General features: G+C 32.8%; 50 protein-coding genes (1 of these 50 running past the window's edge). 28 read left to right on the forward strand and 22 right to left on the reverse strand.

Translation table 11 applies throughout. The features are described 5' to 3' along the window. Positions 1–503 precede the first annotated feature (503 nt). Entirely contained in the window at positions 504–644 is a 141-nt protein-coding gene (locus H0V01_11200) for a hypothetical protein (GenBank protein MBA2583936.1), read from the forward strand. Between the two features lie 64 nt (positions 645–708). On the opposite strand, the gene H0V01_11205 is transcribed toward H0V01_11200, so the two are convergent. Both H0V01_11205 and H0V01_11210 read right to left on the reverse strand, forming a co-directional pair. Further along, positions 709–963 carry a DUF493 family protein gene (locus H0V01_11205; GenBank protein MBA2583937.1) on the reverse strand — a complete coding sequence of 85 codons (255 nt, stop codon included), beginning with the start codon at positions 961–963 and terminating at the stop codon, positions 709–711. 101 nt (positions 964–1,064) lie between these two features. After that, on the reverse strand, positions 1,065–3,842 hold the full coding sequence (locus tag H0V01_11210; protein ID MBA2583938.1) for a TonB-dependent receptor: 2,778 nt from the start codon (positions 3,840–3,842) through the stop codon (positions 1,065–1,067). A 473-nt stretch (positions 3,843–4,315) separates the two neighbouring features. Between H0V01_11210 and H0V01_11215 the strand changes: the two genes are divergently transcribed. Both H0V01_11215 and H0V01_11220 read left to right on the forward strand, forming a co-directional pair. After that, positions 4,316–4,501, forward strand: a complete 186-nt coding sequence (locus H0V01_11215; protein MBA2583939.1) for a hypothetical protein — start codon at positions 4,316–4,318, stop codon at positions 4,499–4,501. 136 nt (positions 4,502–4,637) lie between these two features. Beyond that, on the forward strand, positions 4,638–6,284 hold the full coding sequence (locus tag H0V01_11220; GenBank protein ID MBA2583940.1) for a glycerol-3-phosphate dehydrogenase/oxidase: 1,647 nt from the start codon (positions 4,638–4,640) through the stop codon (positions 6,282–6,284). 320 nt (positions 6,285–6,604) lie between these two features. Here H0V01_11220 and H0V01_11225 read toward each other — a convergent pair whose 3' ends face one another. After that, a complete protein-coding gene (locus H0V01_11225) occupies positions 6,605–7,504 on the reverse strand; it encodes a hypothetical protein (GenBank protein MBA2583941.1) in 900 nt (299 codons plus the stop codon). 821 nt (positions 7,505–8,325) lie between these two features. Between H0V01_11225 and H0V01_11230 the strand changes: the two genes are divergently transcribed. From H0V01_11230 to H0V01_11245, 4 genes are all read left to right on the forward strand, one after another. After that, positions 8,326–8,766, forward strand: coding sequence for a hypothetical protein (locus H0V01_11230; GenBank protein MBA2583942.1), 441 nt, complete (start codon positions 8,326–8,328; stop codon positions 8,764–8,766). 114 nt (positions 8,767–8,880) lie between these two features. Beyond that, positions 8,881–9,930, forward strand: a complete 1,050-nt coding sequence (locus H0V01_11235; protein MBA2583943.1) for a histidine kinase — start codon at positions 8,881–8,883, stop codon at positions 9,928–9,930. Beyond that, entirely contained in the window at positions 9,911–10,645 is a 735-nt protein-coding gene (locus H0V01_11240; GenBank protein MBA2583944.1) for a response regulator transcription factor, read from the forward strand. The genes H0V01_11235 and H0V01_11240 overlap by 20 nt, the downstream gene beginning before the upstream one ends. Further along, a complete protein-coding gene (locus H0V01_11245; protein ID MBA2583945.1) occupies positions 10,645–11,085 on the forward strand; it encodes a DedA family protein in 441 nt (146 codons plus the stop codon). The genes H0V01_11240 and H0V01_11245 overlap by 1 nt, the downstream gene beginning before the upstream one ends. Here H0V01_11245 and H0V01_11250 read toward each other — a convergent pair. Next, positions 11,082–12,044 (reverse strand): c-type cytochrome, encoded by a 963-nt coding sequence (locus H0V01_11250; GenBank protein MBA2583946.1) that lies wholly within the window; start codon positions 12,042–12,044, stop codon positions 11,082–11,084. The two genes, H0V01_11245 and H0V01_11250, sit on opposite strands and share 4 nt — an antisense overlap. Before the next feature lie 295 nt (positions 12,045–12,339). Between H0V01_11250 and H0V01_11255 the strand changes: the two genes are divergently transcribed. The 5 genes from H0V01_11255 to H0V01_11275 all read left to right on the forward strand — a co-directional run bounded on the left by H0V01_11255 (position 12,340) and on the right by H0V01_11275 (position 15,268). Then, a complete protein-coding gene (locus tag H0V01_11255) occupies positions 12,340–12,732 on the forward strand; it encodes a DUF1987 domain-containing protein (protein MBA2583947.1) in 393 nt (130 codons plus the stop codon). Positions 12,733–12,821: 89 nt separating this feature from the next. Continuing rightward, on the forward strand, positions 12,822–13,577 hold the full coding sequence (locus H0V01_11260; protein MBA2583948.1) for a glycerophosphodiester phosphodiesterase: 756 nt from the start codon (positions 12,822–12,824) through the stop codon (positions 13,575–13,577). 133 nt (positions 13,578–13,710) lie between these two features. Continuing rightward, complete coding sequence (locus H0V01_11265) at positions 13,711–14,298, forward strand: hypothetical protein (protein ID MBA2583949.1); 588 nt, start codon at positions 13,711–13,713, stop codon at positions 14,296–14,298. 32 nt (positions 14,299–14,330) lie between these two features. Continuing rightward, positions 14,331–14,570 (forward strand): hypothetical protein, encoded by a 240-nt coding sequence (locus H0V01_11270; GenBank protein MBA2583950.1) that lies wholly within the window; start codon positions 14,331–14,333, stop codon positions 14,568–14,570. 59 nt (positions 14,571–14,629) lie between these two features. Then, positions 14,630–15,268, forward strand: coding sequence for an OmpH family outer membrane protein (locus tag H0V01_11275; GenBank protein MBA2583951.1), 639 nt, complete (start codon positions 14,630–14,632; stop codon positions 15,266–15,268). Between the two features lie 23 nt (positions 15,269–15,291). On the opposite strand, the gene H0V01_11280 is transcribed toward H0V01_11275, so the two are convergent. From H0V01_11280 to H0V01_11295, 4 genes are all read right to left on the reverse strand, one after another. Continuing rightward, positions 15,292–15,879 (reverse strand): hypothetical protein, encoded by a 588-nt coding sequence (locus H0V01_11280; GenBank protein MBA2583952.1) that lies wholly within the window; start codon positions 15,877–15,879, stop codon positions 15,292–15,294. 5 nt (positions 15,880–15,884) lie between these two features. Next, positions 15,885–16,625, reverse strand: a complete 741-nt coding sequence (locus H0V01_11285; protein ID MBA2583953.1) for a hypothetical protein — start codon at positions 16,623–16,625, stop codon at positions 15,885–15,887. 197 nt (positions 16,626–16,822) lie between these two features. After that, positions 16,823–18,277, reverse strand: a complete 1,455-nt coding sequence (locus H0V01_11290; protein ID MBA2583954.1) for an SLC13/DASS family transporter — start codon at positions 18,275–18,277, stop codon at positions 16,823–16,825. 92 nt (positions 18,278–18,369) lie between these two features. After that, a complete protein-coding gene (locus H0V01_11295) occupies positions 18,370–18,861 on the reverse strand; it encodes a YajQ family cyclic di-GMP-binding protein (GenBank protein MBA2583955.1) in 492 nt (163 codons plus the stop codon). Between the two features lie 158 nt (positions 18,862–19,019). Here H0V01_11295 and H0V01_11300 point away from each other — a divergent pair, with 158 nt between their 5' ends. From H0V01_11300 to hflC, 3 genes are all read left to right on the forward strand, one after another. After that, positions 19,020–19,829: a M15 family metallopeptidase gene (locus H0V01_11300; protein ID MBA2583956.1), complete on the forward strand. Its 810-nt coding sequence runs from the start codon at positions 19,020–19,022 to the stop codon at positions 19,827–19,829. Between the two features lie 183 nt (positions 19,830–20,012). Then, positions 20,013–20,999 carry an FtsH protease activity modulator HflK gene (gene hflK / locus H0V01_11305; protein MBA2583957.1) on the forward strand — a complete coding sequence of 329 codons (987 nt, stop codon included), beginning with the start codon at positions 20,013–20,015 and terminating at the stop codon, positions 20,997–20,999. A 2-nt stretch (positions 21,000–21,001) separates the two neighbouring features. Continuing rightward, positions 21,002–21,946 carry a protease modulator HflC gene (gene hflC, locus H0V01_11310; GenBank protein MBA2583958.1) on the forward strand — a complete coding sequence of 315 codons (945 nt, stop codon included), beginning with the start codon at positions 21,002–21,004 and terminating at the stop codon, positions 21,944–21,946. Between the two features lie 36 nt (positions 21,947–21,982). On the opposite strand, the gene H0V01_11315 is transcribed toward hflC, so the two are convergent. From H0V01_11315 to H0V01_11335, 5 genes are all read right to left on the reverse strand, one after another. Then, a complete protein-coding gene (locus H0V01_11315) occupies positions 21,983–23,923 on the reverse strand; it encodes a SpoIIE family protein phosphatase (GenBank protein ID MBA2583959.1) in 1,941 nt (646 codons plus the stop codon). A gap of 63 nt (positions 23,924–23,986) precedes the next feature. Beyond that, entirely contained in the window at positions 23,987–25,126 is a 1,140-nt protein-coding gene (locus tag H0V01_11320; protein ID MBA2583960.1) for an acyl-CoA desaturase, read from the reverse strand. 132 nt (positions 25,127–25,258) lie between these two features. Then, positions 25,259–26,161, reverse strand: a complete 903-nt coding sequence (locus H0V01_11325) for a histone deacetylase (GenBank protein MBA2583961.1) — start codon at positions 26,159–26,161, stop codon at positions 25,259–25,261. Between the two features lie 83 nt (positions 26,162–26,244). Next, positions 26,245–27,624, reverse strand: coding sequence for a chromate efflux transporter (gene chrA, locus H0V01_11330; GenBank protein ID MBA2583962.1), 1,380 nt, complete (start codon positions 27,622–27,624; stop codon positions 26,245–26,247). A 261-nt stretch (positions 27,625–27,885) separates the two neighbouring features. Next, positions 27,886–28,758, reverse strand: a complete 873-nt coding sequence (locus H0V01_11335; protein MBA2583963.1) for an SDR family oxidoreductase — start codon at positions 28,756–28,758, stop codon at positions 27,886–27,888. 170 nt (positions 28,759–28,928) lie between these two features. Between H0V01_11335 and H0V01_11340 the strand changes: the two genes are divergently transcribed. Next, on the forward strand, positions 28,929–30,419 hold the full coding sequence (locus tag H0V01_11340) for a DUF2779 domain-containing protein (GenBank protein MBA2583964.1): 1,491 nt from the start codon (positions 28,929–28,931) through the stop codon (positions 30,417–30,419). A gap of 62 nt (positions 30,420–30,481) precedes the next feature. Here the strand turns inward: H0V01_11340 and H0V01_11345 are convergent, their stop codons facing one another. Together H0V01_11345 and H0V01_11350 are read right to left on the reverse strand one after the other, a co-directional pair. Continuing rightward, positions 30,482–30,829, reverse strand: a complete 348-nt coding sequence (locus H0V01_11345) for a phage holin family protein (GenBank protein MBA2583965.1) — start codon at positions 30,827–30,829, stop codon at positions 30,482–30,484. A 64-nt stretch (positions 30,830–30,893) separates the two neighbouring features. Beyond that, positions 30,894–32,141 carry a DUF819 family protein gene (locus H0V01_11350; GenBank protein MBA2583966.1) on the reverse strand — a complete coding sequence of 416 codons (1,248 nt, stop codon included), beginning with the start codon at positions 32,139–32,141 and terminating at the stop codon, positions 30,894–30,896. A 248-nt stretch (positions 32,142–32,389) separates the two neighbouring features. Here H0V01_11350 and H0V01_11355 point away from each other — a divergent pair, with 248 nt between their 5' ends. From H0V01_11355 to H0V01_11375, 5 genes are all read left to right on the forward strand, one after another. Next, entirely contained in the window at positions 32,390–34,588 is a 2,199-nt protein-coding gene (locus tag H0V01_11355) for a S46 family peptidase (protein ID MBA2583967.1), read from the forward strand. A 78-nt stretch (positions 34,589–34,666) separates the two neighbouring features. Beyond that, positions 34,667–35,992, forward strand: coding sequence for a glycosyltransferase family 39 protein (locus H0V01_11360; GenBank protein MBA2583968.1), 1,326 nt, complete (start codon positions 34,667–34,669; stop codon positions 35,990–35,992). 286 nt (positions 35,993–36,278) lie between these two features. Further along, positions 36,279–37,919 carry a bacillithiol biosynthesis cysteine-adding enzyme BshC gene (bshC, locus tag H0V01_11365; GenBank protein ID MBA2583969.1) on the forward strand — a complete coding sequence of 547 codons (1,641 nt, stop codon included), beginning with the start codon at positions 36,279–36,281 and terminating at the stop codon, positions 37,917–37,919. 3 nt (positions 37,920–37,922) lie between these two features. Then, entirely contained in the window at positions 37,923–39,821 is a 1,899-nt protein-coding gene (gene asnB / locus H0V01_11370) for an asparagine synthase (glutamine-hydrolyzing) (protein ID MBA2583970.1), read from the forward strand. After that, positions 39,822–40,997, forward strand: coding sequence for a glycosyltransferase family 4 protein (locus H0V01_11375; protein MBA2583971.1), 1,176 nt, complete (start codon positions 39,822–39,824; stop codon positions 40,995–40,997). Between the two features lie 129 nt (positions 40,998–41,126). Here the strand turns inward: H0V01_11375 and H0V01_11380 are convergent, their stop codons facing one another. Then, entirely contained in the window at positions 41,127–41,957 is an 831-nt protein-coding gene (locus H0V01_11380; protein ID MBA2583972.1) for an NYN domain-containing protein, read from the reverse strand. Between the two features lie 155 nt (positions 41,958–42,112). Between H0V01_11380 and wcaF the strand changes: the two genes are divergently transcribed. Both wcaF and H0V01_11390 read left to right on the forward strand, forming a co-directional pair. Further along, the gene (gene wcaF, locus H0V01_11385) at positions 42,113–42,670 is read left to right on the forward strand and encodes a colanic acid biosynthesis acetyltransferase WcaF (GenBank protein MBA2583973.1); all 558 of its coding nucleotides are present in this window, start codon (positions 42,113–42,115) and stop codon (positions 42,668–42,670) included. 6 nt (positions 42,671–42,676) lie between these two features. Continuing rightward, complete coding sequence (locus tag H0V01_11390) at positions 42,677–43,426, forward strand: glycosyltransferase (GenBank protein MBA2583974.1); 750 nt, start codon at positions 42,677–42,679, stop codon at positions 43,424–43,426. Positions 43,427–43,496: 70 nt separating this feature from the next. Here the strand turns inward: H0V01_11390 and H0V01_11395 are convergent, their stop codons facing one another. Next, positions 43,497–44,417, reverse strand: a complete 921-nt coding sequence (locus H0V01_11395) for a hypothetical protein (protein MBA2583975.1) — start codon at positions 44,415–44,417, stop codon at positions 43,497–43,499. Between the two features lie 156 nt (positions 44,418–44,573). Here H0V01_11395 and H0V01_11400 point away from each other — a divergent pair, with 156 nt between their 5' ends. The 4 genes from H0V01_11400 to H0V01_11415 are packed head-to-tail and all read left to right on the forward strand — an operon-like array spanning position 44,574 to position 49,699. Then, positions 44,574–45,527 carry a DUF561 domain-containing protein gene (locus H0V01_11400; protein ID MBA2583976.1) on the forward strand — a complete coding sequence of 318 codons (954 nt, stop codon included), beginning with the start codon at positions 44,574–44,576 and terminating at the stop codon, positions 45,525–45,527. Between the two features lie 24 nt (positions 45,528–45,551). Then, positions 45,552–46,790, forward strand: a complete 1,239-nt coding sequence (locus H0V01_11405) for an insulinase family protein (protein ID MBA2583977.1) — start codon at positions 45,552–45,554, stop codon at positions 46,788–46,790. Positions 46,791–46,808: 18 nt separating this feature from the next. Then, on the forward strand, positions 46,809–48,089 hold the full coding sequence (locus tag H0V01_11410; GenBank protein ID MBA2583978.1) for an insulinase family protein: 1,281 nt from the start codon (positions 46,809–46,811) through the stop codon (positions 48,087–48,089). Between the two features lie 11 nt (positions 48,090–48,100). Further along, positions 48,101–49,699 (forward strand): gliding motility-associated C-terminal domain-containing protein, encoded by a 1,599-nt coding sequence (locus H0V01_11415; protein ID MBA2583979.1) that lies wholly within the window; start codon positions 48,101–48,103, stop codon positions 49,697–49,699. A 160-nt stretch (positions 49,700–49,859) separates the two neighbouring features. On the opposite strand, the gene H0V01_11420 is transcribed toward H0V01_11415, so the two are convergent. The 5 genes from H0V01_11420 to H0V01_11440 form a co-directional block, all read right to left on the reverse strand. Further along, on the reverse strand, positions 49,860–50,825 hold the full coding sequence (locus H0V01_11420; protein MBA2583980.1) for a threonylcarbamoyl-AMP synthase: 966 nt from the start codon (positions 50,823–50,825) through the stop codon (positions 49,860–49,862). 32 nt (positions 50,826–50,857) lie between these two features. Beyond that, entirely contained in the window at positions 50,858–51,751 is an 894-nt protein-coding gene (locus H0V01_11425) for a rhomboid family intramembrane serine protease (GenBank protein MBA2583981.1), read from the reverse strand. A gap of 30 nt (positions 51,752–51,781) precedes the next feature. After that, complete coding sequence (locus H0V01_11430) at positions 51,782–52,591, reverse strand: rhomboid family intramembrane serine protease (GenBank protein MBA2583982.1); 810 nt, start codon at positions 52,589–52,591, stop codon at positions 51,782–51,784. A gap of 57 nt (positions 52,592–52,648) precedes the next feature. After that, a complete protein-coding gene (gene mutL, locus H0V01_11435) occupies positions 52,649–54,487 on the reverse strand; it encodes a DNA mismatch repair endonuclease MutL (protein MBA2583983.1) in 1,839 nt (612 codons plus the stop codon). Between the two features lie 114 nt (positions 54,488–54,601). After that, a complete protein-coding gene (locus tag H0V01_11440; GenBank protein MBA2583984.1) occupies positions 54,602–54,898 on the reverse strand; it encodes a hypothetical protein in 297 nt (98 codons plus the stop codon). Positions 54,899–55,141: 243 nt separating this feature from the next. Here H0V01_11440 and H0V01_11445 point away from each other — a divergent pair, with 243 nt between their 5' ends. After that, a protein-coding gene (locus H0V01_11445) for a serine hydrolase (GenBank protein MBA2583985.1) crosses the window boundary here: on the forward strand, positions 55,142–57,671 show its 5' portion. It continues 431 nt past the right edge of the window; only the first 2,530 of its 2,961 coding nucleotides appear in the window; its start codon is at positions 55,142–55,144; the stop codon falls past the right edge of the window.

The following is a 57,671-nucleotide window of genomic DNA, read 5'->3' on the forward strand; positions in this document are numbered from 1 at the left end:
AAAACTATGGAAGAATTATTATGAAAAAAACTGTAACATTGTAAACCAATATCAGGACTAAAATCAAACTGTAAACTTATTGCAGGATTAACTAACAAAACTGTAAACTTTTTTCAGGACGAGACACACACAGCCATAAGCACATTTACAATTCCCACCAACCATCTCACAATCCAAAAATTGTAAATAAGCTTCTGTCTTTACCGCCCAGGTAAAAGAAGAATTTTAAATTTTTCTCCCCCCACTTAAAAAGGATAAAACACCCTACCCGCAGAGCCAAAAAATGTTCTAATAATTATATGCAAAACGCAACAACAGTAAGATTGTGAAAGACAGGAAACGCCATCATATAACACTGCATACCCTCAAGTGGGGTGCTTGGTGCATTTTGAAAAGTCATTGCTTTCTATTACCTTTCGTGCCGGTGGACAGAAACGCTGCAAACCAGCCCCACCTGAGGGTATGCAGGAAACGTTGATTCTTATTTTTTTATTCATGATGAATTGACCAAACTTGTGGAGCAAGGAAAAGTAAAACTGAATGATATAATTACCCATGAACTATCGCTTTCAGATGCCTCAAGGGCCTATGAAATTTTCAACGGAAAGAAAGACAGTTGCGTGAAAGTAGTTTTGAAACCTTAACCGATTAAGCTTAGATTGCAATTCGATTCAATAATTATTAGTATGCAATATTTTTTATACGCAATTACAACGAAATCAGTCCTTTAATTTGGCTTACCTGATTGTATACTTCAAAAACTTTTTCGGGATTTAACAAAAAAGGAGTTGCGCTAACACTTGCATAATTTCCGTTTTTAGATAAACGAATTGTGGTTTCCTGCAGTTGAAAATGGATCAAAACCTCATCCAACTGGGCAATAGGAACTATAAATTTGAATGGATATATAGACGGCCATTCTAATTTGTTTAAACTATCACTGAAATTTTGATTTGTATTCATAGAATAAATAACGCTAAAGTGTTATAGTTTATTTGAAAAAAGGCCAGGTTAACCATTTAATGCTGTTAAAAATAAATCCTATTCTAAATTAACCATTACCCTCATTTAACCCTTTCCGGACTAGTTTTAAATCTCTTTAAATTATATGTTGCAGTTAACATCAAATATCTTCTTAAAACGTTTGTTCTTGAATCCTCAACATAGGTTTCTGTTATGCTTCTGCTAATACTTGTATTTTGCCCCAGAATATCAAATACGCTTAATTTTATCTCAACTGATTTGTCTTTTAGCATTTTATATCCAATTGAAGCATTCCAAAGCAAAAATTCCTGGTTAAAGCTTTCTGTTAGGCCAGTGTATTTTAGATAGGTGAAATTTGTGTTCAAAACAAGGCCTTTGCCAATAATCCAATTAATTTTTGCGGATGGATTTTGAATTAAGTAATTGTTGTCACTCTGTTTTTGCAATGTGTTATTAACAATGCTATAGCTTGCATTATAGGAAATGTTAAAGTCTATTTTTTCACTTATGTTGCTTCCCAGAGTAAATCCACCATTTATACCCGAGTTGTTTGCATAGTTTACATCATCGTTTATCATTGCGGGTACTCTATTGAAAGTAGCCCCAGCTGATAAATTAAGGTTTGATTTAAGTTTTGTTATTGGTAATCCATAGGAAACGTGAGTTCTTGTATTCCAATTTCCATCCATATTAACAGGTTGTGTAAATTGCATTCCGCGGTTAAGAATTGTTCCATCAGCAAGTATTGTTTCCTCTGAGGGGATAAGCGTTTGATTTGTTATAAAATCCTGAGTATAACTAGCAAAAGCGAAAATAAACAAGCTTTTGCCTTTTTTTACATCTCCGGTACCATAGCGGGTAAAAAGAGTATGGCTGTAGCTTTGGTCCAAATCAGGGTTTCCTGTGCTAAGAACCAATGGATTACTGTTATTTACAACATTTTGCAGTTGATTAACACTTGGTGCAGATGTATTGGTACGATATCGAATGCGAAAATTCTTTGCTTCAGTATAATTATATTTAAACATTAACTCGGGAAGAACATTGTTGAAATTCCTTTGAATAATTTGCTGTTCAGGAAATAATTGATTACCGGTCAATTCAGCATACTGATAATTAACGCCCATATTAAAATTGACTTTTTTGGTATTAAAAACATAGTTTGAACCAACCTTGTTTGAGAAATAACTATTGTCAAAATTGCTGGAAAGCAAAGTATCCATTAGGGAATACTCATCATTTGCTGTATCAGCATTCATTGTTGTTTTATTGCTGTTACTTTTGGTAATAGAAGGAGTGAAATTAAATTGAATAGCACTTTTTTCCTTCAGAGGTTCTGTGAAAGCAAGATTTGCAGAGGTATTAACTCCATTTGTATACTGATCTGATTGTTGGTCGATGATTGTGCTCTCATTCAAAAAATAATATTCATTCAATGAATATTGATTTCGTTCGGAGTCATTTATCCTGCTTTCTATTTCAAAATTAGTTGAAAAAGACCTTCTTTCCTTCTTGAATTTATACTGATAAAGAACTCCATTTGAAATATTATAACCTGATCCATTAGTGAATATATCATTTAACGTTCTACTTTGAGGCGAAACACCATCTAGTAAAAAATCACCATTCATAAAAGAGTTTTTTTGATTGGATTGAAAACTCAGCCTGGGAGTGATTACTACAGTATTTGAAGAATCAATTTTATATTCAATTCTAAGGTTTAATCTGTGGTTGATATTTGTACTGGTTGAATTACTGCTCTCATTGTAGGTAAGTCCACTTTCTCTGTCAGAAAAAAAGGTTCTGTTGAGTTGAGAAACCTGATCATTAAGGCTTTTGTTGTAAAAATAACTTCCCGAAATACTTATTTTCTTTCCCCAGGTGTCAGAATAATTTATTCCGAAGGCGTTTGTTTTTGCTACACCACCTTGTTGGTTTACCATAAGGCCCTCCATTTCAGGGCTTCTTCTCCATCTACCACCGCCACCTTTACTGCCACCAGTTGCACCCAAAATATCTTCATCAGAAAAATTTTGTTGATTGATGTTGTTGCTTAGGCCTAATAAAGTTATTCTCCTGGCACCATCGAATAAATTCATTGATAAACCAGCATTGTATCTGTCATCTGTACCGTAACCCCCGTAAATCCTCCCGAATTGTCCGTTGTTTTTGCCGCTTTTGGTTATAATATTAATTGCCTTACTGGTGTTTCCATCATCAATACCAGTGAATTTAGCCTGATCGCTCATTCTGTCGAATACCTGAATCTGGGAAATTACTTCAGCAGGCATATTTTTAAGAGCCATATTTGGATCATCACCAAAAAAAGGCTTACCATCCACAAAAACCTGTTTCACATCTTCTCCCTGCGCTTTAATCTTTCCCCCTTCCAGGGTAATGCCTGGCATTTTAGTTACCAGATCCTCAGCATTTGCATCCGGATTAGTTTTAAAGGCATCTGCATTGTATTGGGTAGTATCTCCATTTTGTTCAACCCTTACCTGCGTTTCTTCCACTTGAATACTTTTGAGTAATATAGAAGATTGTTTTATTACCAAAGTACCAATATCAACAAATGATTTATTAGCCTCTACATAAGTTTCTTTGAAATCATATCCAATAAAAGATGCTCTAAGTATATACTTACCATAATTTTCCCCTTTAAATTCAAAGCGACCATCACTATCTGTAATGGTTCCCTTAAACACGGTTGTGTCAGAAACTGAAATTAACAAAATGTTTGCCCCTGGCACTGAAAGTTTATCCTTTTCATCCATTATTTTTCCTTTAATATCAGCCTGTTGGGCAAAAATAAGCATTGGAATAAAAGCAATAAACAATGGATATATTTTTTTCATCAATTTATTTTATGATATACAGGATGAGTTTATATATACTCATCTCAAGCCTTTATGTAGAGATTCAGCCAACTTTCAAGAATTGCATTTAATCCTGAATTTCAAAAAAAACTATGGGGTTTTAAACAGCAAAGCAATTTATTTGGCACCATTAAATGTTTTCTTACAAGTATAAAAAATTTGTTTAAATGTAAGCCAGTAAAGGTAATAAAAGCGGTTTGATTTTTAAATATACATTTTTATCCTGAAATTCCGGGTAAACTTTCGCCCTGTTTTTAAACAAATGCTGAAGAATTTTATAGCACTCTTCAAAATGTATTCCTTGTTATCAGGGAATATGATTTAAAGTAATTTTTTATTTATAAATAAGGGAATATATAGCTATGTGAAAATAAATTTGCAGCTTTGGTAAAACAACTTATATTTAACTATTAGATTCAGAGGGAAAAGCAGAAGCCTGTAGAAAAAATGACTTGAATGTTATAGTTAAGGATTGTCGTACTATAAAACCTGGGGATTTTGGAGTTTTTGATGCGATTACTTGTATTGGAGGATTGGAAAATTTTTGCTTTGTAGAAGAATGGCAAGAAGGAAATCAAGAAAAAGTTTATATGGGTTTTTTTAAAATACTTTATGACTTATTACCTGTTGGTGGTTGATTTTACATTCAAACAATGACCTTTAGCAAAAACTTTAATTTCAGTAAAATAAAAAAGCAGATTTTTATGTAGACAACAAACCTATTATCTTTAATTCCTTGTATTTTATTCTGGTTTATAATTTAATATTTATTAAATGAATTTGCTTTCTTCCCTTAATAGATCCTCACTTTTAGAAGAATTATCATCCAATGAATATGACTTATTGATAATAGGAGGGGGAATTACTGGGGCAGGCATTGCATTAGATGCTGCATCAAGAGGAATAAAAACAGCGCTTATAGATAAACAAGATTTTGCAGCTGGAACAAGTTCGCGTTCCACTAAGTTAATACATGGTGGGCTAAGGTATTTAAAACAGTTTGAAATTAACCTGGTAAGGGAGGTAGGCAGGGAGAGGGCCATTGTTTATTCCAATGCTCCTCATTTAGTTGTGCCTGAAAAAATGCTTCTTCCTATTATTAAAAATGGAAATTATACCAAGCTGGCAGCATCAATCGGGTTATTTGTTTATGATTTTTTAATACGGGTGAAAAAAGAGGATCGGAGAAAAATACTTTCTAAAGAACAAACCCTGGAAATAGAACCCCTGCTAAGAAAGGATATTCTAAAAGGCGCTGGTTTATACGTTGAATACAGAACGGATGATGCACGACTTGCAATTGAAATTATTAAAACAGCTGCTAAATACGGAACACATGCTGGCAATTATTTGGAGGCTAAAAAATTTATTTACGATAATAAAAAAATAATAGGCATTGAATGTGAAGATTTAATATCCCACCGTATATTAATTATAAGGGCAAAACAAATTGTAAATGCTACAGGTCCATGGGTAGATGAAATCAGAAAACAGGATCTTTTTATAAAAGGAAAGTATTTACATCTCACAAAAGGAGTACATTTAGTTGTTCCGAGTGAAAAACTACCTGTTAAACAATCTGTTTATTTCGATGCTCAGGATGGAAGAATGTTGTTTGCAATTCCACGTGGAAACATTACTTATTTTGGTACAACGGATACTGACTTTATAGGAAAACTGGAGGATCCTGTTATAACCAAAACGGATGTAAATTACCTTATTGACTCAGTTAATTTTATGTTCAAGGATTGTAAGCTTACCATTGAAGATATAATTTCAAGTTGGGCAGGTTTAAGGCCATTAATACATGAAAAGGATAAATCACCCTCTGAACTATCACGCAAAGATGAAATTTTTATTTCTCCGGCAGGATTAATTTCAATTGCCGGAGGTAAGCTTACCGGATACAGGAAAATGGCGCAAAGGATAGTGGATATTGTAGTTGAAAACCTAAATCAATTATCCGGATTTACGAAAGTTAAATGTAAAACAGAACAAATTGTAATTAGTGGTGGGGAATTTCAAAAACCCAGTCAAGTAAATGACTATATTCAGGAAGTTTTCCAAAAGATAAAAAACAAGGGTTTAGGGAAAAATAAAGCTGTAAGCCTGGTTCGCACTTATGGCAAACAAACAGATTTGATTTTAAATAAATTTTTTGAATTTAATGATTCAGATCAGGAAATAGCGCTCGCTAGGGCAGAATTATGGTTTACCGTAAACAATGAAGCTGTTCTGCATTTACATGATTTTTTTGTAAGGCGAACAGGTAAACTCTATTTTGAAGTATCAACAATTTCTAAGCTTTTGCCTATGCTTTTATTGGATTTGAAAAACTACCTGAACCTAACAAATGAACAAGCTAAAGCTGAAAGCGATGCAATGCATGCAATTGTTAACGAAGTTACAAATTTTAAATAATACAAGCTTATTCTATGTTGTTTTTTGTGGAGTATTTCACAAATAACCTGAGTTCGATTTAAACAGCAGTGATCTGGTCAGTTTTATTTGATTATAAAGTCCAGGTAATCTGTATGGCCCTCTGTGACTTTACCTTGTAACTCTGTGAAATAATTGAGTTCAGCAATATCTGAGCCGATTCCGCTTTTTTATTTTACACAAAGAACACAAAGGAATCACAGAGTTGCATTGAATGCGTAAAAGGAAAATAGGTTTATTGCTTTTTTAAAAAAATAAATTAAAATGAAAATAATTTATTTTTCTAAACGCTAGAATTTTGTCTAATTAATAAAAGGTATTAATCCTCTAATACCCATATCAACTACAGTATCACCGGCTGCTGGTTCAAACCATCCATCCATATTGGCATCCTTCCATTCAAAGCTTTTATTGGTGGAAAGTGAAACAGTAATTACTATATCTTTATTTGTCATCGCTAATAATTGTAATGGAACAGTTTGTCCTTGGGGATTAATAAATTCTCCGGTAACCACACAGGAACCAGCCGGGATAGGGGAGGTTGAGGCAATTGGATTTGGAACCGTTGTTGCTCCAGGAGGAGCCTGGCCTATGGATGTATATGTTGTGCCATAAGCGGTAGTTTCAAAACCCCAGAATCCTTGTGGTTTATTTTCATTTACCTGCACCGGTTGGTTCTTAATGTTGTAACTGGTTATAAAAGTATTGTACCCAATAAAAGAGGCCAGTGTTCCGGAACCATAATAAATATCTGATTTGTACTTAATATCGTAATTTTGGTAGGCAAGGGAAACTCTTAACCATTCATAATTTCCTTTAGGAATATCTTTTAAAGGAATGGAAAAAAATATTTCTCCGTTTCCTTTAATAATTGCCTTTGAAAAATCAATTGCTCTGGTTCCCCCTAAAGTTGTTTCTTCATTTTTATAAATTACAGTTCCTTGTCCTAAAGCTGTGTTTTTTGTGGGTGCAAGTTCAATGTAATGGGCACTCATTTTATTGAACACAGGTGATTGAGCTGAATTTGTGCTTGGAATGGTGGAAACATTTCCGAAATTATTAAGCCTAACCTGAGTGGAATCAAATTGGAATTTAAAAATTAACTTAGGCTCTTCCTTTACTGGATCTGGATCTTTATCTTTTTTACAACCGAAAAAAGCAAGTGTAACTAATGCAATTAGAATTAATTTAAATAACTTCATAAGTATAGATTTAAATATCAAAGATAATAATATTGAATAATATACACACTTTCAATCAATAATTTTACAATACCATGTTTGTTTTTTGTTTAGATTCTCAATATAAATTTAATTTTTTCTTTACGCCCTTTAAGTGAATACTATGAATTTTGTGGATTTTGTAAATGCAGCTCCGCTCTTTTGCTTTGTTTGATTTTTTTTTGCGCCTTTGCGAAAAACTTTGTGCCTTTGCGTGAAAATGGTATTTCCTTTTATTAATAATCGGTTTAAAATTTCACGCAAAGGCGCAAAGAGATTAGCGCAAAGGGCGCAAAGAATTTGGAGTGTTTTTTTATTGCAGCTTCTCGCATTTTTTTATTTGATTTTTTTTTGCGCCTTTGCGAAAAACTTTGTGCCCTTTGCGTGAAAATGGTATTTCCTTTTATTAATAATCGGTTTGAAATATCACGCAAAGGCGCAAAGAGATTAGCGCAAAGGGCGCAAAGAATTTGGAGTGTTTTTTTATTGCAGCTCCTCACATTTTTTTATTTGATTTTTTTTGCGCCTTTGCGACAAACTTTGCGCCCTTTGCGTGAAAATGGTATTTCCTTTTTTTAATAATCGGTTGAAAATTCGGGGATTCAGAAGTTAATAGCCTTTAAATGTTGTTAGAAATATTTTCATCCTGACTCCATTTAATTCAATTTTTTCTTGAATAACTGATAATAATTCGCTTTAATAGTTAGTTTCTTGCATTATATTCAAAAAATCAAGTCGAAAAAAAAGCAAAATCATTAGTTTAAAAGAATAAATTTTTTCAGTTTTACAAAAAAATAAAAATTATGGATTTCGGTATTGTGAATGAAAAGGTATTGACGATAATAAAAATGAATGAGCAATTATCAAGGATCACCTACAACGATCCAAATTATGATCAGCTAGAAGATAAGGTTTATGAAATTCAGGATGAAGTAAATGACAAATTTGGCGATTACTTTGAAGATATAATGGAGGATGTTTATAAGGAATTAGGATGTGATGATGATGTTTTGAATTTCACCGATTACATCGCTAAATCCTATACTGTTTCTGGAGAAAAAAATCCGGATGGTTCATTGAAATTTGAGGAAGCGCCCAATGATTGTATAATTATCAGGATTAGTCCAAAGGCATTAAACGGAAAATCAATCAATGCAAAAATTTATTTGAAACCAAATCCGCTTAGAATTGGTTTTGCAATTGAAAAGCTTGAACGCATTGTTTGGAACAGTGAACAGCTTTAATTCTTATCTCTAATTTACCGGGAGCTTTAATGTGAAGAATGCTAAAAATAAACAGCATTAAATTCGTAAATTGTTAGCCTAGTTTTATTATTTCCTAAATTAAATCAGAATTTAATGAACAAACAAAAAATCTACTGGATCTGCCAGGTTTCAGGATGGTTTCTGTTTGTTCTATTAAACAGTTTTTTTATTCAACTCGAACAAGAGCTAAGTTCCCAGATTATTACTGGACTTGTTGTTTCTTTTTTTATTGGAATAAGCACTTCTCATGTATACAGGAACTTTATTATTCGTTCCGGGTGGTTAAAATATGGCTTTATAAAGCTTATTCCGCGCTTTATTATTTCCTCGCTTATTCTATCGCTTGTTTATTACCTGCTTTACTTTTCTATTATCTCATTTTTATATGAACCTACGCTCTCTGTTCCTAAATTAGCAGGTCTTTTTGCAGATATTCTCAACATTGCTTTCGTTTATTTTGTTTGGTCATTGATTTACTTTCTCTTTAATTTTATTGAAAATTATAAGAAGGAAGAAATTAAAAATCTAAAATGGGAGGCCAGTACAAAAGAAATTGAACTTAACAGGTTAAAATCCCAGTTAAATCCTCATTTTATGTTTAATGCAATGAACAGCATAAGAGCTTTGGTGGATGAAAATCCTCAAAAGGCAAAAAATGCTATCACCCAACTTTCAAATATTTTGCGCAACACACTTCAAATGGGCAGGAAAAGACTAATTTCTTTTGATGAAGAATTAAGCCTGGTAAGAGATTATCTTGGGCTGGAATTTACCCGGTATGAAGAGCGGCTAAATGTGGAATATAAATTGGATCCTTTGTCTATACAATTTAAAGTACCCCCATTAATGATTCAAACAATTGTTGAAAATGCCATTAAACATGGTATAGCAAAGCTCATAAAAGGAGGGAAGATTGAAATTCAAACAGCCGTTAAAGGAGATTTTTTATTCATCACTGTAATAAATGATGGAAAATTAAAGGAAGAAATTAATCAGGAAAAAGGTTTTGGAATAAAAAATACGATTGAAAGATTAAGTTTGTTATACGGAAATAATGCTACTTTTAATATCAGAGGTTTAAATGAAAATAAAGTAATTACAGAAATTAAAATACCAAAGTATTATGAAAGCACTGATAATTGATGATGAACGTCTTGCCCGGCAAGAGTTAAAATCACTTCTTTCTGATTATTCTGAGATAGAGATTATTGGTGAGGCGAACAATGCCGATGAAGCCATTGAACAAATTAAAGAAAAACAACCCGATCTTATTTTTCTTGACATACAAATGCCAGAAAAAAACGGTTTTCAAATGCTTGAACAATTAGATGCTGTTCCTTATGTGATTTTTGTGACAGCTTATGATGAATATGCCTTAAAAGCATTTGAAGTAAATGCACTGGATTATTTATTAAAGCCCATTCAAACAAAAAGACTTGATGAGGCGTTAAAAAAAGTAATGCAAATTGAATCCAAAACCAAGGTACATGTTTATCCTGAACATTCAATAATTCAGGGATTGCTGGGAGAAAACGACCAGGTTTTTGTCAAGGACGGAGAGAAATGTTGGTTTGTGAAACTATCAGAAATACGTTTGTTTGAATCTGAAGGAAATTATGTTAGGGTTTATTTTAATTCCAACAGGCCATTGATATTAAAATCACTTAACAGTCTCGAAGAAAGATTGGACAGTAAAGCTTTTTTCAGGGCCAGTCGAAAACATATTATTAATTTAAAATGGATAAGTAAGATTGAAAGCTGGTTTAATGGTGGGCTTATGGTAACCCTTGAGGGTGGTGAACAAGTTGAAATATCAAGAAGGCAATCGGCTAAATTCAGAGAAATGATGAGTCTTTAATGGAATTTTTTTATGAATACGGCCTCTGGGGTCTTTTTTTTGCAAGCTTTTTTGCCGCTACCTTGCTTCCCTTTGGTTCCGAAGGAGTATTAGCAATTATGATTGCCACTGGTTTTGATCTGTATACCTGTTTATGGGTTGCAACGGCAGGAAACTGGCTTGGAGGCATGAGTTGTTATTTTCTGGGTTTTATTGGAAAATGGGAATGGATTGAAAAAGTATTGAAAATAAAACCTGAAAAAATAAAAAGCATTAAAGTAAAACTGGATAAATATGGTAGTCTAATGGGTTTGTTTACCTGGCTTCCAATAATTGGCGATCCTTTAGCTGTGGGTTTAGGGCTAATGCGAAGTAACCTTGCTTTAGTTTCAATTTTTATGTTCGTAGGTAAGTTCCTGCGGTATATTGTTTTAGCCTACGCAACGGATTTAGCAGTTTAATTATAAGAAAAACGACTGTCGGTCAAGGCTTTCAAAAATTCTTCAATATCCGTTATTTCTTGCTCGCTAAGGTTTAAAGGACTTAGCATTAAACTATCTTCATTAATCCTGTTTTTGACAAACTTATCAGGCTGGTTATAAAATTCAATACTTTCTCTTAATGTTGTAAACATGCCGTTATGCATATAGGGAGCTGTAACAGCAATGTTTCTCAAACCCGGAACTTTAAATTTACCTAAATCGCTACTGTCTTTTGATATTTCAAAACGACCAACATCATTAAATTCTAATCCGTTAAAAAGACCTATATTCTTAAATTCATTTCCAGTGAAATCTGGTCCAAAGTGACAATCGAAACATTTGCCCTTAGTATTAAAGATTTCCCTTCCCCTGATTGCAGATTCATTCATTGCTCCTTCATTTCCATTCATCCATCTGTCAAAGGGAGAGTTTGCTGTTCCAAGTGATTTTTGAAATTCAGCAAGGCTAATTCCTATATTCTCCTTACTTGCTTTGCTTTTAAAAATTTTCTTAAATAGCCTGGAATATTCAGGGTTATCATTTAATCTTTTTATAGCTTCAGTAATTGGCAAACCCATTTCATCAGGATGTTCAATAGGCATTAAAGCCTGCTGTTCTAGGGAAGATGCTCTTCCATCCCAGAAAAAACTCGACATCTCTTCCACATTCATAACAGTAGGCGTGTTTCTTTTTGTTTTAATTGAATCAACACCAAAGCTTAAAGCTACATTATCTGAGAAAGCAAAATTGGGTTTGTGGCATGAGGAGCAACTAATTGAATAATTCTTTGAAAGAATTGTGTCGAAAAATAATTTTTCACCTAGCTGAGAAACTGTTTTGATCTTTATATTCTTGCTTTTAACACCAGGATTATTAGTAAATGCTGCTAAAAACACAAATCCTATCAACAGTACCAGCAATGTTAAAGTCCGTGTCAATTTTGTTTGTTTTTTGTGCAATGATACTAAAAATAATTAAATTATTGGATTTTACAATGCATAACTTGGGACTTAGCTTGTAATTTTAATGTGGTATTTGAAAGGAATAGCGTTTTTTAAACCAGGCCTGGTTTCTCATTTCCTGTACTTTTTTTCTTCCAATTTATAAAAAAAGACAAAAATATTTTTTGATAATCTTTCTTCTTGTTTGATTTATCTTCTCTAAATACAGATAGGTAGAATTAATGAATTTTGAAAGCTTATTTGTTTTAAATTAGCTTTAACAATAGGAATTATGGAACCATTAATAATCCCGGGCACAGAAATATGTCCGGATGTTAGGCTTGATGTTTTAAATAATATTTTTGAAATTAAAGGTAAATCAATACCTCCTGATGGAAAAACCTTTTACGAGCCTATTTTGGATTGGTTGAAAATATATTCCTATAATCCAAACCAAACAACCAATTTTAGATTTAATTTAGAATTTTTCAATATTACATCTTCTAAAATGCTATTGTTTATTCTCTATAAACTCAGCGATATTCACGCTTCTGGCTTTAATGTTAATATTACCTGGTGTTATGGTGATGATGATATGTTTGAGGTTGGTGAGGATTATGCATACATGATCAATATCCCCTTTGATTTTATTGCAAATCCTGAAAAAACAGATTCTGCAGCCTAAATACTTTCTTAATTTTTTGGCTTGATTCCTTTAGCTATATTTGCACCTATTAATTTTTTCTTGCACAATTTTTTTCTGTAGTTATTTGTATGCGTGAGGATTTGAAAAGGATAATGGTTATTGCCCACAGAGGTTCCTCTGCAATTGCCCCGGAAAACACAATTTCTGCTTTTAAACAAGCAGTTATTGAAGGTTCCGATATTATTGAACTAGATGTGCATCAATCCAAGGACGGTGTGGTCCTTTGCATTCATGATGAAGAACTCTCAAGAACAACTACCGGTAAAGGCAAAGTAATTAATTTCACTTTCGAAGAACTAAAACTATTTGATGCGGGTGTAAAATTCAGCCAAAAATTTAAGGGAGAAACAATTCCTTCACTGGAACAGGTTCTGGAAGAAATAAAATTACCAATTTTAATAGAAATTAAAAATGCAACAGGTTATTATCCTGAAATTGAACAAAATATTATCAATTTGCTTAAAAAACACAATTCAATTAATAGATGTATTATTCAATCCTTTGAAAACAGTATACTATTTAAAATAAGAGAGTTGAATGATCAAGTTGAACTTCATAAGTTGGTGTTGGGGAATCTACCTATTGTACCCTTTCATATTGACAATAAACTTAAAAGGGGTGAAATAACGGAATATTCCAATGTAAAGGCAATTAATCCTAATCATAAATTTCTTTCAAAAAACCTTGTAGATCAAATTCATAAAAATGGCCAAAAAGTATTTACCTGGACTGTTGATGATGAGTCAGATATGATTAAGGTAATTGGATTTGGTGTTGACGGAATAATTACCAATTACCCTGATCGTCTTTTAAATTTACTTTAGCCAATTAATTATTCCTTTTTGGATTTACTCCTTTTTTTTAGATTTTGTTTTCTTTAATGTAGATAGATTATTATCTTTAATTGTGTTTTTTAGTTATAGAAAATAAAGCTTTTCCATTTTTTAAATAATCCAAATGTCATTTTTTGATACTTTATTTAATCAATTTTTTTCAAGAGAAAACAAGGTCAAAAGCATTGATATAAGTGAAAATCTGCTTAGATCAGATAAATATATTGCCGCTTATCAAAAGTGGCGAAATTCCACAAGGCCAGTTGAATTCAGTGAACAAATTGCCAAAGCATATCAATTAAAAAAAGCAGGAGTAGAAGACAATATACATGTCTCACTCTATAATTCTGTTTACGCAAACGGGTTCTTTTTCACAATTAATGATGCAATGGATGAAAATGAACTTGAATTTATTTTCGATTATTTTAAAGAAAGGGTATTAGATATGGGATATTTTCTTGCAACATCGGATAGACGTATTCGTGAAAAAAACAGCCAAATCGAAGAAATACAAAAGCATTTTTTGAAACCAAAAAACAAAATGAATGAGGATTTGTTGGAGCAATTGTATGGAAATGTACTGATAGAATATGTTAAAATTAACGGGATTTCAAGTTATATTAAAATAATGGCCAATGTATATTCTGATTCAAAATTTAAAAAACCACTAGGATTTGATGAATTCATGGAAAAATTGCCAGGTAGAGATTAAAAGTTATTTTTGCAGTCAATAAAATGGATTTTATGAGAGTTGTAGATGAAATACCGCATGAATTATTTAAAATAACTGTTTTTTCCTGGAATGCCAAATACATTATTAAATTTGAACTAGATAATTTTGAGCAGAGTTATAAAATTTCTGAAAATGATGTTTCTGGTATAGAGGAATTAAAAAACAGTGTAAATGAAACATTTTTAGATGAAGTGTTCGAACATTTTCTAGCCATGAGAAAATCTTTTGGAAAAGCAATTCAACTGAAATAATGAACATACTTTTTAATCAAATAATTAGTTTTTATTCATAACAAATAAAAAAAAACAAAGTGAAAAATTTACCATATTTAATAAATTTCGTGCTTTTAGCGGCTATAGGCTTTTTATATTACCTGCATTTTTCAACTACTCAAAACCCTGTTTCAATGGAACTTCCTCTACAACAGGAGGGTGAAGCACCAAGCAATATTCTCTCTGGAACTGGAATTTATTATGTTAATACTGATTCCCTTTGGGTAAATTATGAATTGGTAAAAGATGCACAGGATAATCTTAAAATCGAAAAATTAAAACTTGAAAGCCAATTTAAAACAAAATTAAGTGCTTTTGAAAAAGAATATATAGATTTACAAAATAAGGCCGGCAAGGGATTAATTACAATGGAAGAAGCTCAACGAAAAGAGGGAGAGTTAATGGAAAAGCAACAAAAACTTTTGGAGTTAAAAGATGAACTGGCATTGAAATTTATGGAAATGGAGCAGGAAATGAATGAAAAAATTCAAATAGCCATTTATGAGTACCTAAATAAATTCAGGATGCAGAATGATATTAATTTTGTATTGGGTTACAACAGAGGTGGAGGAGCAGTTCTGATCGGAAATGATTCTCTTGAAATTACCAATTCAATTGTAAGCGGTCTTAACACCGATTATAAAGCCCAGCAATTAACTGAAAAAGTTAAAAAATAAAGCTCGAATATTAAATTTTAGTTTTACAATGTGGCAGCAACAAAAATTAAAGTCATATATGTTGCAAATATAGCCCCTGTACCAATAATACTTCCTAAGGCTGCTTTTTTCACACTTTTCAGTCTGTATTGGTCTTTATATCCTTTCATATAATCAGGATTTTTCATTAAGGTAGGATCTGAAACAATTTTTGGGCTAGGATTAGGATTTGAAGATGAATATGCCAAAATAACTATCGGTAGAATGGGTAAGCAAACTGGGGATATGCCCCCAAGGCAAAAGGGAGTTGTGCCGGAATAATATTTTTCTACATCTTCCTTTCCTTTAAAATAGAGATCTGTTGTAGATGATTTACCAATTGCTTCTATCTCAGTATCTAAATGGCCAGGAAAAACCTCTTTTGTTCCATTTGCATATTTTATCATGAACACTTCAAGCAAGGGGAGTGAGGCATTTAATCCACTTGGTCTGTTGAATTCCACATATTTAATGCCTATTTCAATAATTTTTCCAGTTAATATTTCTCCGTTTACGGTAATAATTGTGTCCTGGCCTTTTACAGAAAAGGAAATTGAAAATAAAGCAAGAAAGATAAATAAGATAATTTTCATTTTTTTTAATTTTTACGCATATTAAAGCCCAAAACAATACTGTACCTTACTCCACCAGGAGAAGCCACTACAGCAAAATTAACCGGGAAATTAATTTCAGAATTTCTAAGATTTATTCCTGCTGCAAATACCATAGCAGCTCCGGATAAAGAAAGATTTGGCCCCATGCCCAATTCAATACCAGATGGTCCTCTCATACCAATTAGTAAGCTTGCCGTAGGTAGAAAAAGTCCTTGTTCAAGACCACCAATGAGTGGAATAAACTCAACAACCCCTGTGGTTCCAGAAGGCAGAGTGAAAAACTGGGTCTCAAACTGCCAACCAAACAGGCTGAGGAAAGGAACGGCATTAAATTCATCCTTTAATCTATTGGCAGTCCTACCAGGTGATATATAAGTGAACCCAAGCCTTGGGCCACTTAAATTAACTGGTCTTATTGTATGGGGATATTCCTGTGGTTGTGCTGGATGCGGCTTATCAGCTTCAGGAATTGCTTTTTCAACCTGTGGAGTTTCCTTTCCAAATTTCTCAGTAATTCCATTTTGGTAGGTTATAAGGAAAATATCGCTTTTGGCTAAATAAATAAGAGGGCCATCAGGATTATCAAAACGTTTGTATTTTATTTCATTCGGAGTTATTTCTTTTACTAATGCTTTAATTTCTTCACCGTTTTTTTTTGTAATTATATCTTGCGCAAAGGAGGGAAAAGCAAGAAAAAAAACAATAATAAAGGAATAGTTTTTCATTTTTTTGTTTTTTGTAATACAAATGTATATATCTATTTTAGATTAATAATAAATTATTGAAAATAAGAAATAATTTTGAACTTTTCCATTATTTAATGACTTCATAATGAATGAATTTCGACTTTTATTTTTTTATTGTTTTATAACATTTTCCTGATCCAATCACACATAAATCTACACATTAATTTTGTATTATTCTAAATATTAAATATTGATTTACCAATTGTAAAAATAAAAAGTGTGATAAGTACAATTCCAATTAAATTCAAAATAAGTCCTGCTTTTAACATGGAATTAATTTTTATTTTTTCGCTTGCAAAAATCACAGTATTTGGTGGTGTGGCAACGGGAAGCATAAAAGCAAAAGATGCTGAAAAAACAACTGGAACCATTAATAATAAGGCATGAGTTCCTGCACTCACTGATACTGCTAAAATTATAGGTAAAATAAGATAAGTTGAGGCGGTATTGGAAGTTAACTCAGTAAAAAAAGTCATGAAAGTGCATAGTAAAATAACCAGAAGTACAGGGTGCAGAAGATTTACAGAAGTTAATTGAGAGGCAATCCATCCTGAGAGCCCGCTATCTGAAATTCCTTTAGCAAGGGCAAACCCTCCACCAAAAAGAAATATAATGCCTAAGGGCATTTTTTGAACTTCCTTCCAGCTTAGTATTGTTCCCTTTTTAGAACTTGGAAATAAAAACATAATGCTTGCCATTGCCATGGCAATTGTAGAATCGGTAATGTAAGCAGGATTGTCAAATAAATTGCTCCATCCCTTTAGTTTAAATTGATCAATAGTAATATCACCCCTGAAAAACCAAAGTAAAACGGTAATTGTAAAAAGGCAAATAATTACTTTTTCTTCAAATGTAACTTGGCCTAATTCTTTATATTCTTGTTTGCATCTGCTTAAATCAGTTATTACTGGAGGATTGTTTTTGAAAAAGAGAAATCTGAGAGTGAAAAATGCACAAGTAAAAAAGACTATTGCAACTGGAAAACCAAACATTATCCAGGTTGTAAAACTAATTGGCACTGCATCAGGAAAAGCCTCATTGTAAAAACCCATAAAAATCATGTTAGGAGCTGTACCAATAAGTGTGGCAGTGCCTCCAATTGAAGAGGCATAAGCCAGGCCTAAAAGAAATGGAGTAACGTAAGGAGAATCATTATTGCCTGGAGTTAGCTCAAATTGTGATGCAACAGCCAATACTGCAGGAAGCAGCATCATTGTTGTTGCAATATTTGAAATCCACATGGAAAGCAAAAATGAGGCTGCCATTATCCCAAACAATATTTTAGAAGGAGTAGCTCCTACGGATAGTATAATTGCAAAAGCCATTCTTTTATGAAGGTTCCATTTTTCAATTCCAAATGCAATTAAAAATCCTCCAATAAAAAGGAATATAATCTCATTGGTGTACATGGGAGCCACACTTCTCATATCCATTATCCCCAAAAAAGGAAACAAAGACAATGGCAAAAGTGCAGTAAAATACAAGCTAACAGCTTCAAATATCCACCAAATTGCCATCCATGATGCAACACCTGCCATTTTTGCCATTAATGCATCACCATTGGCCTGGAGCATTAAAAAATACACAACAAAACCAACAAGAGGACCGGATACTATTTTCAGTATTTTCATTTTATATTAAAAAAAATCGGCTAAAATGCAGGTTTTTAATTTACCTTATGCTTTTAGTATCAAAAAAACAAATCCGGTTTAATTGAAGGAAATTAGGACTTCATGTTAATATATTGAAGAGGAGTTTCAAAATCACTGTTTCTACAAAGTGAAATAATTGCTTGTAAATCGTCAATTTTTTTTGCTGTAACCCTAATTTGATCATCCATAATCTGGGCTTGTGCCTTTAATCCACTTTCCTTAATCCGTTTTATGATTTTTTTTGCAGCTTCCTTATCAATTCCTTCTTTAATTTTAATGTCTTTTCTTATCATATTACCGGAAGCATATTGTTCCTTACCAAAATCAAGACTTAGTGGATCTAGTCCTTGCTTGATCATGCGGGAACGAATAACATCCTCAATTGCTTCTATGCGCATTTCATTTTCTGTAACTATTGTTAAAGAATAGTTTTTTTTATCAAGTTCAATACTGCTTTTTGATTCACGAAAATCATATCGTGTTAAAATCTCTTTTTTAGCTGCATTTATTGCATTATCAAGAGTTTGTGCATCTATTTTACTAACAATATCAAAGGAGGGCATACGTTTTTTTTTGTAAAATTACATTTTTAATCCAAATGAAAAAAGGATAGTAAAAAATATGGAATTACTTTTAGAAAATAAAAAAAACAATATCAGGTTTAATAGAATTACTTTTGTCGAAAATTGTGTATTTGATGAGTTTTTATATTTTTAAAAAAGTGATCAAAAAGACATACTTCCTATTTTGCTTTGCATTTATATTAATCCATGGATGTTCAGAACCCAGCAAAAAAGACAAAAAAAATTTTGATCCTTTTATTAATTCTGATTCAATTGTAGAAAACAAGAAAAGGAATGAAATTATTAAGGATGAAAGTCAAGATGATTCTTTGTTAATTTTTCAAAAACAATATGAGTATACAGAAATAGAATTAAACCTACTGAATTCAGGTTTAGTAGATATCCAGGTTGCAGACTCCTCTATAATAGTTGATTTAAGATATTCAAGTACTAATAATTTTATGGGAAGTGATGTTTATGGAGAGTGGAACAGGGCTTTTTTACAACCTGAAGCGGCTGAAAAATTAGTAATTGCCCAACATTTATTAAAATCGAAATTTCCTAAGTGGAGCCTGGTTGTTTTTGATGCAGTAAGGCCTGTAAGTGTTCAACAGAAAATGTGGGAAATGTTAGTGATGCCAATAAATGAAAAAACAAAATATTTGTCAAATCCTAAAAACGGATCCTTGCATAATTATGCGGCAGCTGTGGATATAAGTATAATCAATGAAAATGGAGAAGAATTAGATATGGGTACAGCATTTGATTATTTCGGTGAACTTGCATATCCAACTAAAGAGAAGGAAATGCTGAAAATGGGAAAATTATCTGAGCAACAAATTAACAACCGGAAACTACTAAGAGATGTAATGGAAAAATCCGGTTTTTTCAATATTCAAACAGAATGGTGGCATTTTAATTCTTGCACAAGAATTGAAGCAAAACTGAGGTACAAAATTATTCAGTAAATTTTTCACATCCATTTTCTTTTAGTATACCTTCCAAATCTCACATAATTACTAAATTTTGCATTTACCTTATGTAATCTCAGCAAAGAAAATTGAATAATAAGAACCTTTAAACTTGTGTGTTCCTGTTTTTAGCTTTAGTTTCGCAACAATTCCTATTTAATCTCCGAAAAACAGTAAAATATGTCTGATTATCAATTTGAAGAATTTAAAATGCCCGATATTTTTCAAAAAGTATTGAAAAATATTAAAGCTATCCTCCTTGTTTTAATTCTGGTTATTGCTGTTTTTTCAGCTTTTTTTCAAATTGGACCCGAAGAGGTTGGCGTAATAACCCGATACGGGAAATATTCCAGGACTCTAGAACCTGGTTTGAATTTTAAAATTCCGTTCATAGAAACATTATATAAAATTCCTGTTGAAAGACAACAGAAACAGGAATTTGGGTTTCGAACCACAAGTGCTGGAATTCAATCAACTTATACAAAATCAGGCACAAGTGAAGAATCCCTTATGCTTACTGGTGATCTTAATTTAGCAGATGTGGAATGGGTAGTTCAATATAGAATAGACAATCCCTATAATTTTCTTTTCAAGGTGCGTAATCCTGAAAAAACTTTACGTGATATTTCTGAGGCTGCAATGCGTCAGGTTGTTGGAGACCATACAGTAAATGAAGTTTTAACTGTAAGAAGACCCCAGGTAGCCAGTAATGTTCAGGACCTTATACAAAAATTAAGTACGGAATATTCCCTGGGAATTAAAGTTGAACAAGTGGTTTTGCAGGATGTAAACCCTCCTGATCAGGTAAAAGCAGCTTTTAATGCTGTAAATCAAGCACAGCAAGAAAAAGAAACACTTATAAATCAAGCAAAATCAGAATACAATAAGGTAATACCTAAAGCAAGCGGACAAGCCAAGGAAACAATTCAAATGGCAGAAGGTTATGCACTGGAACGTGTAAACATGGCCCAGGGTGAAGTTGCCCGTTTTAATGATTTATATAAGGAATACATTAAAGCTCCCGAAGTAACCAAGAAAAGGATTTACCTTGAAACCATGAGCAGTGTTATACCAAAACTAGGTCAGAAAATAATTACCGATAAAGGCGGGAATAATGTATTGCCTCTTCTTCAGATGCAAACCCAAAGCAATAAAAAAGAAAATTGATTATGGAAAAAAAGAAAATAATTGGATCATTAATACTTTTGGTGGTATTAATAGTTGTGCTAACTCAAAGTATGTACATTGTTAATGAAGAAGAACAAGTGGTGATAACTCAACTTGGAAAGCCAGTTGGAGAAGCCGTAATTGAATCAGGGATTCAATTTAAACTACCTTTTATTCAAACTGCGAATTATTTTGATAAAAGGTACCTTGAGTGGGATGGGAATCCAAATCAGGTAACTACAAAGGATAAAAAGTTTATTTATGTGGATACTTATGCACGTTGGCAAATCGTTGATCCACTTCAGTTTTACAAGAGGTTAACAAATGAAAGAGGAGCACAATCAAGACTTGATGATATTCTTGATGGTGAAACAAGGAATTTCATTGCAAACCACAACATTGAAGAAACCGTTAGAACCAGTAACAGGGAACCTGTTTTAACGGATACAATTAGCGAACCCCTTGGTGATTCCCTAATAAACATTTCTGTTGGTCGTGAAAAAATACAGCAAATGATTCTTGTCTCTTCTAACCAAAGGGCCTCTGACCTAGGTGTTGTTATTTTAGATTTTCGTTTTAAAAGGTTAAATTATGTTCAGGAAGTACAAGACCAGGTTTATAAGCGTATGACCAGTGAACGTTTTCGTATTGCTGATAAATTCCGATCAGAAGGGCAGGGGGAAGCCTCTAAAATTAATGGGGAAAAAGAACGTGAGCTTAAATCAATTCAATCTGAAGCATTTAAACTTGCAGAGGAGATTAAAGGTAAAGCAGATGCAAAAGCTGCATCAATTTATGCTGCTGCTTATGACCAATCGCCAAAATCAAGGGATCTTTATTCATTTTTGAAGTCTATGGAATCCTTTGAAAAAACATTTGATAAGGAAACTTCAATTATTATTTCAACAGACAGCGAGTTTTACAAGTATCTGAAAAAGATGGATTAATTGAGGACTATTTTTGAATTTAGAAAACTCAATTTTTTAAATTTTCACCCCAATAATACACACATCGTCCACTTGTTCGAGATTTCCTTTCCAGCTTTCAAAAACTGAATCTAAATATCCTTTTTGGTCTTCCAGAGATTTGTCTTGAATAGAAAGTAGTATTTCTTTTAGCTGTTTAATCATAAACTTTTTCCCTTTAACTCCTCCAAATTGATCGGCAAAACCATCTGACAATAAATAAATCGTATCATCTTTTTGCAGCTCAATTTCATGATTTTTAAACGGTTTTCTTTGCACATGTTTACCTACAGGTTGTTTATCTGCTTTTATTTCCGTTATTTTAAATGCATTGGTTAAAGATTCATCCTCTTTAGAAATTATCCAAAGAGAATTATTTGCCCCTGCATATTGAAGTTTGTTACCTTGTAAACGACAAAGTGCAATATCCATCCCATCTTTAACTTCGTCATCACTTTTTTCGAATTGCTCGATGATCAAATCTGTAATCTTATCAAGAATTTCTCCTGGGCTTGAAAGATTAAATTCTCTTATAGATCTGTTAAGTGCGTTAAAACATACTACACTAACCATTGCGCCAGGTACACCATGCCCGGTACAGTCTGCGGCAGCGAATAATACAGGAGTAGTTTCAGGATTCATGGTGCCAAATCCGGTTTTTGTTTGGTTAATATCAGAATGAACAATTGAAATGGGTTCCATCCAGTAAAAATCTCCGGCAACAATATCCTTTGGTTTATAAAGTATGAAACTTTGTGGCAAATATTTTTTAAACAGGTGATTAGGAGGTAGAATGGCTTGCTGAATTCTTCTTGCGTACCGAAAGCTTTCATTTAATTCATCAATTACCGACTTTAATTCAACATTTCTGAGGCGGAAAATTTCCTTATGCTGATTCATTATTTCTAATTCATGTTTGCTGTTAAGCTGCTCTATTTTCCTTGTTATTTCCTGATTGTGGACCTCTTCCTTGTATTTGTGATAATTTTTCAAATGTTTCAGCTCCAGGGCAAAATCGCCTGTTCTTTCATAAATAACTGAGAGTAATTTATGTGCCTCGAAAAGTTTTGGTATTAAATTCAATTCCTTTGACTTATCCACTGCCAAATTACCATAATGTAATGCATCCTTGAGGTTATCCTGTTTAAAATAAATTCCGGAAAGCTGGATATAACAGGTAATGGCAGCACTCCAAAAATTATTTTCAGTTCTTATTTTTAAGCTCTTTTTTTGGAATTCAAGGGCTTTATCAATATTATTGTTTTTGAGGTAATAATCTCCTAAATCAGCATATATTTTTGATTCAAGCATAAAGCCTCCCGGTTCTGTTAATTCCAGGGAACGGTTTAAGTAATCAAATGCTAAAGGCAAATCAGATGTTTTTAAATAAATACAACCTAACCCGTTTAACATTCTTGCCTTCATTAATTGATTTTCCAAATTTAATTTTAACCCTTTTTGGAAATAGTGTATTGCAATTTCATATTTTTCCAAAATCCCGTTCATTTCACCTGCCTGGTAATATGCATTATTCAGAAAATGATGGAATTCATTTTCTTTTTCGGTTTTTTCAAGAATTTCTAAAGATTTTTGTATGCTTATTTGGGCCTTTTCAAACTGTCCTAATGATTTATAGCAAATATTCAACAGGCAATGCGCTGCTCCAACAATTACTTTATCCCCTTGTTCAGAAAACATTTCAATTGCCGATAATAATTTATCAATGGCTTTAGTATATTCTGAACTGAATGTATACATTGCTCCTTCTGAAAAGGTTTGAAAGGATTCAAAACCAGGAATGTTTTTAAAAGTTATACTTGCCAAATGAAGAAGTTTTTTTCTTTCTTCAAAATTAAGCAGTGGCATTTTTTTGCCGAATAATGAGTAGAAGTTATAAAGCGCATCCGGGTTGTTATTAACCAACTCCAACTGATCTTTTAAAACATTAAAATTACTCATTCTCTCAATATTAGTTAAAAATAAAGGTCAGCAATCTTTTTTAACAATTTTATTAAATTTTAGCTACAAGGAAACAACCAAAGGCTTATGAGAGTTGGGTTGTGAAATAAAATTCGATGGACGGTAATCCTTCTCTTTGCCAATTCTTTTTAGGAACAAATAATGGGAGGATAAAGCACTGAAAAAGGTTGGTTTATCGTAATAAGGCAAATCATATTCAGCGGCTGTATCCTGAACAATTTTAGCAAGCGCTCTATAATGGATGCTGCATATGTATGGAAACAGGTGATGTTCGATTTGTTGGTTAAGCCCTCCAGTTAAAAAGCCCGCTAATGAATTTCCTGTACTGAAATTAGCAGTGGTATAGAGTTGATGAATGGCCCAGTCGTTTTCTAAAATCCCAGTTGGTTCAGGCCTTGGAAAATGGACTTCTTCAATACCATGAGCCAACATGAAAACTATGGCAAGATAAAAACCAGACACAAAATGCATGAGCAGATAACCACCTAATATATGCATCCAGGAAATATCCATTACTAATAAAGGGAGCACCAGAAAAATTGTATAATTTAAAAACTTATAAAAAAACAAAAAGAAATATTCTTTTTTTGGATGAATACTGTTATTGAAATTGCCTGCTTGATTTTTAAAAAATTTCACATAATCTTTGATAAAAACCCAGGAAATAGTAGCTAATCCATAAAAGAAAAAGGCATACAAATGCTGGTATTTATGTATAGGTTTTAATTTCTCGTCTGGGGAAATGCGAATTATACTTATTGGTGAAATATCTTCATCGTATCCATACACATTGGTATAGGTATGATGTGCTACATTATGCATGCTTTTCCACATATAAGCACTGGCTCCATTTAAATTGTAAGTATGTTTTAGCAAATTTGTAAGCCATTTTTTTGAAGTATAAGCCCCATGAATTGCATCATGACCTATGTTAATGGAAACAAGTGCAATGGATATGCCTAAAACAATCCAAACAAAATAAACAAATGCCAAGGGAATATTTCCAAAAATCAAGGCACAATATGAGCCAATCCATAATGAAAGTAAAAATATAGTTTTGAAAACCATTGCGCTATTAGAAAAAACAGAAATGTTTTTTTCCTTGAAATAATCTTGAACACGCTTTCTAAGCACTTTAGCAAAGTCATTTCCCGAAGGCTTGAATTTTAATGGTACAGGCATTTGATAAATTATTAAAAAACCAGAATCAATTTCTGGTAAGATTCAAAATTTTGTTTGAAGAGAAACTAATCCCATTTGCTGCAAATTTAACCAAAGTAATTATATATCAAACTTCACAAATTACAGTAAATATTAAAAATAAATATATTGTGCTAACCTAAAGGTGTTGGCATGCGCCTCAATAATATCATTTATTTTTTCTGAGTAACCACCGCCCATGCTTACTACAACAGGAATAGAATTTATTTTACAGGTGTTTAAAACAATTTTATCCCTTTCCTTACATCCTTCTCTGGTTAACGAAAGCCTTCCAAGCCTATCGGTGGATAAAACATCTACTCCACTTAAAAAAAAAACAAACTCCGGTTGCACATCTTCAATAAGTTTTGCTAATGTTTCTTGTAATATTTTCAAATAGAATTTGTCATCCGTATAATCAGGTAAAGCAATATCAAGATCTGATTTTTCTTTATGTAAAGGAAAATTCTTTTCCCCATGCATGGAGAAGGTAAATACCTGTTTATTATTTTTGAATATTTCTGCAGTCCCATTTCCCTGGTGAACATCAAGGTCTATTACAAGAATTTTATTTAATTTCTTTTTATTCAGTAAATAATTTGCAGCAATTGCAATGTCATTTAGTAAACAAAAACCTTCTCCTCGGTTTGTAAATGCATGATGCGTTCCTCCAGCAACATTCATTGCAATGCCATGTATTAATGCATACTCAGCCCCCATAACTGTTCCACTCATTATACATGATTCTCTGTGCACCAATTCCTTAGAATGAGGAAAACCTGTTTTCCTAATCTCAGATTGAGTTAATTTAAGAGAACTTAATCTTTCCCAATAGGTTTTACAGTGTGTTGAAAGAATATATTCTTCATTAAGAAGGCCAGGTTCAAATAAATTATCTTTTGTTATAGTACCTTCATGTATCAGTTGTTGAGGCAAAAGTTCATATTTTAACATTGGAAAACGATGGCCATCAGGAAGGGAATGAGCAAAAATTTCGGACCATGCAATTTTCAACATACTTGAAAAAAAATAAATTTTAATAAATCTATAAAATTGAGCAAATCAGCATTAGATGTAACATGCTCTTCATTCTTTTTATTTTAAGTAAGTGTTGAAATCAAATAAGAACAAAGACCAAAAATTGCACTAAGGGCAATCCATTTAACCATGTTTATTTTATAGTGGTATAAAGCAACAACAGAAATAATAAGCCAGCCCAAGGAAATATAATGAATAGAATCAAAACTAATTCCTTTAGGAAACAGAACAGCTTTTCCAAGGAAAATGGTAAGATTAAGAATAACTCCAACAATTGCAGCAATAACAATTTCGAGTATTTCTTTAACTTTTTTATTCTCTTGTGTTTTTTCCATAATTGGAGCCCCTGCAAAAATGAACAGGAAACAGGGAAGAAAGGTATAAAAAACAGTTGTGGCCATAGCAAAAGTTCCCATAAGCAATGAGCCATTAAAATGGTTATATCCTGCCATAAAACCAACAAAGGAAAGAACCATTATTAAAGGTCCTGGAGTAGTTTCACCCAAGGCCAAACCATCAATCATTTGTAGCTCATCAAGCCAATTTAATTGTTCAACACTTACCTGAGCAACGTATGGCAATACAGCATATGCCCCTCCAAATGTAACTAAAGCAGCTTTTGTGAAAAACAGAGAGAGATCATTCCAAAATTTAAAGTCATTTGCAAATTTAAAAAAGATGAATAGAGGTAAAGCCCATAGTACAAATGTTACAAAAACTTGTTTTAGAAGATTACTAAATTTAAAGTCTGATAAGGGAGATAGAGAGTTTTGGTTTAAATAATAATCCTCCTCCCGCTCAATTCTTAAATCACTGCTGGCGTTTTTATTATGGAAAATCCCCGGTAAAAATTTACGAATGATTGCTGCTAAAACAACAGCACTTACAATAATTAATGGAAATGGAATATTGAAAAAAAAAATACTTATAAATGCACAGGCAGCTACAAAATAATGAAAATAACTTTTTAACGATCGCTTTGCTATTTTCAACAATGCCAACAGGACAATTGCAATAACAGCAGGTTTAACCCCATCAAACAGTGCATTTACCCAAGGTAGGTTTCCATATAAAACATAAATTATACTTAAAGCAAGTAAAATAAACATTGAGGGTAAAAAGAATAAAATTCCTGCTGCAAAACCTCCTTTTTTTCCATGCAATAACCAACCAATATAAATTGCCAATTGCTGTGCCTCCGGCCCAGGTAAAATCATACAATAATTTAGCGCATGAAAAAACCTGCTATTGCTTATCCATTTTTTTCTGTCAACAAGAAATTCATGCATTATTGCAATTTGCCCTGCAGGTCCGCCAAAACTTATAAAACCTAATTTTGTCCAAAATTTCAGGGCTTCTTTAAAAGCAGGTTTTTCCATAATCTTAATCAACAAATTAAATTTCGAGTAATAATTTCCTGAATTTTTGAATAAAAAAGCCATCCCATAAAAGATGGCTTTTTTATATATGTTTTAATTTGATAAAAATATACCTAATTTGATTTTTAGATTTGTAAATGAAAATCAACTCAAAGATATTTATCTTATTACTACAAGTTTTTCCCGTGTTAAATGAAAATCAAGACCATTTGTAAAACATTTCTCATAATTTTTAATTTAATAATCAAACTTATTTTATTTGTTTTTTTAATGATTTTAATCACATTAGCCTAGAATTCAGCTTTTTAATTCCATTTCTCAGTTTCATTCTTGCTTTTTTCCTCTAACCTGTTTTTCAATAATATCCCACATCTGTTGTGGAATATGATCAAATGCATTAAATTCACCTGCTCCATAAAGCCATTCACCTCCATCAATGGTTACTACCTCTCCATTTACAAAACCAGAAAAATCAGAAACTAAATAGGATGCAAGATTTGCAAGTTCAGAATGTTCCCCATATCTCTTTAGTGGAATTCTTTGTATTGGATCTAATATTTTTTTTATTTCCTCTGGAAACAAACGGCTGAAAGCACCTTCAGTAGGGAAGGGACCTGGTGCAATTGCATTTAACCTTATGTTATATTTTCCCCATTCAGATGCAAGTGAACGAGTAAGTGCCAAAACCCCAGCCTTAGCACAGGCAGAAGGCACTACATAGCCAGAGCCAGTAGATGCGTAAGTTGTTACTATGCTTAATACATTTCCCTTTTGTTTGTTTTCAATCCAGTGTTTTCCAAGAGCAAGAGTGCAATTGTAACTTCCCTTTAATACAATATCAACGATTACATCAAATGCTTTAGGACTTAATCGTTCAGTAGGACTAACAAAATTTCCAGCAGCATTATTTACCAGAACATCAATGCTTCCAAAAGTTTTTATTGCCTCGTGTATAACATTTTCTACCTGTTCATATTTTCTTACATCACACACAACTGCGAGTACTTTCCCGCCTGTTTCTTTTTCAAGTTCAGCTTTTGCTTTTTCAAGAACTTCCACCTTTCGGCTGGCTATTATAATATTTGCACCTGCATTTAAAAATGATTTACTCATAGAATACCCCAAACCCGTTCCGCCACCAGTAACTAAAATGGTTTTATTTTTAAGGGCATCTTTACTTAACATTTGTTCCTGCATTTTTTTTATTTTTAGATAGTAAGGAATCAAAATTAAGATTTTTATTAAAAGCAATGCATCAATTTTTTATTGATTTTTAAAACTTTTTAAAGATTTAAGCCTCAATTGTTTTAAGTTTGAAAAAAATACCTGCAATTTATTGCCTTAGGTTATTGTTATATTAATTAAATATGAATTTTATTCCCAAGCATATATTAAGTAAATCTACTTTTATAAGAAGTTCACAATGCCTTAAATCACTTCATTTATATAAGAACCATTATAATTTAAGAGACACAATATCCCTAAGTCAGCAGGCCCTTTTTACCAGTGGTACTGATATTGGCCTTTTAGCGCAGGGTATTTTTCCTGGAGGAGTGGATGCAAGTCCGGCTGATAGATTCAGATTTCAGGAATCTGTTAGCAGGACAATTGAATTAATTCAAAATGGTACTGAAATAATTTACGAAGCTGCTTTTCAATTTGATGGGGTATTAGCTGCCATTGATATAATGGTGAAGAAAAATGAGAAATGGTATGCCTATGAAGTAAAAAGCGCTTCAAAGGTTTCCGGAACTTATATTTTAGATGCTGCCCTTCAATATTATGTGATTACAAAAAGCGGCTTAAGGCTTGAAAATATTTCAATAATTCATTTAAATACCTCGTATATCCGTAAAGGAGAGCTTGAGTTAAGAAAATTATTCAAAGCTACCTCAGTTCTTGAGGAGGTTATTAGTAAACAGGAACTAATTAACACTAAAATTGAGCAGGCTAAAATTACCCTTGCTGATTCCATGGAACCCCCGGTGAAAATAGGAAAACATTGTTTTGAGCCTTATTCTTGTGATTTCATGGGACATTGCTGGAAAAATGTGCCTCAAGGTTCTATTTTTGAACTTGCAGGTATGCATAAATCAGATTTATTTGAAATGTATGAATCAGGTATTACAACAATCAAGGAAATACCTGAGGATTTTCCACTAAAAAAACTGCAAAAATTACAGGCTGAATATTTCAATAAAAATGAAGTTTTTATTGATCACCAGGGAATCGATAATTTTTTGGCATCTATAAATTATCCTGTTTATTTTATGGATTTTGAAACCTTTATGCCTGCTGTTCCAATGTTTGAAGATACTTCGCCATTTCAACATATTCCCTTTCAATATTCTCTTCATTATAAAAAGGACAGAACATCGGAAGTTACTCATAAGGATTTTATTGCACAAACAGGAAGCAATCCTTCTAATGCTTTCATTTTGAATTTGCTCTCTGATACCCAAAACAAGGGTGATATCCTGGTTTATAACCTTACATTTGAAAAAAGTGTTTTAAAAAAATTAAAAACTTTGTTTCCTGAATTTGAATTGCAAATCGATGAAAGAATAAGTAGAATGAAAGATCTTATGCTTCCTTTTCAGGACCTGCTTTATTACCATCCTAATATGAAAGGATCACATTCTATAAAAAATGTGCTTCCTGCTCTTGTTCCCGAATTAAAATATGATGAACTTACCATTAATAATGGAAACAATGCATCTGCGGCCTTTGAAATGCTGCAAAAGGAAACAGATAGTATTAAAATAGCTGAAATACGTGAGGCTTTGCACACATACTGTAAATTGGACACTTATGCAATGGTTCGAATTCTTGAAGTATTGGAAGGTAGGATTAAATAAAAAACTAAGACAAGTTTTTTATTTAATCCTAAAAGTTTAGTATTCTTTCTAAGAAATTAGTTCTAATATCTGCGTTTATTTTCAAATCTTTCATAAATCGACATGAACAAGGAAAGGAGTAAACTAAATAATAGGGCCCACCAGAAATTATCCACATAAAATCCACTGATTAAATAATCAGCAAAAAGAATAATTGCAGCATTTATTACTAAAAGAAAAAGACCAAAAGTCAGGATAGTTAATGGAATTGTAAATAATATTAGCAATGGCTTTAAAAATGCATTTAAAAAAACCAATACAAAAGAAACTATCAGGGCTGTTGAAATACTCTCCACATGTACGCCAGATAAAAGATATCCAATAGCTAAAACAGCAATGGAGGCAAAAAGAAGTCTTATAATAAATCTCATTTTAATTCTTGTTAATTAACAATTGTAAGTATTAGAAATAACTTTTAACATTCAACATATAGTTTTATTCAGCAGCAATTCTCATAAGTTGGGCACAAATCCAGGCACCGTATGTTCCAAGAGCATATCCAAAAACAGCAAGCAAAACACCAACTGGGGCAAGAGATGGATTAAAAGCAGAAGCAACAATTGGGGCTGAAGCAGCTCCTCCCACATTTGCCTGACTTCCCACCGCAACGAAAAAATAAGGAGCTTTAATAATTTTGGCAACAGTTAAAAGTACGGTTACGTGTACGAGCATCCAAATAAGCCCAACAACAAACAATCCAGGGTTACTTCCAATTGCCATTATATCCATTTTCATTCCAATAGTTGCAACAAGTATATAAAGCAAAACGCTTCCAATCCTAGATGCTCCTGCACCTTCTAATCTTTTTGCAGGGGTAAAGGAAAACAAAAGTCCCAAAGTGGTGGCAATTACAATTAACCAGAAAAAAGAAGAAGTAAGGCTAAATCTTTCCAATATTTCAGCTTGTGGATGATTCACCATTAATGGTGTTATGTAATCGGCCCCGAAATGAGAAACTGCCGTTGCTCCAAAACCAACAGCAAGAATAGTAATTGTATCTGCTAGGGAAGGAATTTTTCCTATTTCAGCCCTGTAGTGTTCAATTTTTTTTTGCAAAGTTACAATTGCAGAATTATCAGCTTTCAATACTTTATCCAATTTGTCAGACATTCCAACACCAAAAAGCAACACGGCCATCCATACATTTGCAACTATTACATCAACGGCTATCATTACTGAAAATAACTGATCAGAAGTTCCAAAAACCTCCTTCATAGCTGTTTGATTTGCACCTCCGCCAATCCAGCTCCCGGCAATGGTTGCCATTCCCCTCCAAACTGCATCTGGTCCGATTCCCCCAACAGTTTCAGGAGAAAATATTGAGGTAATTAGTATTGCAACGGGTCCACCTACAATTATTCCCAATGTACCAGCTAAAAACATTATTATGGCTTTTGGGCCAAGTTGTAAAATAGCTTTCATGTCAATACTAACACATAAAAGCACAAGACTTGCAGGAAGCAAATACCGGGAAGCAATTTTATACAACTGAGATTCTTCACCTGAAATAATATTAAAAGAATTTAGTAAAGCGGGAATGAAATAACACAATAACAAGGCCGGTACATATTTATAGAATTTTTTAAGCCAGGGGTGCGAACTTGAAGAAGTTTGAAAAACAAGGGCCAGGATGAGTAGCAAAATTCCAAGTACTACGGCATCATTTGTAAATAGTGGTTCCATTTTTAATTTTTATCCGGGGCAAAATACAAAATTATCTTAATTAATTACGGCAATTGTGTAATGAAAAATGACGTTCACCCTATGAGCGTTTTAACTTTTATAATTTAAAAATGAGATTTATTTTGAGATTTGAAATAATTATTCGCACTTTTGAAAACAAACCCAAACAATTAATAAGTGAACATAAAATAAACTGTTGAAAAAACTTTGACTGTCTATTTCTTTTCAGCTTTAATAAAAACCTATCCATGAAAATTAAAATTTATCATTTACTGCTTTTCATTTTCACAATTAATATCAGCGCGATTAAAGCTGATGAAGGAATGTGGCTACCCTTGTTATTAAAGCAACTCAATGAATCAGATATGCAAAGCAGGGGGTTGAAACTAAGTGCAGAAGACCTTTATAGTATAAACCGTTCCAGTTTAAAAGATGCAATTGTGCATTTTGGAGGAGGTTGCACAGGAGAATTAATTTCCCCCGAAGGATTAATGCTAACAAACCACCACTGTGGATACAGTCAGATTCAATCTCACAGTTCGGTTAAAAATGATTATCTAACCAATGGTTTCTGGGCTAAATCCAGAGCTGAAGAATTAGCAAATCCTGGTTTGACCGCAACTTTTATTATTAGCATGGAGGACGTTACCCAAAAAGTGCTTAAAGGTGTTTTAACAAACATGTCGGAATCCTTAAGAGACAGTCTAATTGCTCAAAACAGCCGGAGCATTGAAAAAGAAGCGGTTCTAGGAACACATTTTGAGGCTAAGATAAAACCTTTTTACAATGGAAATGAGTTTTACATGTATATTACTGAAACCTTTCGTGATGTAAGGTTAGTGGGGGCACCACCATCTTCAATTGGTAAATTTGGAGGAGATACCGACAATTGGATGTGGCCTAGGCATACAGGTGATTTTTCGGTTTTTAGAATTTATGCCAATAAAGAAAACAAACCTGCAGATTACTCAACTGAAAATGTTCCTTTTATCCCAAGACATTTTTTTCCTGTATCACTAAAAGGTGTTGAACAAGGTGATTTTACAATGGTTTATGGTTTTCCTGGAAGAACAAATCAATATTTAACATCCTATGCGGTTGATAATATTATGCATGTTTCCAATCCTGCTAAAATTAAAATCAGAACGACAAGACTTGATATTTGGGACAAGGAAATGAAAAAAAGTGATGAAGTAAGAATTCAATATGCTGCAAAATATGCCTCTGTAAGTAATTACCATAAAAAGTGGATAGGGGAGAACAGGGGACTTAAAAAGTTAAATGCTATTGAAGCAAAACGGAATTTTGAAACAAAATTTACTGATCGACTGGCTGAAAATCCTGACCATGCTACAAAATATGGATCTTTATTAAAAGATTTCAAAGTTTTATACGATCAACTTGATAAAATACAAAAACCTTATGATTATTTTGGTGAAGCTGTAATGGCTGTTGAAATAATAAAATTAGCCAATACTTTTATGGCTATTGCCGAATCAGCAAATAACCCTGCAAAAACTAAGGATGAATACCTTCAGCAATTGGAAAATTTAAGGGCTATTGGAAAAGGGCATTTTAAAAATTACAATGCGGTTACAGATCAAAAAATATTTACCGCTCTTTTAGAAATGTATCAAAAAGATGTGAATGCTTCAAACCATCCCGAAATATTTAAAACAATTGATAAAAAATTCAAAGGAGATTTTAATAAATATGCCCAATTTGTTTTTGATGGTTCAGTAATGAGCTCAGCTGAAAAAATTAATAAATTTATTGATGCACAGGAAGCTTCTGTAAAAAAGAATGGAACGTTTACAAAGGAAATGGCGAAGACGATTTCTCGCGATCCAGCTTATGAGCTTATGATAAGTTTTATTAAAAACTACAGACTTGTTATTTTACCGGAAATTACCCGGATCAACAATGAATTAAACCGACTGAACAGAACTTATATGCAAGCTTTAAGAGAAGTAATTCCTGAGAAAAAATACTATCCGGATGCAAATTCAACCTTGCGTGTTGCCTATGGAAAAGTTGATGGTTATGAGCCCGCAGATGGAGTTGAATATATTTATTACTCCACTCTTTCAGGAATTATGGAAAAAGAAAACCCCGAAATTGATGAATTTATAGTTTCTGACAAATTAAAAGAATTATATAAAAACAAGGATTTTGGACAATATGCGGATAAAAATGGAGAATTAAGGGTTGCATTTATAGCATCGAACCATACCACAGGTGGAAATTCAGGAAGTCCGGTTATTGATGGAAACGGATACCTTATAGGAACAAATTTCGATCGTAATTGGGAAGGCACCATGAGTGATATTATGTATGATCCTGAAAGAGTAAGAAACATATCAGTAGATATTCGCTATACTCTTTTTGTAATCGATAAGTTCGCAGGTGCTGGTTATCTTTTGAATGAAATGAAAATAATTAAATAATTTATTATTTTCATTTGAAATTTGATTTTGTTAGCTAAACCCTTTGGGGATTATTGTTGATTTTTTTTTTCATTCCAAATGTTTAATGCATTAAAACAAAACAAACAAGAGCTGTTGTTTATTTTCACAACTGCTCTTGTTTTTCGTTTTGCCTGGTTTCTAACTGTTTTTTTTATTAACCCCGATGGTTTTTATTTTTTTGATTCTCATGGCTATTTAGAATTAGGACAAAATATTTTGTCAAAAGCTGAATTTGGCAGATTTAGCGATGGCTATTTCTATAAAGAACATTTTAGAACTCCAGGTTACCCACTATTAATAAGTTTTTTCCTTGCCCTTTTTAAGGATTTATTGCCATTGGTTCTTTTCCAGGTGCTTTGTGCTGCTTTAATTCCAGTATTGCTTTATCTGATTACTATTAGACTTGAATTCTCGAGAAAAACAGCACTTATTGCCTCATTTTTAATGGTTATTGATTTTCCTTCAATCCTATTTGCAAGTACCATTCTATCCGAAACGTTTTTTGTTTTTGCATTCTTGCTCTCGGTTTGGTTAATTTTACTTGCTAGGAAAAAAAGCAGTTATACTTTCTTTGTTCTTAGCGCACTTACAATTAGTTTTGCTATTCTTATACGGCCAATAGCCATATTCTTACCATTTGTGATTATCTTATTAATCAGGTTTGAAATAAATAAAAAAATAATAGTTAAATACTTCGTATTTCTTTCTCTTTCTTATTTGCTTGTGTTCTTTTGGATGTACAGAAACAACCATGTTTTTGGTTTTAAATTTATAAGCACGGTTTCAAATGTTAATTTATTGCATTTTAGGGCTGCTGAAGTATATGCAAAAAAACACACCATAAGCATTCAGCAAGCCAGGAAATACTTGGAAAAGCAAGTTGTTGAAGAGTATGAAGAAATAAAAACTGGTTATTACAGAGTTGATTTAAAAAATGGTTTTGCAATCAGCAATAAAATAGCCTGGCAGATTATTTCAGAAAACCCTTTGCTGTTTATTAAACAATCCATGCAAAATGGATTCTTACTACTTTTAAAACCCGCTAGAAGCTTTGTTGACTATCAGTTAGGATTCCATGTTCAAGCTTTGGGGACTGGTTATAAATCTGTTGTTGAAAAAACTTCAACTTTTGCCCTTATTGCTAGTGTTTTCCAGATTATTATTTTAATGGTTACATGGCTGGCTTTTCTTGCAGGAGTATTTATATTATTTAAAGAAAAGAACTTTTCTTTATTGATCCCACTTTTACTGATAATACTGTACTATATAGTAGCATCATCAGGTACCGAAGCAGATGCACGCTTAAGAATGCCATTGATGCCCTTTGTTTTTATTATAGCTGCCAAAGGATTTGATGGAGTAAAAAAATTCAAGTATAATTAATTTTTTTAAAAAAAAAGTCATGCAGGTGCCAGTATTAAAGGAAAACAAAATATTTTTTTTTAAAAATTGGAAAATAAAACTACTCTAACCTTTTGTTAACAAACTTAGGACTACAGGATTTTTTTAAATAGCCCCAGATTTTTCAATCATTCTTGTAAACTATTTCCTTAGTATTTTAAAACTAAAGAGCTAAATATTCTTTCTGATTTAAATATTCTTTTATTCTAAAAAACAAAAGCACTTCTTCATTAAATATAAATCAGAACTTCCTATCTTTGACACCATAATGGTAGCTAAAACAACAAAAATAGACTTTGAAAAAACTGGCTTTTTTTCGAAAATTATAGTTGATTATCTTAACAAAGATGAAAAACTTGAGCCTTTTTTTAATTTTTATCCAGAACCATCTTCCTTTGAAAAGGCCCTGAAAAAGAAAAAATACAACTTTGACCGTACTATTTTGGCTGATGTTATTACCAAACAAAATGTAAATGCAGAAATAAATATCTCTCAAAGTTCACTAAAAAACATTGATTTACTTAAAAGCAGCAATACCTACACCATTACTACTGGGCACCAATTGTGTCTGTTCACAGGACCCTTATATTTCATTTATAAAATTATTACATGTATTAATTATGCAGGAGAGCTTAAAGAAAGATTTCCTGCATATGATTTTGTTCCTGTTTTTTGGCTGGCAAGTGAAGATCATGATTTTGAAGAAGTAAATCATATTAATATATTCAATAAAAAAATTGTTTGGAACCCTGAACAGGCTGTAAAAGGAGCCGTAGGAAGAATTAATACTTCTTCACTTGGTAATGAAATAAATGAGCTCAAACAAATAATGGGAGAGGGTGAAAATGCATTAAAATTGAATGACTTATTTGATAAAGCTTTTCTTAAACACAACAACCTTTCAGATGCATTAAGGTATTTAGTAAATGAATTGTTTTCAAAATGGGGAATTGTTATTATTGATGGTAGTGACAAAAAATTGAAAGAAGCATTTAAACCAATTATTAAAGATGATATTTTAAACAACACTGCATTTGGATTAATCAATAATACTATAAAAGAGTTGTCTAATGCAGGTTACAGGAAGGTACAAATGCATCCAAGAGAAATAAATTTCTTCTATTTAAAGAATAATTTAAGAGAAAGAATTGAGAAAGCAGAAGATGGAACGTATAAAGTGCATGATACAGAATTAATTTTTTCAGAATCTGAACTTATAAATGAAATTGATAACTATCCCGAAAGATTTAGCCCTAATGTTTCTTTAAGACCATTGTTTGAAGAATTTGTTTTGCCTGGAATAGCTTACGTTGGAGGAGGAGGAGAGCTGGCATATTGGCTGGAACTTAAAAGTGTTTTTGATTATTACAAAACAGATTTTCCTGCATTGATTCTAAGAAATTCAGCGCTATGGATTGATGCTAATTCGGCTGATAGATTGAAAAAATTAAATTTAACTGCCAAAGACCTGTTTGAAAATTCTGTTACGCTAATAAACAAGCTTGTTGCAGAGCAATCCGATTTTGAACTATCCCTTGAGGATGAAATGAATGAACTTAAAACTATTTATAATAGAATTTCAACTAAGGCTCTTTCCATTGATGTAACCCTAAAAGCTAGTGTTGAAGCGGATCTACAAAAAAACCTTCAGTCTTTAAAACATTTAGAGAATAAATTGTTAAAAGCTGAAAAACAAAAGCAAGAAATCACAGTAAGTCAGGTTACAAAACTAAAAGAGAAATTATTTCCAGGCAACGGGCTGCAGGAAAGACATGAAAACTTTATTCCATATTACCTTAAACATGGGGATAATTATTTAGATATTTTGAAAGAACAATTTAAACCCTTCTCCGAGAGTTTTTTAATTATAGAAGAAAATATATACCAGAGGCAGGAAAAGCAATCTTAAAATATGTGTGGAATTAATGGAATATACAGCCATAATGGGGCCACGGAATGTTTTCCCATCCTAAATAAAATGAATGATACTCTTTCTCATCGGGGTCCTGATGATAATGGTGTTTTTACAGAAGGCCCGGTAGCTTTAGGTCATTGCAGGCTTTCTATCATTGACTTATCCAGCGCAGGACATCAACCTATGAGTTATGCCAACAAAAGATTTACAGTTGTTTTTAATGGTGAAATTTACAACTACAAGGAGTTACGTGAAGAATTAAGAAAAACTGATAATTCTTATTTGGCTGAAACATTTACAACAAATACAGATACAGAAGTTTTGCTTGCTGCATTTAAAAGGTGGGGAAAAAATTGCGTCAATAAATTTAACGGTATGTTCGCTTTTTCACTATGGGATTCTCATGAAAAAGAATTGTTCATTGCCCGCGATAGGCTTGGTATTAAGCCCCTTTATTATTTTAAAGATGAAAAAAAATTAATTTTCTCCTCAGAAATACGTCCCTTATTAAATACCGGTTTAATTCCTTTAAAATTAAACCGCTCAGGACTTATTGACTATTTGCGGTATCAGACTGTTCATGCTCCTTTTACAATAGTTGAAAATATTTTTATGCTTCTTCCCGGTCATCACATTACCATAAATGAAGAGGATTTCAGCATAAAAAAATATTGGGATATAGTTGAGGAGGCACTTGAAGAGAAAATTCCTTTTAGTTATGAGGATGTTTGTAAAAAAACAAAGCAATTGTTATTTGAATCAGTTGAAAGGCGCTTAGTTGCCGATGTTCCTTTTGGTGCCTTTTTATCTGGTGGAATTGATTCCAGTGCTGTTGTTGGTATTATGACTGAAGTTTCAGAACAAAAAGTAAATACATTCAACGTTTCTTTTGATGAACAGGAGTTTAGTGAAGCTAAATATGCTGCTTTGATTGCAAAAAAATTTAAAACAAACCATCATGAAATAAAACTTAGCCCTTCTGATTTTTTAAAAAATCTTCCTTTGGCACTTTCTTCTCTTGATCACCCAAGTGGTGATGGTCCTAATACATGGATTGTTTCTAAAGTAACGAAAGAGGCAGGAATTACAATGGCACTTTCAGGACTTGGTGGGGATGAATTATTCGCTGGATATGATATTTTTAAACAAATGTATAAGTTACGTGAAAACAGGTGGTTGTTAAGCTTTCCTATGTTTTCAAGGACTCTTGCCGGATTCGCCCTGAAATCAATTAAACCTGGAGTTGCATCGGATAAAACAGCAGAAATATTAAAACAGGATTATTTTGATATTTCAACAGTTTACCCTCTTTACAGGCAGGTTTTATTGGATAAACAGATTTATAAACTACTTAAAGGTTCCTCCTTACCGCCTAATAAAGTTGCAGAAATGTTAAAATCAACTGTTGAATTTGAATCTGAAGGTTTTGCCTTGCCTTCAATGGGTCGAATTTCTGTAGCTGAGATCTATACTTATATGCAAAATGTACTTTTACGTGATGCTGATCAAATGAGCATGGCACATGCCCTTGAAGTTAGGGTGCCTTTTTTGGATTATAACTTGGTGAAATTTGTTTTAGCTGTTCCGGATGAATATAAATATCCCCATACACCTAAAAAATTATTAACTGATTCACTCAATGGTCTGCTTCCTTCCGATATTGTTAACAGGCCAAAAATGGGCTTTACCTTTCCCTGGAAACATTGGATGAAAAACGAATTGAGGGAATTTTGTGAATCAAAGCTTAAAAGCTTATCTTCTCGTGATGGAATCAATCCTAAGGAAGTCAACTTCTTGTGGCAGCAATTTTTGAAAGATAACCCACGAATTACATGGTCACGGATTTGGTACCTTGTGGTATTGGAAAACTGGCTAATTGAAAATAAGATTACCTAAATGGATAAAAAGAAAAGAATTCTTGTGTTTATTGATTGGTTCCTTCCGGGGTATAAAGCAGGGGGACCTGTACAATCGTGTAACAATCTTATTGAGCAGTTAAAGGACGAATATGATTTCTCAATAATTACAAGAGATACAGATTATTGTGAGCAAACTCCTTACCCCAAGATTAAATCAAATGAATGGATAATAAATCATCAGGGAACCAGAGTTTATTATATTTCAAGTGATAAACTCTATCGTAAAACAATCAGGCAATTAATAAAATCGGAAGATTTTGATTTGGTTTACCTAAATGGTATTTATTCCTTGTATTTTACACTAATTCCTTTGTTTTATCTTAAACGTGTTTTTTCTTTACGGCTTGCATTTAAAACTTCCGAAAAAAAAATTATAGTTGCAGCCAGGGGGATGCTTTCTCAAGGGGCTGTTTCAATTAAAAGGAATAAAAAAATGCTTTTTATTAAATCATCAAGGATAATTGGATTGTTTAGTAATGTGATTTTTCATGCCACAAACACAGAGGAAGCAAGGGATATTACTTTGCATTTTGGAGCAAATTCAAAAATTTTTATAGCTCCGAATTTGCCAAAGAAATTTACCTCAAATACCCATACATTAAGAATAAAAGAAAACAGCTTGGTTAAAATTGTAAATATTGCAAGAATAGCTCCTGAAAAGGGATTGCTGACTGCGCTTTTGGCCCTGGAAAATGTAAATGCAAGAGTTGATTTGGATATTTATGGACCATTGTATGATGAAAATTATTGGCAACAGTGTAAATTACAGATTAAGAAACTGCCCAAAAATATTTCCGTAAATTACAAAGGAAGTATACCAGGTAATGAAATTGATGGTGTTTTAAGGAAATGTCATTTTATGCTAATGGCAACAATGGGAGAAAACTACGGCCATGTTATAATTGAATCTTTATCAGCAGGCTGTCCCGTTATTATTTCAAATAAAACACCATGGAAAAATTTAACTGAAAATCTTGCCGGCTGGGAAATTAGTTTAAATGAACTTGAAACATTTTCAAAAGTTATTGAAAAATGTGCACAAATGGATCAGCTTGATTACAATAAATGGTCAAAGGGAGCTTATTTATATGCAGAAAAATTCATTAACAATGCTGAAATTTTGGAACAGAATCGTGAATTATTCCGATTTTAATCTTTTAACTAACTTGAAAATTTAAGGAATTATATTTCCACAATTGCTTGTTCCAAATAAATCGAAAAAAAAAAGATACCGTCTCTTCAAATTAATCCTGCAAACTAAGTACTCTGCTTTTTTATTAAATTAATATTTTTGTTTAATATAAACAGAAGTGCCATTATTTCGGTATTCTAATTCATATTTTTCAGATAAGGATTTAAATAAGCTGGTTAAGGAGTTAAAACCAAAAGTTCTTGGGTCAAAACTTGAATCCAATCTTCTTAAGGCTTCACCAATTGCACCCAAATAAGCAGATTCATCATCTTGCTTCACCATATCAAAAGCGGAATTTATCATTCGAATTTCAAGTGGTTGTTTAGTAATTTTACTTTTAATGGAATTTTTTTCAGATTCTAAATTTATATCCGTATTTATTTTTTCGAAATTATCGAGCCCATGCTGTTCATTAATATTCTCTGGAATAGTTAAACTAATATTTTTTCTGGAATTTATTTTCTTTTTAATAGCAGCAACAGTCTCATCAGGTGTTAAATTTTCAGTAAAAATAAATAGTTCGCAAGCCTTAACAAAGGCATCCGGGGTCTTAGCTTGCCCAATTCCCATTACAAATACTCCTTCTTCTCTTATCCTGTTGGCAAGTCCGGTGTAATCGCTATCACTTGATATCAAACAAAATGCATTTACTAGTTTACCGTGCAGTATATCCATTGCATCTATTATCATTGCGCTGTCGGTGGAGTTTTTGCCTTTGGAATAGGAAAATTTCTGCATAGGTCTAATTGCAAAACTATTGAGTTGTGTCTTCCAACCATTCATGCTCGGGGAAGTCCAGTCACCATAAATTCTGCGAATGGTAACTTTACCGTATCTTCCTGTTTCTGTTAATATGTCTTTTAATAAATTGGGCTGTGCATTGTCTCCGTCTATGAGCAAGGCTATTTTTAATTCGTTCATTATTTTATTTATATTTCTAATCAAACTACATAAACATTTAAATTTACAAATAATTTCAGGAAAAATTAGTTATTTTACAGGAAATAAGTCTGAATACAGCCCAGTTTTTTTTAGGCTGACTTTATTTTTAATTTTGATTGAAACTTATTTATTTAATGGTATATAAAACTGATCTGTCTTCTTTTAACAATAAGTGGTTTAAAACTGGTGCTTCAAAACCTAAAAGAATTTTGTGGTATTATGTAAACCTGATTTTCTTTCTTTCTCCGATTTTCCCATCCTATAAATTAAAAGTCAGATTACTTAGGATGTTTGGGGCAACAATTGGTGATGGAGTATTAATTAAGCCATCTGTGAATATTAAATACCCCTGGAAATTAATTATATATAATAATGTCTGGATCGGTGAAAATGCATGGATTGATAATCTAGCATTAGTTACCATTGGAAATAATGTTTGCATTTCACAGGGAGCGATGCTTTTATGCGGAAATCATAATTATAAAAAATCTACTTTTGATTTGTTAACAGGTGCAATTACAATTGAAGAGGGGGCCTGGATTGGGGCAAAAGCAATTGTTTCTCCTGGAGTTAAATGCTTTTCCCATTCAATTCTAACTGTTGGCTCAGTTGCAGTAAAAAATTTAGAGCCTTTTTCCATTTACCAGGGAAATCCAGCAGTAAAGGTAAGAGACAGGGTTCTTATAAGCTAAAACAGAATGAAAATTTCCATTATTACCATTTGCTTTAACAGTGCTGATACAATTGAGGATACGATTAAATCTGTACTTTCACAAAACTATCCCAATATAGAATATATCATTGTTGATGGAGAGTCAACGGATAATACCAAGGTAATTATAGAAAAATACAGGGATAAAATAAACACATTTATTTCTGAAAAAGATAATGGAATTTATTCAGCAATGAACAAAGGAGTTAAATTAGCTACTGGTCATATTGTTGGAATTTTAAATTCAGATGATTTATACTCCGATCCAAATGTAATTACCAATGTTGTTAATAAATTCTTAAATCCAAGTGTGGAAGGTATTTACGGAGATTTGGTATACGTTTCCAGAACCAATACCGATAAGGTTTCACGTGTTTGGAAAGCAGGAGAATACAAGGAAGGAATGTTTTTAAAAGGATGGATGCCCCCTCATCCTTCATTTTTTGTTAAAAGAAACATTTATGAAAAGTTTGGGATGTTCAATACCCAATTAACTTCTGCTGCAGATTACGAATTAATGCTTCGTTTTATTCACAAAGAAAAAACCAAAATTGCTTACCTGCCTGAAGTTCTAGTAAAAATGAGAGATGGTGGAAAAAGTAACATCTCAATCTTCAACCGGATAAAAGCAAATAGGGAAGATTTGCTGGCATGGAAAATTAATGGTCTTAAGCCAGGACCTTTTACACTGATTTTAAAACCATTTTCTAAAATAGGACAATTTTTAAAAAGATAAATTCAAACTTATTTCCAACAAAAAAGGCTGCAAATAATGGCAGCCTTTTTTGTTGGGTCTATTTAAAATTTTAGAATTTAGCTCTTGTTTTACGTTTTTTACGCCCACCCTTACCCCAAATAAAGTTATACTGAGAACGGTAAAAATTACTTTTACCCCTAATCACATAACTGTAATTGATTGTGGAAACAAAATAGTTATCCTTGTTACTTGGATCCCCACGTTTTTCGCCTGGAGCATAATTGTTTCTATGAGGAATACCCTCACCACTAATTTCGTTCCTTCGGTTAGCTATAGCAACAGTGTTAGGATCATTATTCAATTGCTCGTTGGTAGCATATTGTGTACTGATATCATCCAGGTAATCAGTAAAGGTTTTTCTCCAACCAAATTCCCAACCAATCCTATGCTTTCTTTTGTAAGTATAATAAAATCCTACTCCCATTGGAATACTCATTTGAATTCTGCTGTAAGGTTTTATCTGGCCTTCGGTGCGCAAAGGCTGTAATTTCACCCATTCACCATTGTAATTTGTTTTTGGACTGTGATAAAAGGCTCCTAATCCAAAAAATACATACGATCTAAAATCTAATCTGAACCTCCTTGAATTTCCAATATCATTGGGTTGATAAAAGTTGATTTCTGCAGTTCCAGCCAATTCCACAATATCATTCCTGAAATTTAAATTTCTTCCAACTCGGCCTGGATTTGTAGATAAATTATCTGAACCTTGTATTCTTAAACCCGAAAGACTCCCTTTAACCAGTAATGTTGGACTAATTCTGTGACGCGCAAAACCAGTGATAGCTGGACGTGTTTGGCTGATTTTAATGTCATTTACAAAACCTCTTCTGCTTTTTGCCAAACCTCCAATTTCTCCAAGATAATTAGCACCACCAAGTCCAAAACCATAATCCCAGGCATACTGGGCTATTCCGGTTGCTGGAAGGATAAACAAAGAAAGAAATAGTATGAATAAATATTTACGCATCAAGCACAAATATATATAAAATATTTTTTGTTTAATAAATTGAAGGAATTAATTTTAAATAAATTATACAATTAGATTGTTTAAAAGCAAATCCTTACATGTTTTTAATGCTTGCTTAATTTATTAATTTCGCTCAAAATAAAGGAATTTGCAGTTATGGATAATCCTATTTCAAAACTTTTCAACATTAAATATCCAATAATTCAGGCAGGCATGATTTGGTGTAGTGGCTGGGAGTTAGCCTCTGCCGTGAGTAATGCAGGAGCATTGGGCATTATTGGTGCAGGTTCTATGTATCCTGAAATTTTAAAAGATCATATTCGCAAATGTAAAGCAGCAACCCCTAAACCTTTTGCTGTTAACCTTCCTTTACTTTATCCTGAAATGCAAGCCTTGGTTGACATTGTTATTTCTGAAAAGGTTGAAATAGTTTTTACTTCAGCAGGTAATCCCTCTACATGGACCACAAAGCTAAAAGAGAATGGAATTAAAGTTGTACATGTTGTTTCAAGTGCTAAGTTTGCCAGAAAGGCAGAGCTTGCTGGTGTTGATGCTATTGTTGCTGAAGGATTTGAAGCCGGAGGCCATAATGGAAGGGAGGAAACAACAACAATGTGCCTTATTCCATTAGTAGCAAAGGCTGTTTCAATTCCTGTTATTGCCGCTGGTGGAATTGGAAGTGGGAGAGCTATGCTCGCGTCCTTTGCTCTAGGTGCTCAAGGAGTTCAAATTGGAAGCAGATTTGTTGCATCACAGGAATCCTCAGCGCATGAGAATTTTAAAAATAAAGTAATTGAAGTTAACGAAGGAGACACTATCCTTTCCCTTAAAAAACTCTCTCCGGTTCGTTTAATCAAAAACGGATTTTATCAACAAATTCTCCAGGCTGAAGAAAAATGTGCATCAAGAGAAGAACTGCAACAGATTTTAGGTAGATCAAGAGCAAAAAAAGGAATGTTCGAGGGCAATTTAGAAGAAGGTGAATTGGAAATAGGCCAAGTAGCAGCATCAATTAATGAAATAAAGCCTGCAAAGGAGATAATTATGGAAATAATAGCAGAATATAACGAAGCATTAGAGGAAATTGCTTCACAAAAATATAATTGGTAAATTTAAATTAAAGAATTTTAGAATATGATTGAATTTGATCGTTTTCAATTAAACAATGGATTAAAAGTAATTGTTCATAAAGACACTTCAACCGCTATTGTTGCAGTTAATTTGTTGTATGATGTAGGTGCAAGAGATGAAACTCCCGATAAAACAGGTTTTGCTCACTTGTTTGAACACCTTATGTTCGGGGGGTCCATCAATATTCCTGTATATGATGAACCTTTGCAAATGGTAGGAGGAGAAAACAATGCGTTTACTTCAAATGATATGACCAATTACTACCTTACATTGCCAAAAAATAATATTGAAACTGCTTTTTGGCTAGAGTCTGATAGAATGTTAAGCCTTGCCTTTACAGAAAAGAGTCTTGAGGTTCAAAAAAATGTTGTAATTGAAGAATTTAAACAACGTTATTTGAACCAACCCTATGGTGATGTCTTTTTATTATTAAGACCCCTGGCATATAAAATACACCCCTACAACTGGCCAACAATTGGAAAAGAAATTTCCCACATTGAAAATGCGACAATGGAGGATGTAAAAGGATTTTTCAAGAAATTTTATGCTCCAAACAATGCAATTTTGGTTGTTGCTGGCGATGTTGATACCCAGCAGGTTAAAGAATTGGCAGAAAAATGGTTTGGTGAAATTCCCAGAGGCCCTGAATTCATAAGACAATTACCAAAAGAACCTGAAAAACTTGAACCTGAATATCTTACAGTTGAAAAAGATGTTCCTTTTGACGCCCTTTATATGGCTTACCATATATGCGCCAGAAAAGCAAAGCAATATTATACTGCTGATCTTATTTCTGATATTCTTTCCCGAGGAAATTCTTCAAGATTTCACCTTGAATTGGTGAAAAAAAAGAAAATTTTCAGTGAAATTAATGCTTATGTAACCGGGGATTTTGATGAAGGATTATTTATTATTAGTGGAAAAGTTGTTGAAGGGTTTTCCATTAAACAGGCCGAACAGGCTGTTTTTGAAGAAATTGAAAAGTTGAAACTTGAACTTGTTGAGCAAAATGAACTCGATAAAGTCAAAAATAAAGTGGAATCTTCCCTTGCCTTTTCAGAATTGAGTGTTTCAAACAAGGCTATGACCCTTGCCTATTATGAATTATTAGGTGATGCAGAAATGATTAATCAGGAAATCGGTAAATATATGCTTGTATCTCCATTAGAAATTAAAAAGCTTGCAAATGAAATATTTAAGGGGCAAAATTGCTCTACACTTTATTATTTATCAAAGAAATAATTATAAAACAAATAGAATATGCTCGATAGAAAATTAGCACCGGAGTTTCAAACCTTGGATAAAATAGCCATGGTCCAGACAGTGAAGCATGTGCTTGAAAATGGGGTGGAACTTTATTCCCTGAATGCTGGAACACAGGAGGTTATTAAAATTGAATTTTTATTTACAGCCGGAGAACGCTATCAAACTGCTCCCTTGGTTGCTTCTACAGTAAATAACTTGATTAATGAAGGTACAGATAAGCACAGTTCTGAAGAAATTGCTGGTATAATTGATTATTACGGTGCATTTTTTCAAACTGAAACCGGTAAAGATTCCTCATCTGTTGTTTTATACACTTTGGAAAAACATTTGAAAAAAGTATTGCCTGTAGTTAAAGAAATACTAACAGAAGCTGCTTTTCCAGAGAATGAATTACAAACATTTATACAGAATTCAAAACAAAAATATCTTGTTGATAATCAGAAAGTAAGTAGCATTGCCAGAAAGTATTTCTTGAACATGTTATACGGTGATAAGAACTACTACGGCTATACAGTTCAACTTGAGGATTTTGATAAACTTGAAGATACAAGCAGGCTAAAAGATTTCTACAGAGATTATTATGCCTCAAACCGATGTACAATTATTGCAGCGGGAATGGTAACGGATGAAGTTATAGATCTTTTGTCATCTGTTTTTGGAAGCAATTGGAAAAGATCAGAATCCTTTTTGGTTGATACCATGCGCATTCTTGATCCTTTGGAAAAACAAAAAGTGATTGAAAAACCAGATGCAATTCAATCGGCTATCAGAATTGGAAGGAATTTATTCAATAAAACGCATGAGGATTACATGAGCATGCAGGTTGTTAACACCATTCTGGGTGGTTATTTTGGTTCAAGACTAATGGCTAATATACGGGAAGATAAGGGTTACACCTATGGTATTGGCTCAGGATTGGTTTCATTGCAAAAAGCAGGCTATTTTTTTATTTCCACTGAAGTAGGGGTGGATGTATGCCAAAAAGCCATTAATGAAATATATTTCGAATTAAAACGTTTAAGGGAGGATCTTGTATCTGAGGCAGAATTAAATCTGGTTAAAAATTACATGACTGGTGTTTTTTTGAAAAACACAGATGGACCTTTTGCTCTTTCAGAAAGATTTAAAGGAATTTTCGAATACGGATTGGGCTATGAGTTCTATGATAGGTATTTAAATACTATAAAAACAATAACCCCGAAGCAAATCAAGAATATAGCCAATAAATACCTGCAACAGGAAGATTTATTGGAATTGGTGGTTGGAAAAAAGTAATAAAATAATTAATGAAGCCCTTATTGTGGGTAACAAGAATTCTCTCAGTATTGAGAAACTTAATTTCATGTGTTTGTACTCTTATCCTGTTTCTTACAGGATTTTCTCACAGCCAGGCTGCGGGGTTTATGATCAATGAGATTAATCTTGTTGAATCCCCTGTAATCATTAAGCCACCTTGTGATCCTTTACAACCAACTTTAATTGATTCAGTTAGTGTAAATCCTTTTACAGGGGCTATAAGAGTTAGTTGGTTCCAGAACCCTTCCCCTGATGTTGTGTATTACGTTGTATATGTTTACAATGCCTCAACCAGTCCACCTTGGGATGCTATTGATACTGTATATGGGGCAGCAAACCTCTCATCAACCATTACAAATTACAACTCTGCTACTGGGAGTTATACTTTTGCTGTTTCCGCTCACGATAATTGCGGAAATTCAAGTTTTTTCTCCCTTGATGCAGCTCACAATACAATTTTTTCAGAAATGGAATATAATGCTTGTGAACTGGAAATTAATTTGAAATGGAACAAATACAAGAATTGGCAAAATGGAGTTCTCAATTATAAAATATGGGCTTCTGTGAATAATGGGGCATATCAATTAATTGGAGTTACTTCAAATACAGACACTACTTTTAAACATTCCTCAGTAAGCTCTCAAGCCAATATTTGTTACTATATACAGGCAATATCACAGAGTGGAAATAAAACTTCAAAATCCAATAAAACTTGTGTTTTTACAAATTTCCCCGGTTCCCCTGCATTTTCATATATAAGATATGCTACTGTTACCGGGAACACTCAAATTAAAATAGCTGCTTATGTGGATATAACTGCAAATGTATTAAATTATATAATTGAGCGTAAAACAACTGGAACTTTTGCAACCATTGCAGAAATTTCACCTGCTCAGATTACAGGAGATTCGTTTGAATATACCGACAATGATGTAAAAACAAACGAAAACAGCTATGTATACCGCTTTAAAACTATAAACAATTGCAATAAGGAATCGGGAATTTCGAATGAAGCTAAAACTATTCTACTTGATGTTCAAAACAATACAGATGCAATGGTGAACAGCTTGAAATGGAATGATTATTTAGGTTTTGATGTCTCCGTTTCATCTTATGATATTTATCGTGGTGTAGATGGGATTTACACTAAAATTGCCAGTTTACCTGTCGGTTTTAATTTTTATGAAGATAATATTTCTGATTTTCATTCTACCAGCGGTGAATTTTGTTATTTTGTTAAAGCAATAGAGGGAGTTGGAAATGTATATGATTTTAAAGAAGAAAGCAACAGCAATCAAAAATGTATAGAACAAAGCCCCTTTCTATATGTACCTAGTGCTTTTACTCCTATGGGAAATAATCCGATTTTTAAACCTGTATTTTCCTTTGTTGAACCTTCATCCTATTTTTTTGCAATTTATAATAGATGGGGAGAACGATTTTTTGAAACCTCTAACACCCAGACTGGTTGGGATGGGAATACTAAAAATGGCCCAGCCCCAATTGGAGTTTACATTTATCATATAGAATATGGTTCTGCTTTTGGCCAGTCATTTGTAAAAACAGGGAGTGTAACTTTAATTCGGTAATTTTAAAAGCGTTTTTCCTTCAATAAAATCAATTGTTTTTTGGCTTATAAAACGTTTCTTACTTTTTTAATTTGTTTTAAAAAAGAGCTGGTAAATAATCAAATTGGTTGTAATTAAATAAACCCCGCAACCCCAATAGGGTCAATTTTAGAAAATGAATTTAAATTGAATTATGCCCTGCTTTTTTTAATCTGTCATTTATTGCCCTTCCAAGACCTATTTCTGGAAATTCCTCTGCAAGTATAATATCCAGATTTAATTTATCAAGCATTCTCATTGCAGAAAACAGTTTTTGAGCAGCTTCCTGTAGATTTCCCTCAGGTGATAAAATCATTTGCTGAGAAATAGGAACTCCGGGATAAGTGGTTTTAAATGATATTATACCTGTTTTTTTAGGATCGTAATTAGAAATCATTTCATTTATTTTACCTGTAAGCATTGCAGTAGAAGTGGCATAATGACTTTTCAGTCTTCCTGGAGTAGTTGGTAGTTTTTCCAATTCATTTAATAAAATTGCTTTTTTACCCGTTTCAGTTTCTATATCTTCTATACTTAATCCTCCTACACGATAAATTAATAGGTCTTCTGAAAAATCAAATCCAACAATTGTTGACTCAATTCCTACACTACAAGGGCCACCATCCAATACAAATGGAATAGCTTCTCCCAATTGAGAAACAACATGTTCAGCAGTTGTAGGGCTTACATATCCAAAGGGGTTCGCACTAGGAGCAGCCAAAGGGAAATCTATTATTTCCAATAATTGCAAGGTTAATGGGTGGCCTGGAATTCTTACAGCAATTACAGGACTGCCGGCTGTTACTAAATCTGGAACATTGTCTTTTTTAGGTAAAAGAAGGGTTAATGGTCCAGGCCAAAATTTTTCCGCTAGTTTAAGTGCAGGTCCGGCAAGATCAGCAAATTCAAAAATTTTATCAATAGAATTAGTATGTACAATTAAAGGATTGAAAAATGGCCGCTTTTTAACTTCAAATATTTTTGAAACAGCTGTTGGGTCAAATGCATTTCCTGCTAAACCATAAACTGTTTCGGAAGGAATTGCTATTACTTCTCCCTTTTTCAAATATTCAGCCGCCAGTTTTATATCTGTAGAAATTTTCGCCATTAAATAAAAGATTAGGATAATAAATGGTCTTACTATAGATTTTTACTAATTTTAAATAGAAATTCCTTTTCCTCTTTGGTCAGGCTTTCGTACCCAGATCGCGAAATTTTATCCAATATATCATCCATTTTTTCCTGCTTTTTAATTTTTACTTCATTGTAATCCTGATCACTTAATTTTTTTTTGTAAGCCACTTTCAATTTAGAGCCTGGTTTAAATAAACGGGTAAAAAAGTCGGCTATATTTTCAAACCAACGGGCAACATTAAATCCTTTTTTTAAACTACTGATATAAATATATCCATAAATTGCTCCACCTAAATGAGCAATATGTCCTCCGGGATTACTTGATTCAATACTTATTACATCCAACAATACCAGAAAAATCACAATATATTTCAATTTTACCGGACCAATAAGTATAAGGTGTACAGTGTAATTGGGAACGAAAGTGGCGGCAGCAACAAGTATTGCCAAAACTGAAGCAGAAGCTCCCATTGCAATGGCATTTGGAAGTATGTTTTCAAATGCAGGAAAGGCGTTAAAAGCAATGATATATAAAATAGCCCCTGAAATTCCTCCTAAAAAATAGGTGCTAATAAACTTTTTGTCACCCAGGTATTCACTAAATATCCTTCCACCTAAATATAATACGAACATATTAAATAATATGTGCATGAAATCTACATGAAGAAACATATAGGTAATTAAGGTCCAAGGTTTTCCTAAAAGAGATATTAAATCAGCCGGAACAGCGAAATATTTTATTAATGTCCGAAAGGAATCATCTCCTAAATTCATTAAAAAATAAATTAGTTTTACTAGTTTCACACAAATAAAAACAACAATATTTACAACAATTAGCTGTATTAATGCCGAACCAGCAATAAATTTATTTTTCAATTCTGCAAAAACAGGATTATTCATAAAAAATCATAATAAAATGTATGAAATAAATTAATATGTACGATTAGTCCCCCACATTTTAATCAATATGAAACCAAATAACATTCCGCCTAAATGTGCAAAATGAGCCACATTTGATGTTAAATCTGTAAAACCTGAATAAAGTTCTAACGCACCATATAAAATTACAAAGTATTTTGCTTTAATTGGTATTGCAAAGAAAAGATATAATAGAGAGTTGGGAAACAACATTCCAAATGCGAGCAAAAGCCCGAAAAGTGAACCACTTGCTCCTACAACAACTGGTGCATTTAAATAATCCTCCTTATAATTTGCTATGAATTTTGTCGACAAATTCAAAGCTTCCTGTTTTTGGCCCTGTTCTAAAAGGGCATTATACGAAGATCTGAAATCATTAAAATTTGACAGAATTTCAGTTGAACTAATTTTAAAATACTCTGAGGATAGAAATTTAGTGAGTTCTTGTTGAGAAGGAGAATTTAGATAATCATTAACCATCTGCAGTGTTGGAAGCATTTGATAATAAACAATTCCATAATGTAGAACTGCAGCTCCAATTCCCGTAATTACATAAAAAATTATAAACTTTTTAGCGCCCCAAAAATTTTCTAAAACACTTCCAAACATCCAAACAGCAAACATATTAAAGAAAAGATGAGTGAAGCTTCCATGCATAAATAAATAACTGATAATCTGATAAGGTTGAAACTTTTCAGCAAAAGGGAAACGAAGCCCTAAAACCTCGATTAAGCTGAAATCAAACCTGTTTTCAAGAACAATTGTAGCCAGAAAAAACAATCCGTTTAAAATCAATAAATTTTTTACAACGGAGGGCAGCATATTGAATCCACCTGGTCTAATCATTGTTTGAAGGGATTAAATTTAAATTAATGTTTCTCATTTTCTGAATTTTTGCTCCAGTTCATCTAAAGGAAGGGTAATTACAGTTGGTTTTCCATCTGGAGAACTATAGGGCTTATGACATGCAAAGAGCTCATCAACTAAATTGCGCATCTCATCCTCTGAAAGATTTCTTCCTGTTTTAATTGCAATCCTTTTTGACATTGCTCTACACAGGCTGTCTTTTTTATCGAGCTTTAGTTCAGAAACATTAATTTTATAATGTTCCAGCGCACCTTCAATAATATCGCGTGCCTCACTCTCAATCACACCAGAGGGGATCCCATTTATTATGAAAGTATTATTTCCAAATTCTTGAATATCAAAACCAATAGATTGAATATCTGGTAATAATTCTATAATTAGTTGTGCATCCTTAACTGGAAATTCAAAAGAAATAGGAAAAAGAACTTGTTGACTGTATCCTTTTGATTGGTCAATAGAGTTGTAAAAATGTTCAAAAAGCACCCTTTCATGTGCTCGTTGCTGATTAATTATTACCAACCCTGATTTTATGGTTGTAATAATATAAGTTCTTTGAAGTTGATAATAAAGCGGCTTTTCGCTTGTTTTCTTTTCCCACTTAGGATTTAACTCCTGCTGAAGATGTTCTTCTTCAGAATTTTTTTCAGTTAAATCCGATTTAGTGTTAAAATCATTTGTATAAAGCTGCTCCCAATTGCTTAGATTGTTTTTTTGCAAAGTTTGAACGGGAGTGGATTTTTCTGAATCGAAAGGATTAAAATTGGGATTAACCTTAATTCCAGGCATTTTTGCATCCTTATCCCGGAATGAAAGAGGTAAATTAAAATTACCTTCTTGGTCAAAGTCTAGGGTAGGGGTGATATGATACTTTCCAAGTGCCTGGCGAACTGAAGATCTAATTATTGCATAAATGGATTTTTCATCTTCAAATTTTATTTCCGTTTTTGTTGGGTGAATATTTATATCTATGGTTGATGGATTAATGTCAAGCATGAGAAAATATGCGGCAAATGTTCCGGAAGCTATAAATTCTTCAAAAGCAGTTTGAACTGCATGGTGAAGATATGGACTTTTTATAAATCTTTCATTTACAAAGAAATATTGATCACCTCGAATTCTTTTTGCAAACTCAGGTTTACCAACAAAGCCCCTTATTTTCACTATTTCAGTATCTTCTTCCACAGGAACAAGTTTTTCATTGTAATTGTTTCCAAAAATAGCTGAAACTCGTTGTCTTAAATTACTCTTTTCCAACATGAAAACTTCCTGGTCATTGTTGTAAAAAGAAAAAGAAATATGAGGATTTGGCAACGCTACACGTTGAAACTCCTCAATAATATGGCGTGTTTCAACAGCATTTGATTTTAGAAAATTTCTGCGTGCAGGTACATTGTAAAAAAGGTTTTTGATGCAAACTGAAGTTCCCGTGGAACTTTGTACAGGCTCATGTTTTATTAGTTCAGAACCCTCAATCTCAATTAAAGTACCCAAATCCTCACCTTCTTTTTTTGTCTTTAATTCCACTTGCGCAATTGCAGCAATTGAGGCCATAGCCTCTCCTCGAAAACCCATAGTTCGTATGGAAAATAAATCATCTGCTTTACGGATTTTAGAGGTAGCATGACGTTCAAAACACATCCTTGCATCAGTTTCGGACATCCCACTGCCATTGTCAATTACTTGGATCAGGGTTTTTCCCGCATCCCTAATTATTAGTTTGATGGATAGAGCACCTGAGTCAATTGCATTTTCCAACAATTCTTTCACAGCCGAAGCAGGCCGTTGAACAACTTCTCCGGCAGCAATTTGATTCGCAACTGAATCAGGAAGTAATTGTATTATATCGGCCATTTAAATTTTCTCAAATATTGAATTAGTAAAGTTGAAATTAAGAGTTTTATCGTTTAGGTTTTACCTAAATTAGTATTTCACTGCGAATTTTAATTACAGGAAAAATAGCAATTTTTATTTAAAGAGGTACCAAAGAACAATGACAATAAGAAAAACAATAACAATTATCCTAAGGTTATAATTACTTACACTCTTAGCATAAGTTTTACGGCCCCAGCGCTCTTTTAATTTTTCTTTGAAGATATCAGAAGAATGTTCGCCTGTTTTTTTTTCGGAATTTTGAAGTTCATTTTTTATTGTTTCATATCTTTTTTTCATTTGTTCATTTGCCTCATTGTAATATAAAGGCTTGTATTCAAACTCTTTATGTTTAGCCTGTTTGAATAATGATGGAAGTTTTGGCGTTAACATGTCTAAAAATTAAAGTTTACAAAAATAGCTTTTATTCTTTCATTCCAAAACCTGATTTACCTTTAGAATTATTTAAAAAAAACAATTTTTTCATTTAAGAATATAAACGAATTTACCTCGTTAATATTCTAATCCTAAACAATAATAAAATCAACTCCTTGCTGTTAATAAATAGCTTTTTGTTTCGAAAAACATCGCTGTTTAAATCCTAACTTTAACCCTGTTAACATTTTATTTAATTCAATGAGGCTTTCCATACATTTATTATTTGCAGGTTTACTTCTATTAGTTTCAAATTTTGTACCGTTTGCCCCCTTAAGTTTTTCTTTAGCTTATGGCCAGCAACCGCCAAATTATCTTCAAAATCCACATTGGGCAGATTCAGTCTTTAAAAAGCTTACTCCCGATGAACGTATAGCCCAACTCTTTATGGTTGCTGCTTATTCAAACAAAGACCAAAAACATGTTGAGGAAATTGTTGATTTGGTTAATAAATATAAAATAGGTGGTTTGATATTTTTCCAGGGAGGCCCGCTAAGGCAAGCACATCTAACTAATTATTATCAAAGCCTTGCTAAAGTACCTTTAATGATTTCTATTGATGGTGAATGGGGATTAGCTATGCGATTAGACAGTACTGTGCAATTTCCAAAACAAATGACTCTTGGAGCTATTCAGAATGATTCACTTATTTATCAAATGGGTGCTGAAATTGCCAACCATTGCAAGAGAATTGGGATACATGTAAATCTTGCCCCTGTTGTTGACGTTAATAATAACCCTGCAAACCCAGTAATTGGAAACCGTGCTTTCGGAGAAAATAAATACAATGTTGCCAGAAAAGGAATAGCTTATATGAAAGGTATGCAGGATAATGGTGTAATGGCAAATGCAAAACATTTTCCCGGGCATGGAGATACCGATAGTGATTCACATAAAACATTACCATTAATTTCGCATTCTCGCCAACGAATGGATTCCATTGAATTGTATCCTTTTAAAGAATTAATTGACAATGGATTGGGCAGTATGATGGTTGCTCATTTGTATATCCCAGCCTATGATGCCACAAAAGACATTGCTACTACTCTTTCAAAAGTTGTTGTTACTGACTTACTTCAGAACCAGTATGGCTTTAAGGGCTTAATATTCACCGATGCCCTAAATATGAAAGGCGTAAGTAAATTTTTTCCACCAGGAATAGTCGATGTAAAAGCTCTTCTTGCTGGCAATGATGTTTTGTTATTTGCAGAGGATGTGCCTACTGCAATTTTTGAAATAAAAAAATCAATCGAAAGGGGAGAGATAACACAATCTGAAATAGATTTAAAATGCATGAAAATTCTTATGGCAAAGCAATGGTGCGGCCTGAATAAGTATCAGCCCGTACAAATTAAAAAACTTTATGAGGATTTAAATTCAGTTAGTTCAGAGCTTATTAATAGAAAGTTAACAGAAGCTTCCCTTACAGTATTAAACAATAAAAACAACCTGTTGCCTTTAATGAATCTGGATACACTAAAAATTGCATCCTTGCTAATTGGATCAAATCAAGCAAATGCTTTTCAACAAACGCTCGAACTTTATACTCAAGTTGATCATTATTTTATCGATAAAGAAGCGACAATTGATAAAATAAATTCAAAACTTGATCAGCTAAATGATTATAATTTAGTGATAATTAGTGTTACTGGAACAAACAACAACCGGAATAAAAACTATGGTATTAATAATGTTACAATTGATCTTATTAATAGGCTTTCCAATAGAGTTAAAACAATCGTACACTTACCCGCAAATCCATATTCACTTACAAAAATTGAGGGCATAGAAAAGGTTGATGCCTTAATAATGGCCTATGAGGATAATGAATGGAGCAAAAATTATTCAGCTCAACTTATTTTTGGTGGGATTGCTGCCACAGGGAAACTTCCTGTTACTGCCTCAAAATTGTATGTGGAGGGTATGGGGCATAACACTATTAAAACCAGATTTAAATATACAATTCCTGAAGAAATGTTTATTAAATCAAAGCAGTTCAATAAAATTGATTCCATTGCTTATTATGGTATTAGCCAAAATGCTTATCCAGGATGTCAGATATTAGTTGCGAAATCAGGGAATGTTATTTACAATAAATCTTTTGGATACCATACTTACGAAAACAAAATCAAAGTAAAAAATTCTGATATTTATGATTTAGCTTCCATTACTAAAATTGCAGCATCAGTGCCCGGGATTATGAAATTGCAGGATGAAAATTTAATTACCTTGGATGATAAACTTTGCGATTTTTTACCATCAGTTGATAGCTGCAATAAAAACTCTGCTTCTTTACGCAATATCCTTACTCATCAAGCTGGGTTTAGAGATTGGATACCTTTTTACCTTAAAACAATTAACAAGGGGGTTTATAAACCGGGTGTTTATAACAAAGAGAAATCTGAGGAATTCCCTTTTAGAGTGGCTGAAAACCTTTATATACACAAGGATTATCCTGATAGTATTATGAGTAGAGTAATTAATTCACCTGTTGCAGAAAAAGTTGAATATAAATACAGTGACCTGGGGTATTATTTAGTTAAGGAAATAATAGAAAGGTATACTTATATGCCTCTTGAAATTTTTTCTCAAAAAACATTTTATGGACCCTTGGGAATGACAACTACAACATACCGGCCTCGCGAAAGGTTTCCTTTAAACAGAATTGTTCCAACTGAATATGATTTAGCCTTTCGTAAGCAACTCATTCATGGTGATGTTCACGATCAGG

Source organism: Bacteroidota bacterium, from assembly GCA_013696965.1.
In the GTDB taxonomy this organism is placed as follows: Bacteria; Bacteroidota; Bacteroidia; order JACCXN01; family JACCXN01; genus JACCXN01.

Bases quoted from the DNA above. Each gene is read 5' to 3' on its own strand.
- H0V01_11425 (MBA2583981.1), bottom strand. From the start codon at position 51,751: ATGAATAATCCTGTTTTTGCAGAATTGAAAAATAAATTTATTGCTGGT.
- H0V01_11235 (MBA2583943.1), top strand. From the start codon at position 8,881: ATGAACAAACAAAAAATCTACTGGATCTGCCAGGTTTCAGGATGGTTT.
- wcaF (MBA2583973.1), top strand. From the start codon at position 42,113: ATGGTATATAAAACTGATCTGTCTTCTTTTAACAATAAGTGGTTTAAA.
- mutL (MBA2583983.1), bottom strand. From the start codon at position 54,487: ATGGCCGATATAATACAATTACTTCCTGATTCAGTTGCGAATCAAATT.
- H0V01_11360 (MBA2583968.1), top strand. From the start codon at position 34,667: ATGTTTAATGCATTAAAACAAAACAAACAAGAGCTGTTGTTTATTTTC.
- chrA (MBA2583962.1), bottom strand. From the start codon at position 27,624: ATGGCTTTTTTATTCAAAAATTCAGGAAATTATTACTCGAAATTTAAT.
- H0V01_11255 (MBA2583947.1), top strand. From the start codon at position 12,340: ATGGAACCATTAATAATCCCGGGCACAGAAATATGTCCGGATGTTAGG.
- H0V01_11245 (MBA2583945.1), top strand. From the start codon at position 10,645: ATGGAATTTTTTTATGAATACGGCCTCTGGGGTCTTTTTTTTGCAAGC.
- H0V01_11320 (MBA2583960.1), bottom strand. From the start codon at position 25,126: ATGCCTGTACCATTAAAATTCAAGCCTTCGGGAAATGACTTTGCTAAA.
- asnB (MBA2583970.1), top strand. From the start codon at position 37,923: ATGTGTGGAATTAATGGAATATACAGCCATAATGGGGCCACGGAATGT.
- H0V01_11230 (MBA2583942.1), top strand. From the start codon at position 8,326: ATGGATTTCGGTATTGTGAATGAAAAGGTATTGACGATAATAAAAATG.
- hflC (MBA2583958.1), top strand. From the start codon at position 21,002: ATGGAAAAAAAGAAAATAATTGGATCATTAATACTTTTGGTGGTATTA.
- H0V01_11420 (MBA2583980.1), bottom strand. From the start codon at position 50,825: ATGGCGAAAATTTCTACAGATATAAAACTGGCGGCTGAATATTTGAAA.
- H0V01_11440 (MBA2583984.1), bottom strand. From the start codon at position 54,898: ATGTTAACGCCAAAACTTCCATCATTATTCAAACAGGCTAAACATAAA.
- H0V01_11430 (MBA2583982.1), bottom strand. From the start codon at position 52,591: ATGCTGCCCTCCGTTGTAAAAAATTTATTGATTTTAAACGGATTGTTT.
- H0V01_11270 (MBA2583950.1), top strand. From the start codon at position 14,331: ATGAGAGTTGTAGATGAAATACCGCATGAATTATTTAAAATAACTGTT.
- H0V01_11375 (MBA2583971.1), top strand. From the start codon at position 39,822: ATGGATAAAAAGAAAAGAATTCTTGTGTTTATTGATTGGTTCCTTCCG.
- bshC (MBA2583969.1), top strand. From the start codon at position 36,279: ATGGTAGCTAAAACAACAAAAATAGACTTTGAAAAAACTGGCTTTTTT.
- H0V01_11295 (MBA2583955.1), bottom strand. From the start codon at position 18,861: ATGCCCTCCTTTGATATTGTTAGTAAAATAGATGCACAAACTCTTGAT.
- H0V01_11290 (MBA2583954.1), bottom strand. From the start codon at position 18,277: ATGAAAATACTGAAAATAGTATCCGGTCCTCTTGTTGGTTTTGTTGTG.
- H0V01_11315 (MBA2583959.1), bottom strand. From the start codon at position 23,923: ATGAGTAATTTTAATGTTTTAAAAGATCAGTTGGAGTTGGTTAATAAC.
- H0V01_11220 (MBA2583940.1), top strand. From the start codon at position 4,638: ATGAATTTGCTTTCTTCCCTTAATAGATCCTCACTTTTAGAAGAATTA.
- H0V01_11340 (MBA2583964.1), top strand. From the start codon at position 28,929: ATGAATTTTATTCCCAAGCATATATTAAGTAAATCTACTTTTATAAGA.
- H0V01_11260 (MBA2583948.1), top strand. From the start codon at position 12,822: ATGCGTGAGGATTTGAAAAGGATAATGGTTATTGCCCACAGAGGTTCC.
- H0V01_11415 (MBA2583979.1), top strand. From the start codon at position 48,101: ATGAAGCCCTTATTGTGGGTAACAAGAATTCTCTCAGTATTGAGAAAC.
- H0V01_11325 (MBA2583961.1), bottom strand. From the start codon at position 26,161: ATGTTGAAAATTGCATGGTCCGAAATTTTTGCTCATTCCCTTCCTGAT.
- H0V01_11205 (MBA2583937.1), bottom strand. From the start codon at position 963: ATGAATACAAATCAAAATTTCAGTGATAGTTTAAACAAATTAGAATGG.
- H0V01_11390 (MBA2583974.1), top strand. From the start codon at position 42,677: ATGAAAATTTCCATTATTACCATTTGCTTTAACAGTGCTGATACAATT.
- H0V01_11380 (MBA2583972.1), bottom strand. From the start codon at position 41,957: ATGAACGAATTAAAAATAGCCTTGCTCATAGACGGAGACAATGCACAG.
- H0V01_11210 (MBA2583938.1), bottom strand. From the start codon at position 3,842: ATGAAAAAAATATATCCATTGTTTATTGCTTTTATTCCAATGCTTATT.
- H0V01_11405 (MBA2583977.1), top strand. From the start codon at position 45,552: ATGATTGAATTTGATCGTTTTCAATTAAACAATGGATTAAAAGTAATT.
- H0V01_11285 (MBA2583953.1), bottom strand. From the start codon at position 16,625: ATGAAAAACTATTCCTTTATTATTGTTTTTTTTCTTGCTTTTCCCTCC.
- H0V01_11350 (MBA2583966.1), bottom strand. From the start codon at position 32,141: ATGGAACCACTATTTACAAATGATGCCGTAGTACTTGGAATTTTGCTA.
- H0V01_11265 (MBA2583949.1), top strand. From the start codon at position 13,711: ATGTCATTTTTTGATACTTTATTTAATCAATTTTTTTCAAGAGAAAAC.
- H0V01_11410 (MBA2583978.1), top strand. From the start codon at position 46,809: ATGCTCGATAGAAAATTAGCACCGGAGTTTCAAACCTTGGATAAAATA.
- H0V01_11240 (MBA2583944.1), top strand. From the start codon at position 9,911: ATGAAAGCACTGATAATTGATGATGAACGTCTTGCCCGGCAAGAGTTA.
- H0V01_11355 (MBA2583967.1), top strand. From the start codon at position 32,390: ATGAAAATTAAAATTTATCATTTACTGCTTTTCATTTTCACAATTAAT.
- H0V01_11400 (MBA2583976.1), top strand. From the start codon at position 44,574: ATGGATAATCCTATTTCAAAACTTTTCAACATTAAATATCCAATAATT.
- hflK (MBA2583957.1), top strand. From the start codon at position 20,013: ATGTCTGATTATCAATTTGAAGAATTTAAAATGCCCGATATTTTTCAA.
- H0V01_11395 (MBA2583975.1), bottom strand. From the start codon at position 44,417: ATGCGTAAATATTTATTCATACTATTTCTTTCTTTGTTTATCCTTCCA.
- H0V01_11225 (MBA2583941.1), bottom strand. From the start codon at position 7,504: ATGAAGTTATTTAAATTAATTCTAATTGCATTAGTTACACTTGCTTTT.
- H0V01_11335 (MBA2583963.1), bottom strand. From the start codon at position 28,758: ATGCAGGAACAAATGTTAAGTAAAGATGCCCTTAAAAATAAAACCATT.
- H0V01_11280 (MBA2583952.1), bottom strand. From the start codon at position 15,879: ATGAAAATTATCTTATTTATCTTTCTTGCTTTATTTTCAATTTCCTTT.
- H0V01_11345 (MBA2583965.1), bottom strand. From the start codon at position 30,829: ATGAGATTTATTATAAGACTTCTTTTTGCCTCCATTGCTGTTTTAGCT.